The sequence below is a fragment of the Ilyobacter polytropus DSM 2926 genome, from assembly GCF_000165505.1.
GTDB lineage: Bacteria > Fusobacteriota > Fusobacteriia > Fusobacteriales > Fusobacteriaceae > Ilyobacter > Ilyobacter polytropus.
Genome location: NC_014632.1, coordinates 1957022 through 2014692 on the forward strand (window position 1 = coordinate 1957022; position 57671 = coordinate 2014692).

At 37.8% G+C, this 57671-nt stretch carries 47 protein-coding genes, 20 tRNA genes and 7 rRNA genes (2 of these 74 running past the window's edge); 15 read left to right on the forward strand and 59 right to left on the reverse strand.

Features of this window, described 5'->3' with window-relative positions; all coding sequences use genetic code 11:
• The 14 genes from ILYOP_RS09250 to ILYOP_RS09315 all read right to left on the reverse strand — a co-directional run.
• On the reverse strand, positions 1 to 341 hold the 5' portion of the coding sequence (locus ILYOP_RS09250; RefSeq protein ID WP_013388269.1) for a type IV pilus twitching motility protein PilT. Its footprint begins 718 nt before the window's first position; 341 of the gene's 1059 nt are visible here — the first part of the coding sequence; its start codon is at positions 339 to 341; its stop codon lies off the left edge, out of view.
• Positions 342 to 500: 159 nt separating this feature from the next.
• Positions 501 to 1028: a hypothetical protein gene (locus ILYOP_RS09255; RefSeq protein WP_013388270.1), complete on the reverse strand. Its 528-nt coding sequence runs from the start codon at positions 1026 to 1028 to the stop codon at positions 501 to 503.
• Between the two features lie 115 nt (positions 1029 to 1143).
• A tRNA-Cys gene (locus ILYOP_RS09260) sits at positions 1144 to 1217 on the reverse strand.
• 13 nt (positions 1218 to 1230) lie between these two features.
• A tRNA-Phe gene (locus tag ILYOP_RS09265) sits at positions 1231 to 1306 on the reverse strand.
• A 6-nt stretch (positions 1307 to 1312) separates the two neighbouring features.
• A tRNA-Asp gene (locus ILYOP_RS09270) sits at positions 1313 to 1389 on the reverse strand.
• Between the two features lie 6 nt (positions 1390 to 1395).
• Positions 1396 to 1471, reverse strand: a tRNA-Val gene (locus ILYOP_RS09275).
• A gap of 166 nt (positions 1472 to 1637) precedes the next feature.
• Positions 1638 to 2549 (reverse strand): hypothetical protein, encoded by a 912-nt coding sequence (locus ILYOP_RS09280; protein ID WP_013388271.1) that lies wholly within the window; start codon positions 2547 to 2549, stop codon positions 1638 to 1640.
• Positions 2549 to 3598 carry a rod shape-determining protein gene (gene mreB / locus ILYOP_RS09285; protein ID WP_013388272.1) on the reverse strand — a complete coding sequence of 350 codons (1050 nt, stop codon included), beginning with the start codon at positions 3596 to 3598 and terminating at the stop codon, positions 2549 to 2551. Before mreB ends, ILYOP_RS09280 begins: the two co-directional genes overlap by 1 nt.
• Positions 3598 to 3981, reverse strand: a complete 384-nt coding sequence (locus ILYOP_RS09290; RefSeq protein WP_013388273.1) for a mini-ribonuclease 3-like protein — start codon at positions 3979 to 3981, stop codon at positions 3598 to 3600. The genes mreB and ILYOP_RS09290 overlap by 1 nt, the downstream gene beginning before the upstream one ends.
• Positions 3969 to 5396, reverse strand: a complete 1428-nt coding sequence (cysS, locus tag ILYOP_RS09295; RefSeq protein ID WP_013388274.1) for a cysteine--tRNA ligase — start codon at positions 5394 to 5396, stop codon at positions 3969 to 3971. The genes ILYOP_RS09290 and cysS overlap by 13 nt, the downstream gene beginning before the upstream one ends.
• A gap of 9 nt (positions 5397 to 5405) precedes the next feature.
• Positions 5406 to 6650, reverse strand: coding sequence for a hypothetical protein (locus tag ILYOP_RS09300; protein WP_013388275.1), 1245 nt, complete (start codon positions 6648 to 6650; stop codon positions 5406 to 5408).
• Positions 6651 to 6662: 12 nt separating this feature from the next.
• Positions 6663 to 7493: a nitrilase-related carbon-nitrogen hydrolase gene (locus tag ILYOP_RS09305; protein WP_013388276.1), complete on the reverse strand. Its 831-nt coding sequence runs from the start codon at positions 7491 to 7493 to the stop codon at positions 6663 to 6665.
• A gap of 16 nt (positions 7494 to 7509) precedes the next feature.
• Positions 7510 to 8214, reverse strand: a complete 705-nt coding sequence (gene ispD, locus ILYOP_RS09310) for a 2-C-methyl-D-erythritol 4-phosphate cytidylyltransferase (RefSeq protein ID WP_041921034.1) — start codon at positions 8212 to 8214, stop codon at positions 7510 to 7512.
• On the reverse strand, positions 8190 to 10529 hold the full coding sequence (locus ILYOP_RS09315) for an endonuclease MutS2 (RefSeq protein WP_013388278.1): 2340 nt from the start codon (positions 10527 to 10529) through the stop codon (positions 8190 to 8192). Before ILYOP_RS09315 ends, ispD begins: the two co-directional genes overlap by 25 nt.
• A 157-nt stretch (positions 10530 to 10686) precedes the next feature.
• On the opposite strand from ILYOP_RS09315, the gene rpmB reads away from it, so the two are divergent.
• The gene (rpmB, locus tag ILYOP_RS09320; RefSeq protein WP_013388279.1) at positions 10687 to 10944 is read left to right on the forward strand and encodes a 50S ribosomal protein L28; all 258 of its coding nucleotides are present in this window, start codon (positions 10687 to 10689) and stop codon (positions 10942 to 10944) included.
• Between the two features lie 521 nt (positions 10945 to 11465).
• On the opposite strand, the gene rpsR is transcribed toward rpmB, so the two are convergent.
• The 25 genes from rpsR to ILYOP_RS09445 form a co-directional block, all read right to left on the reverse strand.
• The gene (gene rpsR, locus ILYOP_RS09325) at positions 11466 to 11693 is read right to left on the reverse strand and encodes a 30S ribosomal protein S18 (RefSeq protein ID WP_013388280.1); all 228 of its coding nucleotides are present in this window, start codon (positions 11691 to 11693) and stop codon (positions 11466 to 11468) included.
• 113 nt (positions 11694 to 11806) lie between these two features.
• The gene (rpsF, locus tag ILYOP_RS09330; protein ID WP_013388281.1) at positions 11807 to 12085 is read right to left on the reverse strand and encodes a 30S ribosomal protein S6; all 279 of its coding nucleotides are present in this window, start codon (positions 12083 to 12085) and stop codon (positions 11807 to 11809) included.
• A 100-nt stretch (positions 12086 to 12185) separates the two neighbouring features.
• Positions 12186 to 13268 carry a cell division protein FtsZ gene (gene ftsZ, locus ILYOP_RS09335; protein WP_013388282.1) on the reverse strand — a complete coding sequence of 361 codons (1083 nt, stop codon included), beginning with the start codon at positions 13266 to 13268 and terminating at the stop codon, positions 12186 to 12188.
• Between the two features lie 24 nt (positions 13269 to 13292).
• Positions 13293 to 14579, reverse strand: a complete 1287-nt coding sequence (ftsA, locus tag ILYOP_RS09340) for a cell division protein FtsA (RefSeq protein ID WP_013388283.1) — start codon at positions 14577 to 14579, stop codon at positions 13293 to 13295.
• A gap of 15 nt (positions 14580 to 14594) precedes the next feature.
• A complete protein-coding gene (locus ILYOP_RS09345; protein ID WP_013388284.1) occupies positions 14595 to 15266 on the reverse strand; it encodes a cell division protein FtsQ/DivIB in 672 nt (223 codons plus the stop codon).
• A 63-nt stretch (positions 15267 to 15329) separates the two neighbouring features.
• A complete protein-coding gene (locus tag ILYOP_RS09350) occupies positions 15330 to 16184 on the reverse strand; it encodes a D-alanine--D-alanine ligase (RefSeq protein WP_013388285.1) in 855 nt (284 codons plus the stop codon).
• Positions 16185 to 16205: 21 nt separating this feature from the next.
• Positions 16206 to 17048, reverse strand: coding sequence for a UDP-N-acetylmuramate dehydrogenase (gene murB, locus ILYOP_RS09355; RefSeq protein WP_013388286.1), 843 nt, complete (start codon positions 17046 to 17048; stop codon positions 16206 to 16208).
• Between the two features lie 5 nt (positions 17049 to 17053).
• Positions 17054 to 18385, reverse strand: coding sequence for a UDP-N-acetylmuramate--L-alanine ligase (gene murC / locus ILYOP_RS09360; RefSeq protein ID WP_013388287.1), 1332 nt, complete (start codon positions 18383 to 18385; stop codon positions 17054 to 17056).
• Complete coding sequence (murG, locus tag ILYOP_RS09365) at positions 18382 to 19452, reverse strand: undecaprenyldiphospho-muramoylpentapeptide beta-N-acetylglucosaminyltransferase (protein ID WP_013388288.1); 1071 nt, start codon at positions 19450 to 19452, stop codon at positions 18382 to 18384. The genes murC and murG overlap by 4 nt, the downstream gene beginning before the upstream one ends.
• Positions 19449 to 20768 carry a UDP-N-acetylmuramoyl-L-alanine--D-glutamate ligase gene (gene murD / locus ILYOP_RS09370; RefSeq protein ID WP_013388289.1) on the reverse strand — a complete coding sequence of 440 codons (1320 nt, stop codon included), beginning with the start codon at positions 20766 to 20768 and terminating at the stop codon, positions 19449 to 19451. The genes murG and murD overlap by 4 nt, the downstream gene beginning before the upstream one ends.
• Before the next feature lie 126 nt (positions 20769 to 20894).
• Positions 20895 to 21983: a phospho-N-acetylmuramoyl-pentapeptide-transferase gene (mraY, locus tag ILYOP_RS09375; protein WP_013388290.1), complete on the reverse strand. Its 1089-nt coding sequence runs from the start codon at positions 21981 to 21983 to the stop codon at positions 20895 to 20897.
• Positions 21984 to 21996: 13 nt separating this feature from the next.
• Positions 21997 to 23286 (reverse strand): UDP-N-acetylmuramoyl-tripeptide--D-alanyl-D-alanine ligase, encoded by a 1290-nt coding sequence (locus ILYOP_RS09380; RefSeq protein ID WP_013388291.1) that lies wholly within the window; start codon positions 23284 to 23286, stop codon positions 21997 to 21999.
• Positions 23287 to 23326: 40 nt separating this feature from the next.
• The gene (gmhB, locus tag ILYOP_RS09385; protein ID WP_013388292.1) at positions 23327 to 23890 is read right to left on the reverse strand and encodes a D-glycero-beta-D-manno-heptose 1,7-bisphosphate 7-phosphatase; all 564 of its coding nucleotides are present in this window, start codon (positions 23888 to 23890) and stop codon (positions 23327 to 23329) included.
• Between the two features lie 147 nt (positions 23891 to 24037).
• Positions 24038 to 24154, reverse strand: a 5S ribosomal RNA gene (gene rrf / locus ILYOP_RS09390).
• Between the two features lie 27 nt (positions 24155 to 24181).
• A tRNA-Asn gene (locus ILYOP_RS09395) sits at positions 24182 to 24257 on the reverse strand.
• Positions 24258 to 24269: 12 nt separating this feature from the next.
• A 5S ribosomal RNA gene (gene rrf / locus ILYOP_RS09400) occupies positions 24270 to 24386 on the reverse strand.
• 73 nt (positions 24387 to 24459) lie between these two features.
• Positions 24460 to 27392: ribosomal RNA gene (locus ILYOP_RS09405) — 23S ribosomal RNA — on the reverse strand.
• A gap of 140 nt (positions 27393 to 27532) precedes the next feature.
• A tRNA-Ala gene (locus tag ILYOP_RS09410) sits at positions 27533 to 27608 on the reverse strand.
• Between the two features lie 7 nt (positions 27609 to 27615).
• Positions 27616 to 27692: transfer RNA gene (locus ILYOP_RS09415), tRNA-Ile, on the reverse strand.
• 56 nt (positions 27693 to 27748) lie between these two features.
• A 16S ribosomal RNA gene (locus ILYOP_RS09420) occupies positions 27749 to 29270 on the reverse strand.
• 353 nt (positions 29271 to 29623) lie between these two features.
• Positions 29624 to 29740: ribosomal RNA gene (rrf, locus tag ILYOP_RS09425) — 5S ribosomal RNA — on the reverse strand.
• A gap of 73 nt (positions 29741 to 29813) precedes the next feature.
• Positions 29814 to 32745: ribosomal RNA gene (locus ILYOP_RS09430) — 23S ribosomal RNA — on the reverse strand.
• A gap of 140 nt (positions 32746 to 32885) precedes the next feature.
• Positions 32886 to 32961, reverse strand: a tRNA-Ala gene (locus ILYOP_RS09435).
• 7 nt (positions 32962 to 32968) lie between these two features.
• Positions 32969 to 33045, reverse strand: a tRNA-Ile gene (locus ILYOP_RS09440).
• A 56-nt stretch (positions 33046 to 33101) separates the two neighbouring features.
• A 16S ribosomal RNA gene (locus ILYOP_RS09445) occupies positions 33102 to 34623 on the reverse strand.
• Together the 16S, 23S and 5S rRNA genes with 5 tRNA genes alongside form the textbook arrangement of a ribosomal RNA operon.
• Before the next feature lie 383 nt (positions 34624 to 35006).
• On the opposite strand from ILYOP_RS09445, the gene ILYOP_RS09450 reads away from it, so the two are divergent.
• Positions 35007 to 35279 carry a LysO family transporter gene (locus ILYOP_RS09450; protein WP_013388293.1) on the forward strand — a complete coding sequence of 91 codons (273 nt, stop codon included), beginning with the start codon at positions 35007 to 35009 and terminating at the stop codon, positions 35277 to 35279.
• An 18-nt stretch (positions 35280 to 35297) separates the two neighbouring features.
• A complete protein-coding gene (locus ILYOP_RS09455) occupies positions 35298 to 35891 on the forward strand; it encodes a LysO family transporter (RefSeq protein ID WP_041921261.1) in 594 nt (197 codons plus the stop codon).
• A gap of 504 nt (positions 35892 to 36395) precedes the next feature.
• Here ILYOP_RS09455 and ILYOP_RS09460 read toward each other — a convergent pair.
• Positions 36396 to 37073 carry a Crp/Fnr family transcriptional regulator gene (locus tag ILYOP_RS09460; protein ID WP_013388295.1) on the reverse strand — a complete coding sequence of 226 codons (678 nt, stop codon included), beginning with the start codon at positions 37071 to 37073 and terminating at the stop codon, positions 36396 to 36398.
• Between the two features lie 223 nt (positions 37074 to 37296).
• Here ILYOP_RS09460 and ILYOP_RS09465 point away from each other — a divergent pair, with 223 nt between their 5' ends.
• From ILYOP_RS09465 to hcp, 7 genes are all read left to right on the forward strand, one after another.
• Positions 37297 to 38517: an ABC transporter substrate-binding protein gene (locus tag ILYOP_RS09465; RefSeq protein WP_013388296.1), complete on the forward strand. Its 1221-nt coding sequence runs from the start codon at positions 37297 to 37299 to the stop codon at positions 38515 to 38517.
• A complete protein-coding gene (locus ILYOP_RS09470; protein WP_013388297.1) occupies positions 38517 to 39215 on the forward strand; it encodes a GTP-binding protein in 699 nt (232 codons plus the stop codon). Before ILYOP_RS09465 ends, ILYOP_RS09470 begins: the two co-directional genes overlap by 1 nt.
• Before the next feature lie 215 nt (positions 39216 to 39430).
• Complete coding sequence (locus tag ILYOP_RS09475) at positions 39431 to 40219, forward strand: ATP-binding cassette domain-containing protein (RefSeq protein WP_245546523.1); 789 nt, start codon at positions 39431 to 39433, stop codon at positions 40217 to 40219.
• A gap of 232 nt (positions 40220 to 40451) precedes the next feature.
• A complete protein-coding gene (locus tag ILYOP_RS09480) occupies positions 40452 to 40688 on the forward strand; it encodes a hypothetical protein (RefSeq protein ID WP_013388299.1) in 237 nt (78 codons plus the stop codon).
• A 97-nt stretch (positions 40689 to 40785) separates the two neighbouring features.
• Complete coding sequence (aroE, locus tag ILYOP_RS09485) at positions 40786 to 41598, forward strand: shikimate dehydrogenase (protein ID WP_013388300.1); 813 nt, start codon at positions 40786 to 40788, stop codon at positions 41596 to 41598.
• A 95-nt stretch (positions 41599 to 41693) separates the two neighbouring features.
• Complete coding sequence (locus tag ILYOP_RS09490; protein WP_049774889.1) at positions 41694 to 42146, forward strand: deoxycytidylate deaminase; 453 nt, start codon at positions 41694 to 41696, stop codon at positions 42144 to 42146.
• 83 nt (positions 42147 to 42229) lie between these two features.
• Positions 42230 to 43960 carry a hydroxylamine reductase gene (gene hcp, locus ILYOP_RS09495; protein WP_013388302.1) on the forward strand — a complete coding sequence of 577 codons (1731 nt, stop codon included), beginning with the start codon at positions 42230 to 42232 and terminating at the stop codon, positions 43958 to 43960.
• A gap of 88 nt (positions 43961 to 44048) precedes the next feature.
• Here the strand turns inward: hcp and ILYOP_RS09500 are convergent, their stop codons facing one another.
• The 3 genes from ILYOP_RS09500 to ILYOP_RS09510 form a co-directional block, all read right to left on the reverse strand.
• Entirely contained in the window at positions 44049 to 45416 is a 1368-nt protein-coding gene (locus tag ILYOP_RS09500; protein WP_013388303.1) for an MATE family efflux transporter, read from the reverse strand.
• 112 nt (positions 45417 to 45528) lie between these two features.
• On the reverse strand, positions 45529 to 45894 hold the full coding sequence (locus ILYOP_RS09505) for a hypothetical protein (RefSeq protein WP_013388304.1): 366 nt from the start codon (positions 45892 to 45894) through the stop codon (positions 45529 to 45531).
• A gap of 14 nt (positions 45895 to 45908) precedes the next feature.
• The gene (locus ILYOP_RS09510) at positions 45909 to 46322 is read right to left on the reverse strand and encodes a hypothetical protein (protein ID WP_013388305.1); all 414 of its coding nucleotides are present in this window, start codon (positions 46320 to 46322) and stop codon (positions 45909 to 45911) included.
• A gap of 321 nt (positions 46323 to 46643) precedes the next feature.
• Here ILYOP_RS09510 and ILYOP_RS09515 point away from each other — a divergent pair, with 321 nt between their 5' ends.
• Positions 46644 to 47996: an MATE family efflux transporter gene (locus ILYOP_RS09515; protein WP_013388306.1), complete on the forward strand. Its 1353-nt coding sequence runs from the start codon at positions 46644 to 46646 to the stop codon at positions 47994 to 47996.
• Positions 47997 to 48108: 112 nt separating this feature from the next.
• Here ILYOP_RS09515 and ILYOP_RS09520 read toward each other — a convergent pair whose 3' ends face one another.
• Positions 48109 to 48972: an HD-GYP domain-containing protein gene (locus tag ILYOP_RS09520; protein WP_013388307.1), complete on the reverse strand. Its 864-nt coding sequence runs from the start codon at positions 48970 to 48972 to the stop codon at positions 48109 to 48111.
• Positions 48973 to 49821: 849 nt separating this feature from the next.
• Here ILYOP_RS09520 and ILYOP_RS15520 point away from each other — a divergent pair.
• The 3 genes from ILYOP_RS15520 (at position 49822) to ILYOP_RS09535 (ending at position 51637) form a co-directional block, all read left to right on the forward strand.
• Complete coding sequence (locus ILYOP_RS15520; protein ID WP_013388308.1) at positions 49822 to 50265, forward strand: Smr/MutS family protein; 444 nt, start codon at positions 49822 to 49824, stop codon at positions 50263 to 50265.
• A gap of 50 nt (positions 50266 to 50315) precedes the next feature.
• Positions 50316 to 51059 (forward strand): YaaA family protein, encoded by a 744-nt coding sequence (locus ILYOP_RS09530; protein WP_013388309.1) that lies wholly within the window; start codon positions 50316 to 50318, stop codon positions 51057 to 51059.
• A gap of 68 nt (positions 51060 to 51127) precedes the next feature.
• Positions 51128 to 51637 carry a hypothetical protein gene (locus tag ILYOP_RS09535; protein WP_013388310.1) on the forward strand — a complete coding sequence of 170 codons (510 nt, stop codon included), beginning with the start codon at positions 51128 to 51130 and terminating at the stop codon, positions 51635 to 51637.
• A gap of 53 nt (positions 51638 to 51690) precedes the next feature.
• Here ILYOP_RS09535 and ILYOP_RS09540 read toward each other — a convergent pair whose 3' ends face one another.
• The 15 genes from ILYOP_RS09540 to ILYOP_RS09610 form a co-directional block, all read right to left on the reverse strand.
• Positions 51691 to 52602, reverse strand: a complete 912-nt coding sequence (locus ILYOP_RS09540; protein ID WP_013388311.1) for a DMT family transporter — start codon at positions 52600 to 52602, stop codon at positions 51691 to 51693.
• Positions 52603 to 52708: 106 nt separating this feature from the next.
• Positions 52709 to 52785, reverse strand: a tRNA-Asp gene (locus tag ILYOP_RS09545).
• A 26-nt stretch (positions 52786 to 52811) separates the two neighbouring features.
• A tRNA-Val gene (locus ILYOP_RS09550) sits at positions 52812 to 52887 on the reverse strand.
• A 5-nt stretch (positions 52888 to 52892) separates the two neighbouring features.
• Positions 52893 to 52968, reverse strand: a tRNA-Phe gene (locus ILYOP_RS09555).
• 3 nt (positions 52969 to 52971) lie between these two features.
• A tRNA-Ser gene (locus ILYOP_RS09560) sits at positions 52972 to 53057 on the reverse strand.
• Between the two features lie 4 nt (positions 53058 to 53061).
• Positions 53062 to 53136, reverse strand: a tRNA-Glu gene (locus tag ILYOP_RS09565).
• Between the two features lie 5 nt (positions 53137 to 53141).
• Positions 53142 to 53218, reverse strand: a tRNA-Ile gene (locus ILYOP_RS09570).
• 5 nt (positions 53219 to 53223) lie between these two features.
• A tRNA-Arg gene (locus ILYOP_RS09575) sits at positions 53224 to 53300 on the reverse strand.
• A 6-nt stretch (positions 53301 to 53306) separates the two neighbouring features.
• Positions 53307 to 53382, reverse strand: a tRNA-Lys gene (locus ILYOP_RS09580).
• Between the two features lies 1 nt (position 53383).
• Positions 53384 to 53459 (reverse strand) — tRNA-Gly (locus ILYOP_RS09585).
• Positions 53460 to 53465: 6 nt separating this feature from the next.
• Positions 53466 to 53542: transfer RNA gene (locus tag ILYOP_RS09590), tRNA-Met, on the reverse strand.
• Between the two features lie 14 nt (positions 53543 to 53556).
• Positions 53557 to 53644: transfer RNA gene (locus ILYOP_RS09595), tRNA-Leu, on the reverse strand.
• A 36-nt stretch (positions 53645 to 53680) separates the two neighbouring features.
• Positions 53681 to 54424: a PD-(D/E)XK nuclease family protein gene (locus tag ILYOP_RS09600; RefSeq protein ID WP_013388312.1), complete on the reverse strand. Its 744-nt coding sequence runs from the start codon at positions 54422 to 54424 to the stop codon at positions 53681 to 53683.
• Positions 54402 to 56567, reverse strand: coding sequence for an ATP-dependent helicase (locus ILYOP_RS09605; RefSeq protein ID WP_013388313.1), 2166 nt, complete (start codon positions 56565 to 56567; stop codon positions 54402 to 54404). The genes ILYOP_RS09600 and ILYOP_RS09605 overlap by 23 nt, the downstream gene beginning before the upstream one ends.
• A gap of 97 nt (positions 56568 to 56664) precedes the next feature.
• Positions 56665 to 56925, reverse strand: a complete 261-nt coding sequence (locus tag ILYOP_RS09610) for a hypothetical protein (protein ID WP_013388314.1) — start codon at positions 56923 to 56925, stop codon at positions 56665 to 56667.
• A gap of 155 nt (positions 56926 to 57080) precedes the next feature.
• Here ILYOP_RS09610 and ILYOP_RS09615 point away from each other — a divergent pair, with 155 nt between their 5' ends.
• On the forward strand, positions 57081 to 57671 hold the 5' portion of the coding sequence (locus tag ILYOP_RS09615) for a transporter substrate-binding domain-containing protein (protein WP_013388315.1). The gene runs 192 nt beyond the window's last position; the window shows 591 of its 783 coding nt (coding positions 1-591); it begins with the start codon at positions 57081 to 57083; its stop codon lies beyond the right edge, outside the window.

Consider the following 57671-nt stretch of genomic DNA (forward strand, 5'->3'; position numbering starts at 1 on the left):
TTTTCAGGAAGTCCCAGTTCTTTCATGCTAGGGATTTCCTTAGGAATATACCTTGCCGCCAGGGTATAGCTGTTTTTATCCTTTGATATATTTATCCTGAATCTGGCTTTTCCAGGTATCTCGTAAGACATATCAAAGTTCATATTTTTTTCAAAATTTTTCCAGGCATATTCTGTAAAAATATCATTGACTATTCCGTCCATCTCCTCTTTTGTCACTGGTTCCATTCGTCCGAAATAAGAAAGTACCGTATTTTTCCTCTGTATAGGTCTGCTTCCCACCTTCAGATGAAGGTCAGAACACTTATTTTCAGCTATGTAGTCAAGCAATTCCAAAAGCATATATCTCCCCCCCTTTTTAGTCAATTACAGTTAAGATTTTTATTATAATGATTTTCTTTCTCCAATCAAAAATTCACTTAAATTTATATCTGGATAAAATATAAAAAGTTTATTAAATATATTTTCACTTTTTAGATGATCGAGATATAAAGTTTTAGACTACTCTTTTTCCCAGGTTCCGCTAGCATAATTGCTCTCATCCATATCACTTTTAGGAAGGTAGCTATTAATTATAATATACCCCAGTGCGGTATTATCCCTCATATTTATCTTGTAAAGAGCCTTTCCAGAAGAGTTAAAAACAAATATATTTCTGTTTAACCCTCCAAATCCTACCAAAGTTGCATGTCCTGTATCGTCTATTTTTATCTCATATTCTGTATCACTACCACTTCCAAGTTTATAAGACAGTACATCCGGCAAAGTAATCTCTTCCTCTGTATTCCCCGAGCTGTCTTCTCTTTTTACAGCTTTATCCTCTATATTTATTTTTATTCTGTATTCCTCTCCTCTTTCAAAGGACTTGTGAGCAGTAACTCTTATTAGTTCAGTGATTGTACTCTTCACCTTTATCATTGCATTCTTCTCTGCCCTTCCGTTTATTTTCATTGTCCCAAAAGAACCCAATAAAAATACTATGGCAACTATTACTATTATTTCTACTATGCTAAAACCCTTTTTTTTCAAAACACCCACCTCCCATTATATAGTCTATTATGAAAAATTATGCTTTTCCTCGTATTTGCTTAAATAATTTTTACAAAAAATATAAAAAACAGCCTTTTCAGACTGTTGTACTCATTGGAGGCGACGGCCGGATTTGAACCGGCGATGGAGATTTTGCAGACCTCTGCCTTACCACTTGGCGACGTCGCCTTATTAAGTTTTGTGGTGCCCAGAGGCGGAATCGAACCACCGACACGGGGATTTTCAGTCCCCTGCTCTACCGACTGAGCTATCTGGGCAAATAATGGCGGGAGTGACGAGACTCGAACTCGCGACCCCCGGCGTGACAGGCCGGTGCTCTAACCATCTGAGCTACACCCCCATTATATGGTGGTCGCAACAGGACTTGAACCTGTGACCCCCTGCTTGTAAGGCAGGTGCTCTCCCAACTGAGCTATGCGACCCGATCAACTAGAGTAGTATAGCTTATATAACGGGATAAATCAATCCCATACAAAGCCACCCTGGAGTATTTAATTGGTTTTATTTCGTTAAATCCTTGTTTTTCTGTCTTTTTAGCCGCAATGTATTTTTATTCTTATCCAGGTATTTATTATTGGTACTTTCAGACTAAATCTCCATAAAAAATATCTTTAGAGCCATCTGGAGGTTAACCGGAAACCTCAGCATCCCCTTTATATAAAGAAGCTTTTCTGTTTTTGATAGATCATCATTCAAAAGAATACTTTCATACATTATATTCTCGGCTATGCTGCGTTCTCTAGAGCCTCTGTATATCTCCTCTGCAAAATAAATCTTTTCAATGTTCTCTAAAAACTTCCTGTTTCTCATAAAGTCCCTTAAAGATTTTTGAATATTTATTTTGCTTTCTGTCTCACCATCTTTTATATAATTTTTTATATGTAAACCTATCTCTGTGTAAGGCACAGGACGACTGAGATCCGTATTGCTTTTTTTATACTTTTCTATCTGGCCCACATCTCCAAAGAAAAACTCATACTCCTCTTTCGTTACATCCATTTCTTCAGGAGTTTTCTTTTTTATATGTACTGCAGTTGATCTTGATATTATCGTTGGAATTATATTCAGAGAGTGTGAGTTCAGAATAAAAAAAGTTCCCTCACCAGGTTCCTCAATTATTTTCAGCAGTGCATTTGCAGCCTCTACTCTTAGATTCTCCACATCCTTCAGTATAAATACCTTTTTTCTGCCTTCGTAACTGCTGCTAGAAGCTTTATATATCAGTTCTCTCACCTGGCTTATCTTTATTCCTGTGGGATCTTCCACGATTTCCACATCAGGATAGTTTCCAGAGTCTATCCTGAGGCATACATCACACTTGCCACAAAAATCAAAAGGTTCTTCACTACAATTCAAACCTTTGGCAAAAGCCAGGGAGAACTCCATGAGTTCGCTCCCTCTTTCACCATAAAAGAGGTAAGTCCCTGACTTTTTTTCCATTTTTATTTCATTTTTCAAAAAGTTTTTTGCCTCTTCGTTAGATTTTATATCATCAAACATTATCTTTCCGCCTTTTCTATTTTCCTCAAAACTTCGATTTTATCAAGTGCTATTCCCGCTCCGATAACTACGCTTTCAAGAGGACCTGTGGAAAGTTTCACAGGAAGATGTGTGTGTTTTGAGATAAGTTCAGGAAAATTCCTTATAAGGGATCCCCCACCTGCCATGACTATCCCTTTATCAACTATGTCTGCTGATAATTCTGGCGGTGTTTTTTCTAAAACCTGTTTTACAGATGTCACTATCTCCATAAGAGAATCCTCTATAGCCTCTAGCACCTCAGCAGAAGTTATGGTAAGAGGCTTAGGAAGTCCTGTAACCATGTCTCTTCCTTTTATAGTCATGGTCTCCTCTTCACTCAAGGCCAGTGCCGTTCCTATCTGAATCTTTATCTGTTCAGCTGTTTTTTCTCCTATAAGAAGGTTATGGGTCTTTTTAATATATTTTATTATATCCTCATCGAAGTTATTTCCCGCCGTTCTTATGGATTTACTTACAACTGTCCCTCCTAGAGATATTACTGCTATATCAGTGGAACCTCCGCCGATATCCACTATCATATTCCCCTCAGGTGCCGATATATCTATACCAGAACCTAAAGCGGCAGCCCTTGCCTCTTCTATAAGATAAGCTCTTTTTGCCCCTGCTGATATTGCAGCCTCTAGTACGGCTCTTTTTTCCACTCCTGTTACCTCTATAGGTACACATATCATCACTTCAGGAAGAACAAAGTTATATTTTCCAAATACCTTTTTTATAAAGTATTTTATCATCGCTTCTGTAATATCGTAGTCTGCTATTACCCCTTCACTAAGGGGTCTAACTGCAATAATATGATCAGGAGTTTTCCCTAGCATATCCTTGGCTTCTTGTCCCACTGCCAACACCTTTTTAGTCTCTTTATCAACTGCTACCACAGAGGGTTCATTTAAAACTATTTCCTCTTTCTGCTTGTGATAGACAAGGGTATTTGCAGTTCCTAGGTCTATACCTATACTTTTTTGAATCTTCATACCAGGCCATTTGATTTTAAGTTTAATCTTCTTCATTATTTTTCACCCTCTGATATATGATTTTCCAGTATTTTTTTTATTCTGCATGTCTCTCCGTTTATGTAAAAGGCCGCTATCAGTGCTTCAAATGCTGTGGCCTCTCTGTATTCCATTATGCTGCATGACCTAGGGAAACTTTTTATGTTACTGTTCTTTGCCCGTCTTGCCACCGCTTTGTAATCTTCATCTAGATCCTCTAGTATACTTTTAAAAATTACACTCTGTGCCTTTGCGTTGACAAGTTTCTTCACCTTTTTGTTCATGGTATTTATTTTATACCCTTTTTCTACGAAATATTCCCTCACAGTCAGTTCCCATACTGCATCACCTAGATAAGCTAAAGGAAGTCCTCCGGCATCTTTTAGATCTATATTGACCATGTGGTTTTATCCTTACCGTCTTTTATTTTTACTCCCATGTCACCGAGCCTGTCTCTTATCTTATCAGAAAGAGCCCAGTTCCTTTCCACCCTTGCATTTTGACGGATTTCTAGTATGAAATCCACAAGTTCCGAAGTCATGTTACCTACTTTTTTCTCTACCTTTATATCTACTCCCAAGACCTCTATAATTGCCTCTTTTATAAAATCAGAAGCTGCAGTTAGAACTTCTCTTCCCTCTGCATCTAAGGAAGTTCCGTCCATAAACTTATTCATCTCTTTTATAAGCTCAAAAATAGACCCTATACCCTGTGAGGTGTTAAAGTCCTCATCCATTGCAGCAACGAATTTAGTTTTAGATTCTTCCAGTGCTTTTGCCAGGCTTTCTACAGCTAAGTGGTCTCCTATGCTGTCTCTTTCATCCATCTTTTCAAGGACCCTCATAAGACTGTTTTCTATTCTCTCCACTGCTGCCTTTGCCTGATTCAGCTCGTCTTCAGAAAAATCTATAGGTTTCCTGTAATGAGAACTCAGTACAAAGAACCTCACTACTTTACCTTCATATTTTTCCAAGACCTCTCTCAAGAGAAAAAAGTTCCCCAGAGACTTAGACATTTTTTCACCCTTTACATTTATATAGCCGTTATGTATCCAGTATCTTGCAAAATCTCCCCCAGTTGCACATTTAGACTGGGCTATCTCATTTTCATGGTGCGGAAAGATAAGGTCCTGTCCTCCCCCATGGATATCAAAGGTAGGCCCGAGGTATTTATTTGACATGGCAGAGCATTCAATATGCCACCCTGGTCTTCCTTTTCCCCAAGGTGATCCCCAAGAAGGCTCTCCTTCTTTGGCAGCCTTCCAAAGGGCAAAATCCAATGGTGACCTCTTGATATCATTTACATCTACCCTAGAACCACTCTGTAAATCCTCAGTATTTTGCTTAGACAGTTCTCCGTATTTTTCATTATAATTTTTTACAGAAAAGTATACATCTCCCTGAACTTCATAGGCAAAATCCTTTTCTATCAGAGTCTTTATAAGTTTTATCATCTCTCCGATATGCTCGGTAGCCTTAGGTCTTAGCATCCCGTCCTCTTTTAGATTTACCTTGGCTGTATCTTCAAAATAAGCTGCAATATATTTATCTGCCACCTCTTTTAAGGTTATTCCCTCTTCATTGGCTCTTTTTATCATCTTGTCATCTACATCTGTAAAATTCTGTACATATTTTACATTATACCCCCTATACTCTAGGTACCTTCTCACAGTATCAAAAAATATAGCCGGTCTCGCATTCCCTATATGTATATAGTTATACACGGTAGGTCCGCAGACATACATAGAAACTTCTCCCTCTTTGAGGGGTTTAAATTCTTCTACTTTTCCCTTTAAAGTATTAAATATTCTAAGCATACAGCCCTCCTATTTCTTAATTTTGCTCAAAATGTCATCAAGGGTCTCTTCACCGAGTTCCGTGTGCAGATTGAGATAGTCATTTTCTGCTCTTCCTTTTATGGAGATTTTAGATTCTTCTGAAAAAGATCTGTCTAGAAGGTCAAGACTTATATCTCCCTGAAAAAATTGATCTTTTGACAGAGTTCCTCCTATTCCTGGGCTCAGTTTTTCTTTTCCCTGATATATATTATTTCCTTGGATCATTAGACTTATGTTTCCTATTTTCAATCTTTTACTTTTACCGAGAATCATAAATAGTTTTTCAAATCTTTTGGTTTCCTTAAGAGGTATTATCCATTGATTTTTCTCGATATCTCCTACTATCTCGCCATCGATATCTCCTAGAAACTCCTCTACACTTGCTCCGGAAAAACTTTCCCATATGTCAAAAATAACTTTTTGCTCCTTTGGTATACTGGCAGTAAAGATCTCAGCAGCCTTTCCAAAGTCACTAGAAGATATATAAATTCTGTTTTCTCCCAGATATTTTCCCATTTTTCTTTCTTCTGGCTGATTCTTAAAGAGTTCTATTATATCCCCTTCTCCCACCAACTTGTTATCCATAGAAAGTTTTTCAGATTCATAATTTCCAGTGAGAACAGACCCTTTCAAACCCCAGAGTTCTCCTCGGGTTCCAGAAAAATCAATAAGAAGCTTTCCAAATATGTTGTCCTTATTTCTTTTTTTTAAGGCTATCAGATTTTCATTGGTTTCTCCGATATTAGAAAGTACACCTTCAAAATCTGATTTAGAGTCAGATACCAGAAAATAACCCCTGTAACCCTTTAGAAAAACTTCTTTTCCTGACGAGTATTTCTCTCTGTACTTTTCTTTAAGGATATAATAATCTCCTGACTTTTCAAAATACTTCCCCAGCCTAGATTTGAATAATGGGTAGAAAAGACCTGGGTCTAAAACTCCCACCCTGTGTTCGTTTAAAAGCTCCATTCTTCCAAAATAAAGAATATATATGTTTTTTATATATTTTTTTTCTTTTTTCAAATCCTCTATCTGACTTTCCTCGCCGATTTTTACAAGGAGCTCTTCCAGAGGTTTTATGCTCTTACGGTTAAAATTTTCATTTACATAAACTGCCCTGGTATTTTTTACCAGGAAGTTTTTACCAGGTATATGATAGATATACTTGTATCCTGCTAGTAGTATTAATATGCAGGTCAGCAAAGATAAAAGCAGTATTTTCAATCTTTTCAAGATATCACTCTCCTATCTGTATTTTTCTTCCCTTATTCTCTCAAGCTCTCTTATGGTAAGGTCGAGGTTTTCAGTCTTGAGTATAGGGGCTGTAAATCTGGCTTTTCTAATCTCTCGTTCTGAAATCTCAGACACCAAAAGAGTTTCCTCCATATAAGGTGCCCTTGCTGTTACTTTACCTGAAGGTGAAACCACCTGTGAACCTCCTCCAAAGGTAACACCATCTTCACACCCTATCCTGTTTGCCATTATAAAGTAGCTTCCGGTCATAGAAGCAGTCAGATATCCTATAGCTTCCCACTCTTTGGAGATATAACGGCCTTCATCTTCAAATCCTCTTGCAGGATTATTCATAAGACAGAATATATAATCCGCTCCGTCTTGGCTCAGAATATACGACGATGACTGATGCCATGCATCCTCACATATAAGGACTCCTATCCTCCCAAATTTTGTATCAAAAGCCCGAAATCTGTCTCCGTTCTTAAAATATCTGGCCTCAAAAAACATCCCGTAGTTTGGAAGGTAAACTTTTCTGTGGGTATGTTTTACTTTTCCCTCTTCAAGATAAAAGGCTGAGTTGTATACATAATTATCTTTCCCCTTCTCTACTCCCCCAAATAGTATACTTATTTTATTACTAAGATCCACAAGTTCATGAGGCACATTTACACAAACATCAAAAACCATCTCTTCCAAAAGATACCCTGAAAGAGCAAGTTCCGGAAATACAATAAGCTCTGCACCTTGGTTTAGTGCCTCTGATATTTTTTCTTTCATAATCTCTATATTTTTTTCTACATTACCCAATGTGGGTTTTATTTGAGCTACTGCTAACTTCATCTTTTCCCCCATTATCCTAAAGATATTTTAAATCTTCCTGAGTTGTTATCTTTATATTATTGTAACTTCCCTCAAGAACTATTACTTTTCCGTTTATTCTTTCCACAAGGGAAGAATCATCTGTTCCTAGATAATTTGATTTACTGGCATCACTGTATGCCTTTTTCAGAATCTCCCCACGAAAAACCTGAGGAGTCTGTGCAGCCATTAGCAATGACCTGTCTGGAGTGGAGGTTATAAAACCATCTTTATCAACTAATTTTATTGTATCCTTTACAGGAACCCCTATAACCACCCCGTCAACGTCACAATTTTTTTCCAGAATCCTGTAAGAGTCCTCTATAAACCTATTTTCTATAAAGGGTCTCACTCCGTCTTGCACCGCTATAATTTCAGAATTTCCTGTTTTCTCTAAAGCATTCTGTATAGAGTCCTGTCTCTCTTTTCCACCTTGTACCACACATTTTATTTTTTTTATTCTATACTTTTCACACAGTTTTTCTACCTTCTCTGTGTACTCTTTATTTGTAACTACGATTATATCTGTTACCCTTGGATTTTGGTCTATTTTTTCAAGAGTCTTTATAAATATTGGCTTTCCTTGGTATTCTAAAAATTGCTTTGGATAGCCTAATCCCATTCTTTTTCCTGATCCTGCAGCTGCAACTATAAAGGTATATTTCATATTACCACCTTTTATTTCAATGTCACCACGGTACAGCCGATTCCGCCCTCTCCGTGGCCTCCGGCTCTAAAGGATTTCACATAATGGCACCCTTTCAGATACTCTATTACCCCAGCTCTCAGAGCACCTGTACCCTTACCGTGTATCACATAAACCTCAGAAAAACCGTTCAAAAGTGCTCTGTCCATATAAGTTTCTAGATCGTGAACTGCATCATCCACCATCTTTCCTCTTATATCTATTTCAGACCTAACTGCAGTTCTTTTATGGACTTGAACTGTGTTGTATTGCTTTGTTTTCGGCTCTTCTACCTTTTTTAAGTCGTCTATGGCTACCTCAAGTTTTAGTATCCCAGCCTGTATCTGTGCCACCTGCTTATGCTCATTTATCCTTGTTACAACAGCATGCTGACTCATACTCTTTACAAAAACTTTTTCTCCCTGTTTAAACTCAATCTTTCTTTTTATCTTTGGTTTTGAGACAATTGTTTTATTTTTCTCATCCTTCAGGGCATTTTTCATCATATTCAGACTCTTCTGAAGGAGTTTGGCATCCTCTTTTTTGCTCTCTTCTGTCTGTATCTTATCCACCAGTGCCTTGGCCTTAGCCTGCATCTCCCTCATCATCTTATCTGCTTTTTCATATGCATCTTTTAAAATTTCATTTTTTTCCTTCTCTAGAGCTATCAATTTATTCTCATATTCATCTTTGTTCTTTTTAGCTTCTTCCTTTAGATGCTCTACCTGTATTTTCATACTATTTAGACCTTCAGATTGCTCTCTTATGTTGCTTATCATACTCTCGACTTTTTTATTCTCATCACTTATGTATGATTTTGCTCTTTCTATTACTTCATCAAGAACCCCTAGCCTCTTAGCTATCGTGAGGGCGTTACTCTCTCCTGGTACCCCCATGAGAAGTTTGTATGTCGGGGAAAGTGTATTAGAGTCAAATTCCATAGAAGCCGTCTCTATCCCATCTTCATTGTATCCGTGAGCCTTAACCTCGCTATAGTGAGTGGATATCATTGCCTTGCATTTTTTAGATTTCAGATAATCTATCACAGCCATGGCAAAGGCTGATCCCTCCATAGGATCTGTTCCCGAACCGAGCTCATCTAGCAGTACAAGAGAGGACTTTGTGACATTATCTAGTATCTCCTGCACATTTTTTAGGTGAGCCGAGAATGATGACAAAGATTGCTCTATACTCTGTTCATCCCCTATATCAGCAAATATTCCTGTAAAATATCCAATACTTGTCTTTTCTTCTGCAGGTATCGGTACTCCTGAAAGTGCCATTAGTGTCAAGAGTCCTGCCGTTTTAAGGGCTACAGTTTTTCCTCCTGTGTTAGGTCCGGTTATCAAAAGAGTATTGTATTTTCTTCCGATTTCAAAGGTTAAAGGTACCACATCAGATGGCCGTATAAAAGGATGTCTTGCATTTACTAGGCTTATTATCTCTTTGTTATTTATCTCCGGCACAGTACATTTTTTCTCTAAAGCGTAATTTGCCTTGGCAGAAAGTTTATCTAATTCTAGTATGGCATCTCCTACAAGATAAATCCCGTCAAGATTTATCCTTATCTGATCTGTCAGTCGTAAGAGTATTTTTCTTATCTCTTCTCTCTCTCTGACTTCAAGCTCTCTCACCTTGTTATTTAGCGAAACTATAGATATCGGTTCTATAAATACTGTCTGTCCACTAGAAGACCTGTCATGTTCTATACCCTTTATCTGACCTTTAAAATCAGCTTTTATGGGTATTACACTTCTTCCGTCTCTTGTGGTTATTATTTTTTCCTGTATGGCTTTAGAATAAGCTGAGTTTGAGAAGATATCATCAAATTTTTTCTTGATATTCGAAGCGATTATTTTCTTTTGAAACCTTATATCTCTTAGGTCCAAAGAAGCATCGTCCTTTATATTTTTCTCATTATCTACAGCCTTGTTTATTATCTCTTCTAGCCCCTTATATATAGGAACAGCTTTAAATTTAGCTATGAGTTCTTTGTATTTTCCCAAGTCCTCAAGCTTACCTTTAAAGAGCCTGAATATCTTAAGATTTTCTTTTATATCCCATACATCTTCAGCATCAAGATAAGCCCCTATAAGCTCTGATTTTTTTGCTATTTTATTGATATTTTTTATCCCGACAGTCTCTGCTCCACCGTCATATTTTATAAAATCCATAAGGTCCCTTACTGTCTCTAGCTCTTTTTTTACTAGGTTTATATCCTTATAAGGAATCATTTCAGTTATGGAAATATGGGTATCCTCTACCTGAGAATACCCTGCTATCTCTTCTCTTAATTTATCAAATTCCAATACATTTAAGCTGTGTTTATTCACATACACCACCCTATAATATACAATTTTTCATTTCATTATATCACAATAAAAATCATTTGGCTATGCTGTGAAGGCTCTCTATACATAAAAAAAGCTTGATATTTACTGGCATTAATGATATAATTATTTGCAATTTGTCTTTAAGGAGGTGTAATATATGAAAAGATGCGAAATTTCTGGTAAAGGAATGACTTTTGGACATCAAGTCTCTCACTCACACAGATGTACTAACAGAGTTTGGAAGCCAAATCTTCAACCTACTAAGATTGTTATCAATGGAGAAGCGGTTAAAGTTAAAGTTTGTTCTAAGATGCTTAAAACTCTTAAAGGAGCTAATGAAGCTGAAACGTTAAACATTCTTAAATCTAACGCTAAAACTCTTAGTCCTAAAATAGCTAAAGCTCTTAGCAAATAATTGGGCAAATAAAAAAAAGACAGTGATTTTAAGATCTGTCTTTTTTTATTTGTCTATTTTTTTGTATAAATAACTGCATTTATACATTACTTTCTTTGCTTGTCCAAAAAAACTATCCAAAGAAAAGAAACCCCTAAAAAATACAAAACCTTTTAATTACAAGAACTGAAAAAAACCTATTCGCATTATTTTTTAATAGGTAGTGAATTTTCAAGTCGCAGAGCTTATAGAGGAAAGAACCTCCATTTAGCCGTCCTACAGAGTTCAAGGAGCGATAGCTACTATGAAACACCTTATCCTGTTGATGAGCAGGTAACTGCAAACTGTAGCTTACAAATGTGTTAAAAGAAACATATACTTTCTAGACGTTTGAAAATTCTTGAACTTTTGGTTATGCCCTTATCGAAGGGTGGAAAACACTCTTGGGATGCTTTTCTTTCAAGAGAAAAGTAATACAACCTGAACAAATCAATACTTTATAAATATAAAAAAAAGACCTGTAAAAAACAGGTCATTTAATCTTACTTCTCTACTTTTGTATAAGGAATTAAAGCAATGTTTCTTGCTCTTTTTACAGCCTTAGCTATTTTTCTCTGAAGCTTTGCGCTCGCTCCGTTTACTCTAGCTGGCTTTATCCTACCTTTATCGTTGATAAAGTTTTTAAGAAGATCTGCATTTTTATAATCGATCTCTTCTATTTTAACTCTAAGCTTAACTCTTCTTCTTCTTTTTTTGAAATCAACTGCCATTTGTACTTTCACCTCCTGAAATTTGAACGGGAACTCATAATCATCAGTTGCCTGATGAAGATTGGAATATCCCAAATGATATTCTTTTAATAATTAGCCATACAGCTTTGAAACTACTTAACGATGATGTATCTCATTACACTTTCTGTGATGTTAAGTTTTTTCTCAACGTCAGCTAATTTAGTTCCGTCCATCTCGAAAGTAGTTAGAATATAGTATCCAGATTGCTTCTTCTCAATCGGATATGCTAACTTTCTTTCCCCCCACTTTTCAGCTTTTACGTTAGTTGCTCCAGCAGCAGTTAAAATGTTTTCAACTTTAGCCATTACTTCAGTTCTAGCATCGTCCATAACTGTTGGGTTGATGATGTACATAATTTCATAATTTCTCATTAACATTACCTCCTCCCTTTGGATTTTGGCCCAAAGAACTTTGTCTTTGAGCAGGGCAAGAAAAATTATAACATAGATTATATATATTTACAAGTTTTTGTTATCTGTTTTTTCTTATCCAAGGAGGCAAATCAAGCTCATCTTCCTCTACTTTTTTAATCTCTGCTCTTTTCTCTGATTTTTCTGTATTTTCAACATTTGGAGATATATTTATAAATGGTTCACCTCTGTCTGCCTTATTCAAAAAATTAGTGGCAACAATGGTAACCTGAATTTTATCTCCATACTCTTCATCTATTACAGTACCAAACATTACATCTTCAGCAGATTTTCCTGCAGCATCTCTCACTAAGTTTGATATTGAATGAGCCTCTACAAGTCCCAAATTTGAAGAACCTGTTATATTGATAAGTATCTTACTTGCTCCTGAAATTGATTTTTCAAGCAGTGGTGAAAGTAAAGCTTTTTCAGTTGCTTTTATGGCCCTGTTTTCTCCGTCAGACTCACCAAAGCCTATCATAGCCATTCCAGAGTCCAACATAGTAGTTCTTATATCAGCAAAGTCAAGGTTAATTAGACCTTGTTGTATGATAAGATCTGCTACGCCTCTTATACCTATTTTTAGTATATTATTTGCTTCTTTGAATGCATTTTGAAGAGTTATTGTTTTTTCCGGAAGCTCAAAAAGTTTGTCATTTGGAATTACTACCAAAGCATCTACATGCTCCTTTAGTCCATCTATTCCCGTGTCGGCATTACTCATTCTTTTCTTACCTTCAAAGGTAAAAGGTTTAGTTACCACTCCTACTGTAAGTACCCCTATCTCCTTAGCTATTTTTGCTATTATCGGAGCAGAACCTGTACCAGTTCCTCCTCCCATTCCAGCAGTTACAAAAAGCATATCTGTTTCTTCTAAAAGTGCCTTTATTTTTTCTACATCTTCTTCTGCAGCTAACTTTCCTATTTCAGGATCTGCTCCTGCACCTAATCCCCTTGTTAATTTTTCTCCCAATTGAATTCTTATATCTGCCAGAGAGTTATGTAGATCCTGTGCATCTGTATTAGCTGCAATGTATTCTACTCCGCCTACTCCTGCTGAAATCATATCGTTGATGGCGTTTCCTCCAGCACCCCCTGCCCCTATAACTTTAATTCTCACTAAAGACTCATTTGTCTGTATCATATTCCCCTCCTAAAAATCCCCATTTTATATAAAGTTGGACAGCCATTCTTTTAGGCTAAAGTTTTTTTTCGACGGTTTTACCTTCTCTTTTTTTACTGTTTCATCTGGTTTTTTCTCAGGTAATTTTTCTTCTGTGATTTTCTCCGGTTCCTTTAATTCTTCTGTTTTTTTATTTTTTATTTTATAATGTTCATTTTCTAAAGTTTCTAAAAGTATCCCAAGTGAAGTAGACATAGATGGATGAATCTCGGACATTCCTTTTATCTTCATAGGCATTCCTATTTTTACTCTGTAGTTCAAATCTTTTGAGAGCTTTTCCACTACACCCTCTACCATTACTGCTCCTCCTGTTAGGATTACTCCGTTTCCGAGGTAACCTTTAAATCCAGATTCTTCAATGGCCACCATTACATATTTTAGTATATCCTCACTTCTAGCATCTATTATATCTCTTACAGAGGAGACACTGTATTTTTTTTTCTCTCCGTCTACTTGGAGATAGATACTTTCCTCTAACCTTCTGTTTTGACAGAGATTTCTCAAGTTTTCCGCATCTTTTTTCCCAAGCTGAAGGATATATCCTATATCATTTGTATAATGCATTCCTCCCAATGGGATAGATTTAGAATAGATAAGCTTATCATTTTTAAAGATAATAAGGTCCGTAGAGCCTTCCCCTATATCTATGAGTGCCACGCCCATTTTCTTGTCCTCATATGTCAAAACTGACTGAGCCGAGGCATAGGAATTTAGAGTTATATTTTCAACTCCTTTCCCAGCTTTGTTTACAACTTCCACCAGGGATTCCAGCTGAGCTATATCCACTGTTATTAGATGTACATCTCCCTCTATAAAGCTGCCTACCATCCCTACAGGATGTTTCAATATACCGGAGTTGTCCACCCTTATGTTGTAAACCTCTTTTTTTATTACTTTTTCATGGGGTTTCACCATCTCTTCCTGAGCCATTTTATAGAGATTTTCTAGATCTTTTTCCCCTATTACAGTATCCTTTTTAGAAAAATTAAATTTTATATTTTTCGTGGTCGATTTCACATGTTTTCCGGCTATCCCTATAGATACTTTCTCTATCTTGTGGCCGCTTTCTTTTTCTGCCTTTTCAAGGGCTTCTGTTACACAGTGGCTGAGGCTTTCCATATCCTCTACGCTAGCTTTTCTCATTCCCTTAGCACAGGTTTCTACAGAAGTGATGACTTTTATTTTTTCGCCATTTTCACTTAATTCACCCAAGACAACTCTTATTTTAGAACTCCCAACATCCAATGCCGCTTTTATAAAACTTTCCTTCATAAAGCACTCCCCCACTTACTTCACTATGTAGTCACTGAATCTAATATCCATATATTCGAGGTCATTATGATTCAGTTTCAATTCCGAGTATAGACGCTCTGCAACCTCATATTTTTTTTCCTCTACACTATTGTCAGTTTTGACAATTGTACCGTCAAATAAAACAAAGTTAATACACCATTTATTATAAATGTATATTTGAGATATTAATTTTTCAATTTTTTTTCCTTTAATTTTTTTTAATATCTTTAAAAGTTCAGGTATCTGTTCCTCTTTTTTTATGAGAAGTAGCGGAAGGTCTCTTACAGGTGTCTCTTCTAAATAAGCAAAAATCTTTCCACTTTCATCTACAGTATAGACCCTGTCTTTATACTGGGCATAATAGCTAGGATCTTTTTCTTTTATCTCAATTTTTATCTCATCTGGGAGTATTTTTTTTACCTTAGCATTTTCTATTCGGATATCCTCTTTTAATATTCCTTCAATTGCTTTAGAGTCTATATCCCATATATATTCACCTATGACAGTTCCCATCTGTTTTTTTACTTCTCTTTGAGTTAGGTTTATATCTCCGAAAATAAAGACTTTTTCCACCCTAAAGATATCTCGCTGAAGAAAGATCTGATCCATATAAAAAAATGCAGCAGCAAATAAAAATAACAGTATAATTTTAAAAAATACCTTCATTTTTTCTCCCCAGTTTCAACTATATTTTAAGATAATATAACATTTTTGTGAGTTTTTTGTAAATTATTGTATTATTTTTTTTACCAAATCATCAAAAGTGTAGCCTTTGAGAGTTGCCAATTTTGGAACAAGACTTGTTTCTGTCATTCCAGGACAGGTATTTACTTCTAGAAAATAGATCTTATCATCTTTTAAGATAAAGTCACTTCTTGATACTCCAGATAAACCTAGCTCCTGATGAATCTTTTTTGAAAATATCATTGCTTCTTCGTAGACTTTTGGGGAAACTTTAGCTGGATATTCATACTCTGTCATTCCCACAGTATATTTTGACTGAAAGTCATAAAGTCCAGACTTGGGACTTATTTTCAGTACACCAAGAGGTTCACCGTTTAAGACTCCCACTGTCAGTTCCTCTCCAGATACAAATTCCTCGATTAATAAACTTTTACCCATAAGGTTTTTTTCAGCTTTTTCTACTTCCTCTATACTATTGCAGATGTAAAGTCCCACACTAGAACCCTCAGTTGTAGGCTTCACAACCACAGGAAATGAAATTATCTCACTTTTATCTCTGTAGCTTTTAGGAATCCTTATTCCCGCCTTTTCGGCTATAATTTTGGTCATATTTTTATCCATAGCTATTGCACTAGGAGTCACCCCAGACCCTGTATAAGGTTTTTTTATTATATCAAGAACTGCCTGTATCCTTCCATCCTCTCCAAACTCGCCGTGAAGAGCAAGATAAGCCAGATCATATTCATTTTCTGTAAATGCCGTGAGCAGATTATCTTCTTTTAGATCCACTCCATAAGCATCATAACCCTGTCTTATGAGACTTTCAAGTATCGCTTTTCCTGTTCTGAGAGAGATCTCCCTTTCAGACGATACTCCCCCCATAAAAACTGCTATTTTCATAAAAATGCTCCTTTTATTCAATTAATTTCTCACAATGATTATCTCTTCCTCGAGTTCAATTCCGGATTTTTTCTTTACCCTTTCTTTTACTATCTCTATAAGTCCCAATATATCATCAAATTTTGCATTTCCGTGGTTAACTATAAAGTTTGGGTGCATCATCGACACCTGGGCTCCACCTATTTTTTTCCCTTGTACTCCTGCTTCAATTATCAGTTTTGCAGAAAATAATCCGTCTGGATTTTTGAAAGTACTTCCTAGATTCGGAAGATTTAAAGGATGTCTTTCATTTCTTTTAGACATAATTTCCTCTACTTTATTACTGTCAAATCCTTTTCCAAATTCAAATACTGCACTTAAAACAATCCACTTTCTGTCTTGAATTTCTGTTTTTCTGTATGTAAAATGAAGATCTTCTTTTCTCACTCTTCGTATTTCCTTGTTTTCGTCTACTACCTCTATTTCTTTTATGCAGTCAAATACCTCAGTTCCATACGCTCCCCCGTTCATATAAACCAGTCCGCCTACACTACCTGGTATTCCGGCGAGGTTTTCGAGACCCGAATAATCTTTTTCAGCCATATATTCTATAAACTCTTTAAAATCAAAACCAGCCTCTACTTCCACAATATTATTTCCAAGCTCTTTTATCCCTTTTAGTTCTTTAAGAGATATAAAAGTTTTATCTAGCTCTCCGTCTGAGATAAGGGTATTGGTTCCGTTTCCTATTAGAAACACGTTTTCCCTTTCTTTAAGGGCTTCTAGTATCTCATTTTTTTTTTCAATAATAATAAGTTCCTTTGCTATTCCACCTATTTTCATGTTGGAATACTCTTTCATATGGTGATATTCTAAAATTTTCATTTATTTTACCTTTCCAGATCTTTTGTTATTTTGTGAGCTATTCCAGATATACTTCCTGCTCCCATAAAAAGGAATACTGTTCCATTTTCTTTGTCTTCCATAAGGACAGAGAGATTATCTTCGTTTTTTTCCACTCTTATATTCTTGTGCCCGGTTTTCTCAGCCAATTTTTCTATTCCAACTCCAAATTCATCTTTTTCTCCTGCAGAAAAAACAGGCAAAAGAAGCACCTCATCAGCATTGTCAAATACCCCTTTAAATTCTTCTAGAAGAAACTTTACTCGACTGTATCTATGGGGTTGAAATACAGCCACAATTTTCCCTTTTTCTATGCTTCTAGCTCCCTGCAGAGTTGCTTTTATCTCTGTAGGATGGTGGGCATAATCATCTATTATTTTCACATTTTTATCGTAAAGTATGTCGTATCTTCTTTTGGCTCCTTTAAAAAATTTGAGCATTTTTTTCATCTCTTCTTTTTCTACCCCATATTTGTGAGCGAGATAAATCACCGGAAGAGAATTTGACACATTATGCTCACCAGGAACAGATAAAACAAACGTTCCTAAATTTTCTCCGCAAACAGTTACCTCATAATGAATTTTAGAATCTTCAACTCTTATATTTGAGGCATATATATCTGCATTATTATTTTTTAGACTATAGGTTTTTATTTTTTCTTTACCCTTAATTACTTTTCTGATATTTTCACAATCTATATTTACGATAACCTCGTCCTTTGTCTTGTCTATAAACTCTATAAATGACCTTTCTATATTTTCAAGAGAACCATGGTTTTCCAAATGATCAGCCTCTATATTTGTTATTATAGAAGTAAAGGGATTAAGATATAGAAAAGAGTTGTCACTTTCATCGGCTTCTGCTATAAATAACTTCGAGCTACCTGCCTTGGCATTTGAATTTATTTCAGGAAGTATTCCACCTACTACAATGGTAGGATCAAGTGAAAGCATTGCAGCTCCCAACATAGAACTAGTGGTTGTCTTACCGTGAGTTCCGGCAACTGCTATACCCTGCTCTTCGTTCATGAGAAGTGCTAGAAGCTCCCCTCTTTTTATTACCTCTATACCGTTTTTCATTGCATAGTCATACTCTGGGTTTCCCTCTTTTATAGCACTTGATCTGACCACTAGACTGCATCCCTTTAGGTTGCTGCTGCAGTGGTATTCAAATATTTCTATGCCTATTTTTTCCAATTCCTCTGTCCTGTGGTTTCTGTTTAAGTCTGCTCCTACCACTTCATAACCTTTATTTCTCATGACCTTTGCAAGTCCACTCATTCCAATTCCATTTATTCCTATAAAGTAAACTCGTTTCATTTTCTCCCCCATATATCCATAGCCTTCACTATTTTTTCTGCAGCCCTGTCTTTTTTTAGGACCTTTATCCTGGCTCTGATTTTAGCCAATTCGATATCATCTTTTATGAGATCCATAGCTCTTTCTATGGCAATCTCCGCCTCTGAATTTTTATATATATAAGACGCTCCTGTTTCTTCTAAGATTTTAGCATTTTCATACTGTCCCACCTTAATAGACTGGTAAGGAATGAGTATCGAAGGCTTTTCCATTGCGATAAGTTCAGATATTGTAAGAGCACCTGCACGACACACCACAAGATCTGATACAGCCATTATACTCGGCATATTGCTGAAATATGGCTTTATAACATCGTTGGGTTTATATTTATTTAGATTTTGATTTATTGTCTCAAAGTGATTTTTACCGGTAGCCCAGTATATCCTTATTTTTTTCTCTGCCAGTGTTCTCTCCCATTTTGAAAGTATGGCATCATTTATACTTTTAGACCCCAGACTTCCCCCTGTAATGAGAAGTACCTTTTCATCATCCTCTATTTTCAATCTTTCCCTCTCTATTTTTCTGTTTACCATATAGACTTCACTTCTAAGGGGGTTCCCTGTCACCTTAAGTTTTTTATGATATTTTATAGGAAGGTCGTCGTAAGTTTTTTCAAAGGCAAGAAAACTCATCTTAGATAGTCTGTAAAATAATTTATTTGCAAATCCCAGGTTTGCATTTTGTTCCTGGAGATATATTTTCTTCCTTAATATTATACCTGCTAAAATGGCAGGAACAGAAATATAATTTCCAAATCCCAGTATAGCATCGGGTTTTTCCTTTCTCACTATACCTATAGCTTTTATGATGCTCTTGAGCATTTTAAAAATAGAAGCTATATTTTTTAAGGGTTTTACATCTAATCCTATAAATTTATATCCCTCTTGGGGAATCATATCTTTTTCCATTCTGTGGGATGTACCTACAAAGATAGGTTCTACCCCTCTTTTTTTTAATTCTCTAGCTACAGCAAGAGCAGGATATATATGTCCCCCTGTTCCACCTGTTGTCAGGATAACTTTTCTCAACTTTTTTCACCTGCCGTAAAATATTTTTTTACCAACTCTTTAAATGTCTTTCCCCTTACTTCAAAGTTTTTAAACTGGTCAAAACTAGCTGTAGCCGGGGATAACAGTATATTGTTTTTTTCATTGACATCAATTGTTTTTTGAATTAGCCTAACACTGTTTTCCAAATTATTAGATTTTATGATTTTAGACTCTGGATAGCCTCCCTGAATCAATTCCTGTTCTAGCTTATCTGATAGTTCTCCTATGAGGTAAACCCTGCTCACATGGCTTTTAATGGCACTTACAAGGGGTTTTAGGTCAAGTTTCTTGTCTACCCCTCCACATATCAAAATGCACCCGTGATATGCCTCTATGGCCATTTTAGACGATTCTATATTAGTTCCCTTAGAATCATTTATAAAAAGAGAGTTGCCAACCTCTAAAAACCTCTCCATCCTGTGCTCTAAAGTTTTTGTATTATACAGAAAATCTCTTAGCTTTTCCTCTTTTAATCCTATTATCTCGGCAACCGCCCCTATAAATAAAACATTCTCCAGATTGTGTCTTCCCTTTAGGCTGAGTTTTTCCACTGAGATTATGTTTCTATTTTTATAGACTACCCATCCGTCCTCAGGATAAAGGTCGCATCCTTCTTTTCCCTCTAGGGATATCTTCCAGATAGCCGACTTTACTTTCTCTAGTCTCTTAGATGATTCATGACAGTTCATATTTGCTATAAAATAGTCGTTCGCCTTTTGCTTAGCAGCTATTTTAAATTTGGTGTCATAATAGTCTTCTGATTTTTCGTATCTGTCTAGATGATCTGGAGCCAGGTTTATCACCATGGCTATATCAGGTCTAAATTCCTTTACATTTTCTAGCTGATAAGAACTTAACTCTAGGACTATATAATCAAGATCTATATCTTCTGCCACAAGGTCTGCAAAAGATCTTCCTATGTTTCCTGCAAATTCACATTTATATCCACAATATTGAATCAGTTCTTTTATTTTAGTCGTCGTAGTTGTTTTTCCATTTGTTCCCGTGACAGCTATAATCTTTGGATTTTTTATTTTTTTCTTTATGTATCTGTATGCAAGCTCTACCTCATCTATTACAGGTATATTCAATTCAAAGGCTTTTTTTACCAATTCTGTATAAGGAACTCCCGGACTTTTTATAAATAACTCTATCTCCGGAAGAATCTTCAAAGCTTCTTCTGATGACATAGCCTTTTTGTCATCCACCAATATTACTTTATATCCATTTTTTTCCAATAATTTTTTAGCGCCTAAACCGCTAACTCCCGCTCCGAAAACAAGGGCTTTACTCATCGACTTCATCTCCAACCAGTTTTATTTATATTAGATAAAAACAATACTTTTCTTTGAAAATAACCCAAGAAAAATATTTTTCTCACCTTACAATTATAACCACGGGAGTTCCCGTGGTTATTACTTTTAAAATATACCTCTCATTTTTACTACTCCTAGAGCCGCTATTCCACACATAAGGGCAACGATCCAGAATCTCATGGTAACCTTTGTTTCTGGAAGGCCGTCTAGCTCAAAATGGTGATGTATAGGGGCCATCTTAAATACCCGTTTTTTTCTGACCTTAAAGGACCCTACCTGAATTATTACTGAACAGGCCTCTACTACAAACACTAATCCTACAATAGGAAGTAGAAGTTCCTGCTTCAAAAATATCGCCACAAGACCTAAAATTCCTCCAAGTGTCAGAGAACCTGTGTCACCCATAAATATCTGGGCTGGATAAAAATTATACCATAGAAAACCCAAGCCTGCGCCTATCATACTAGTAAGATAGACAGTCATCTCTCCTGCACCGCTTATATAGTATAGGTTGAGGTATTGACTTAGCTCTATATGACCGGTAAAGTATGCCACTGCCCCTAAAATTGCAGATGCTATAATTACAGGCATTATCACCAGTCCATCTAATCCGTCTGTTATATTTACCGCATTAGAAGTTCCTGTGAGTATCAAAATTATAAAAAGAAGCATGACAAAGGCTCCTAAGTATACAATAGGTCCAGAAAGTACAGGATTAATTATAGAAAGGTCTAGGGCTTTATCTCCAGTGAGACCCATTTTCAGTATAAATCCCCATGCCAAAAGTGCTATTGCACCCTGTCCCATCATCTTCTTTTTTCCAGACAGTCCCTTTTTACTTTCTGTAAACTTTTTATAGTCATCTACAAATCCTATGGCACTAAAAAGTATCATACATAGTAAAAGCATCTCTATAAATTTATTTCCCAAATCCGATATTATTAAGTTGGTTATCACCATCGATCCAACTATAAGGACTCCTCCCATTGTAGGGGTCCCCTTCTTTGAAAAGTGGCTTTCCGGACCTTCTTCTCTTATAGATTCACCCATTTTATTTCTTTTCAAAAACTTTATAAATGGTTTTCCAATTAGAATTACTATTACAAAGGAAACTATAAACCCTAAAAAAGCCCTTAGATATATTGATTTAAGCCATGCCAAAGTATCAATATTTTTTGCAAGATAATAAAGCATTTAATTCTCCTCGTTATTTAATTATTTCCTCTAACTTCATCCCTCTAGATCCCTTAAGAAGTATAACCGATTTTTCGTTTATTGACTCTATTTTTTTAGAAATCAAAATCTTATCTTCAAAATAATAGACTCTTTTATCATCTTGGCATACTGACCAAAGGTTTTTCATCTCTTTTCCATACAAAAATATATATTCTGCTTTGGACTTCTTGAGATAATATTTTATGTTCTTATGATACTCTTCGCTTTTTTCTCCTAGTTCAAGCATATCTCCCAATACAATTATTTTACAGGCTCTTTTATTGTATAACTTGTCAAAGGTTTCAATAGCGAGTTTCATAGAAGTAGGGTTGGCATTGTAAGCATCATTTATATACAGTTTTTTTCCTTTTTCTATTTTCTGAAATCTCATAGGAGTAAGTTCTACTCCTTGGAGACCTTTCTCTATTTCAGACAGAGATAATCCCATTTCCAAGCCCAATACTACTGCAAATGAAGCGTTTATAACATTATGCTCTCCGTTTATAGGTATCCTATATGTCTTTCCTGCAAGTTTAAATTCAGCACCCTTGTCATTTTCAATGAATTCTGATATTTTAAAGGTGTTTTCGTCGCCGTATCCTACTTTTATCCCATGAATATCTTTTAGATAATAGTCATCTCCAAATACAATTGTATTTTTACTGTGAACATATTCTAATAATTCCCCCTTGGCTTTAAAAACATTTTCCTTGTTTTTAAGATACTCTAAGTGAGACTCTCCTATATTTGTTATAATACCGTAGTCTGGAAGTGCTATACTACACAAGAGGTCTATCTCTCCAAAATCACTCATTCCCATCTCAAGTACTAGTACCTCATCCTCTGGTTGGGCATTAAGAATAGTATAAGGCAGTCCTATGTGGTTATTGTGATTACCTTGTGTTTTTTTTGTTCTAAATCTTTGTGATAAAACAGAGTAAATTATATCCTTGGTCGTTGTTTTACCATTGCTCCCTGTTATTGCCACGACCTTTGTTTGGTTACTTTTTCGGTAATCTCTTGCTAATTTTTGCATAAAGTTCACGGTATCTTCTGTGAAAATAGTATTTTCATCTTGAATCAATAAATCTTTCCTGTCATATATGACAAGTACCGCACCATTTTTGATAGCTTCTTCCACATGGTTATTTCCGCCTTTTATGGCAAAAAAAAGAGAGCCCTTTTTTACCTCTCTGCTATCCATGCAGACATCTTTTATATCCATGCTCTCTAGTATTTTTTTTTCTGGAAAATAATCTCTTAGCAAATCTATAATTTTCATTTAATTTACTCCTTGATTATATTATTTTTATCTTCGTCAATTAATGACCGGTGTGCTCCTTCTGAAATTTCAAAGCAAAATCGTATAATGAATCATATACCTCTGTTGTAGACTCTACCTTAAACTCTTCTTTTTTTCCGTGTCCTGTCCTAACTAGAATGCCTCTCATACCCAGATTTTCTCCTGCTTTTACATCTGACATCTTATCTCCGACTACCAAAGAGTTATTAAAGTCTATATCTAGATCTTTCTGAGCCTTTAAAAACATTCCTGGTCCAGGCTTCCTGCAATCACATTTTTTATTATACTTTCCGATACCTTTATCTGGATGATGCGGACAATAATAAAAACCATCTATTTCTCCGCCTGTTTCCAATGATTTCTTTTTAAGAAAACTGTGAAGGTTTTGGACATCTTCTTCTGTATAATAACCTCTTGCCACTCCAGACTGGTTGGTTACAACCACTACCAGATATCCCAGCTCCTTAAATATTTTTATAGCTTCTAAAGCCCCTTTTTCAAATTCAAAATCCTCAACTTTATAAAGGTAATCTTTTTCTATGTTTATATTTCCGTCTCTATCCAAAAAAATACACTTTCTCATAAAGCTCCTTTTAAAATTTTTCATCTTAATCTCTTCATAAATACTAAAATGTTAGCATTCATCCAACTTTTCAATTATATAGGATTTTTGTATTTTTTTCAATTAAAGCCTTTATTTATGAGAAATTATTCCAAAAAATAAAAAAAAGCTTGGCAAGTACCTATCCTCCCAGAGGGCTGCCCCTCAAGTACTTTCAGCGTATGCAGGCTTAACTTCTGGGTTCGGAATGTGACCAGGTGTACCCCTACAGCTATTCTCACCAAGCTATATAAAAAAATTATTATTTTGTAATGGCGCTTCCAGCTGGACTCGAACCAGCGACAACGCGATTAACAGTCGCGCGCTCTACCAACTGAGCTATGGAAGCACATATTTAAAAGCTTGGCAAGTACCTATCCTCCCAGAGGGCTGCCCCTCAAGTACTTTCAGCGTATGCAGGCTTAACTTCTGGGTTCGGAATGTGACCAGGTGTACCCCTACAGCTATTCTCACCAAGCTGTTATCAACATTTATATATTGATATCATATTCTTTTGTCTGTCATGGACATTCAAAACTATATAGTAGATTTAGGTTAAGACTTCGACATATTAGTATTGGTCAGCTAAAAACCTCACGGTCCTTACACCCCCAACCTATCAACCTCCTAGTCTCGAAGGTGTCTTAGTTCATATAGAACAGAGTACTTATCTCAAAGCTGGCTTCCCGCTTAGATGCTTTCAGCGGTTATCCGTTCCAAACGTGACTACCCAGCTGTGCCACTGGCGTGACAACTGGTACATCAGAGGTTTGTCCATCCCGGTCCTCTCGTACTAAGGACAGATCTTTTCAATACTCTTGCGCCTGCAGTGGATAGGGACCGAACTGTCTCACGACGTTCTGAACCCAGCTCACGTACCGCTTTAATGGGCGAACAGCCCAACCCTTGGGACCTTCTCCAGCCCCAGGATGCGATGAGCCGACATCGAGGTGCCAAACTTTGCCGTCGATATGGACTCTCGGGCAAAATCAGCCTGTTATCCCCAGAGTAGCTTTTATCCGTTGAGCGACGACCCTTCCATTCGGAATCGCCGGATCACTATGTCCTGCTTTCGCACCTGCTCGACCTGTCAGTCTCGCAGTCAAGCTCCCTTATGCCATTGCACTCTTCGGTTGATTTCCATCCAACCTGAGGGAACCTTTGAACGCCTCCGTTACTCTTTCGGAGGCGACCGCCCCAGTCAAACTGCCCACCTAGCACTGTCTCCATGCGTACAAAGCACAGATTAGAATTTCAAAATTACGTGGTTGGTATTCCACCAGCGACTCACACACAGCTAGCGCCATGCCTTCATAGTCTCCCAACTATCCTATACACGTAATGCCAAAACCCAATACCAAGCTACAGTAAAGCTTCATGGGGTCTTTCCGTCCTACTGCAGGTAACCGGTATCTTCACCGGTAGTACAATTTCACCAGGCCTCCCGCCAAGACAGCTCTCAAGTCATTACACCATTCGTGCAGGTCGGAACTTACCCGACAAGGAATTTCGCTACCTTAGGACCGTTATAGTTACGGCCGCCGTTCACCGGGGCTTCAATTCGGAGCTCTCACTCCTCCTCTTAACCTTCCGGCACTGGGCAGGTGTCAGCCCATATACATCGCCTTTCAGCTTAGCATAGACCTGTGTTTTTGCTAAACAGTTGCTTGAGACTCTTCACTGCGGCCACCAATCGCTTTAGTTCGCTTGTAACTATCACAATCAGTGGCACCCCTTCTCCCGAAGTTACGGGGCCATTTTGCAGAGTTCCTTAGCGAGAGTTAGCCTGTACGCCTTAGGTTTCTCACCCTGAACACCTGTGTCGGTTTCGGGTACGGGCGGTTATAATTTAACGTTTAGAAGCTTTTCTCGGCAGCGTGGGATTTGCACCTTCGTCCGAAGACTCCGCGTAACACCTCAGATATAACCTGGCGGATTTTCCTACCAAGTCACCCTACATGCTTGCACATGGACAACCGTCGCCATGCGCGCATACCCTTCTGCGTCCCTCCATCACAAACTATAACCGGCGCAGGAATATTAACCTGCTTTCCATTCGCCTACGCAATCTAGCCTCGGCTTAGGTCCCGGCTTACCCAGGGAAGACAAACTTTACCCTGGAACCCTTGTTCTTCCGGCGAGGGGGATTCTCGCCCCCTTTCTCGCTACTCATTCCTGCATTCTCACTTCTGATACCTCCAGGGTCCCTTATCAGTTCCCCTTCAACGGCCTACAGAACGCTCTCCTACCAATCCAACTTAAAAGTTGAATTCCACGACTTCGGTTTATAGCTTAGCCCCGTTACATTGTCGGCGCAGAGACTCTCGACCAGTGAGCTATTACGCACTCTTTAAAGGTATGGCTGCTTCTAAGCCAACCTCCTGGTTGTTACAGAATCTCCACCTCCTTTCCCACTTAGCTATAATTAGGGACCTTAGTCGGTGGTCTGGGCTGTTTCCCTTTTGACCATGGATCTTAGTACCCATAGTCTCACTCCTAAGCTCTAGAACTATGGTATTCGGAGTTTGATTGATTTCGGTAAGCGGTACGCCCCCTAGACCATTCAGTGCTCTACCCCCATAGTTGAACGCTTAAGGCTGCACCTAAATGCATTTCGGAGAGAACGAGCTATCTCCTGGTTCGATTGGCTTTTCACCCCTATACCTACCTCATCCCCCGGCTTTTCAACGACGGTGGGTTCGGACCTCCACTGTGTCTTACCACAGCTTCATCCTGGACAGGCATAGATCACCAGGTTTCGCGTCTACGACCAGCGACTGTATCGCCCTATTCAGACTCGGTTTCCCTACGGCTCCGTTATACTTAACCTTGCCACTGATCGTAACTCGCAGGATCATTCTCCAAAAGGCACGCCAGTCAGTCCGAAGACCTCTGACCGCTTGTAAGCACACGGTTTCAGGTTCTATCTCACTCCCCTCCCGGGGTTCTTTTCACCTTTCCCTCACGGTACTATTCACTATCGGTTAACAAGAGTATTTAGCCTTACGAGATATGGTCCTCGCAGATTCACACAGGGTTTCACGTGTCCCGTGCTACTCGGGAGAGAACACACAACTTAAAGAGTTTACCTGTACGGGGCTATCACCCGCTACGGCGGAACTTTCCAATTCCTTCCAGTTACGTCTTTAAAATTGCCGGATACCTTGTAGTTCTCCAGGCGTTCTTCCCACTACCCCAATACAGCAACGGCTACATCCTTGACACTGTATTGGTTTAGGCTCATCCCCGTTCGCTCGCCGCTACTTAGGGAATCGTTTTTACTTTATTTTCCTCGGGTTACTTAGATGTTTCAGTTCACCCACTTACCTCTTTCGCGCTAGATCTTCAATCTAGCAGGTTGCCCCATTGGGAAATCTGCGGATCAATGCTCAATTGCAGCTAACCACAGCTTATCGCAGCTTATCACGTCCTTCATCGGCTCTTGTTACCTAGGCATTCTCCGTGTGCCCTTAATATCTTAACCTAAATTGTTCATCAGCTAACTCTCTTTCTTGACAATTTTTACTTCGAATGAAATAAATTCATCCTCGAAAATTTCGTCAGAAAAAAAATTTTATGTTGATTTCTCTACTATATAGTTTCCAATGTCCATACATAAAAAAATGGTGGAGATAAGCGGAGTCGAACCGCTGACCTTCGCAGTGCAAGTGCGACGCTCTCCCAACTGAGCTATATCCCCATACCTATGGTGCGTTCGAGTGGACTCGAACCACCGACCTCACGCTTATCAGGCGTGTGCTCTAACCACCTGAGCTACGAACGCGTTTTAGTAATGAGAACACTACCAAATAAATAGAGAAGGTCGTCTGTGCTCCTTAGAAAGGAGGTGATCCATCCGCACGTTCCCGTACGGATACCTTGTTACGACTTCACCCCAATCGCTAATCACACCTTAGGAACATCCCTCCCGTAAACGGGTTAGGCCTGCTACTTCAGGTGCAACCAACTCTCGTGGTGTGACGGGCGGTGTGTACAAGACCCGAGAACGTATTCACCGCGACATTGCTGATTCGCGATTACTAGCGATTCCAACTTCACGCAGTCGAGTTGCAGACTGCGATCCGAACTAAGAACAACTTTCTGAGATTGGCTCCCCCTCGCGGGATCGCGACCCTCTGTATTGTCCATTGTAGCACGTGTGTAGCCCAGCCCATAAGGGGCATGATGACTTGACGTCATCCCCACCTTCCTCCTGCTCGTCGCAGGCAGTCTCGCATGAGTCCCCAACTTAATGATGGTAACATACGATAGGGGTTGCGCTCGTTGCGGGACTTAACCCAACATCTCACGACACGAGCTGACGACAGCCATGCACCACCTGTCACCAAGTTCCTCCGAAAAGGCACCTAAGCATCTCTGCCTAGTTCTTGGGATGTCAAGGGCTGGTAAGGTTCCTCGCGTTGCGTCGAATTAAACCACATGCTCCACCGCTTGTGCGGGTCCCCGTCAATTCCTTTGAGTTTCATACTTGCGTACGTACTCCCCAGGCGGATCACTTATCGCGTTAGCTTGAGCACGGAGGTTCGACCCCCCACACTTAGTGATCATCGTTTACGGCGTGGACTACCGGGGTATCTAATCCCGTTTGCTCCCCACGCTTTCGCGCTTTAGCGTCAGTATTCATCCAGTGAGCTGGCTTCCCCATCGGCATTCCTACAAATATCTACGAATTTCACCTCTACACTTGTAGTTCCGCCCACCTCTCTGATACTCTAGCCTTCCAGTTTCCAACGCAATACGGAGTTGAGCCCCGCATTTTCACATCAGACTTAAAAGGCCGCCTAGACGCGCTTTACGCCCAATAATTCCGGATAACGCTTGCGACATACGTATTACCGCGGCTGCTGGCACGTATTTAGCCGTCGCTTCTTCTGGTGGTACCGTCACTTTCTTCTTCCCACCTGAAAGCACTTTACGATCCGAAGACCTTCATCGTGCACACAGAATTGCTGGATCAGACTTTTAGTCCATTGTCCAATATTCCCCACTGCTGCCTCCCGTAGGAGTAAGGGCCGTGTCTCAGTCCCCTTGTGGCCGATCACCCTCTCAGGCCGGCTACCCATCATCGTCTTGGTAGGCCATTACCCTACCAACTAACTAATGGGACGCAAAGCTCTCCTCTAGCGCATATAGCCTTTCATAGTTCCGCGATGCCGCAGTTCCATAATATCCGGTATTAGCTGTCGTTTCCAACAGTTGTCCCAGTCTAGAGGGCAAGTTCTTTACGCGTTACTCACCCGTCCGCCACCGTACTATCACCCGAAGGTGAATTCCAGTCGACTTGCATGTGTTAAGCATTCTGTCAGCGTTCATCCTGAGCCAGGATCAAACTCTTCATTCAAAAAGTTTATTTAAATCTCTTGCGAGATTATTAACACCTAACTGTGTCCAAATCTTGTTTGGACTTCTTTGTCATCTATGATGACGATTTTGACTTCCTTCTCTATTTAATTGCTAATGTCCTTTTGTTTTCCAAATCTCCAGCTGACTTGCTATCTGAAGTTTCGTCTGTCCTTTTCTCTCGCGGACAAGAAATATAATAACATATCTACAAACTTCAGTCAACACTTTTTTAATTTTTTTATGATTTTTATTTAAAATGCTCTTTAAGCTTGAATTACTTAATTTTAAAAGTAACTATTTTTTAAACTAATTATTATTTAAAAATAACGTGTTCCCAAAAAATAAAAAAAAGCTTGGCAAGTACCTATCCTCCCAGAGGGCTGCCCCTCAAGTACTTTCAGCGTATGCAGGCTTAACTTCTGGGTTCGGAATGTGACCAGGTGTACCCCTACAGCTATTCTCACCAAGCTGTTATCAACATTTATATATTGATATCATATTCTTTTGTCTGTCATGGACATTCAAAACTATATAGTAGATTTAGGTTAAGACTTCGACATATTAGTATTGGTCAGCTAAAAACCTCACGGTCCTTACACCCCCAACCTATCAACCTCCTAGTCTCGAAGGTGTCTTAGTTCATATAGAACAGAGTACTTATCTCAAAGCTGGCTTCCCGCTTAGATGCTTTCAGCGGTTATCCGTTCCAAACGTGACTACCCAGCTGTGCCACTGGCGTGACAACTGGTACATCAGAGGTTTGTCCATCCCGGTCCTCTCGTACTAAGGACAGATCTTTTCAATACTCTTGCGCCTGCAGTGGATAGGGACCGAACTGTCTCACGACGTTCTGAACCCAGCTCACGTACCGCTTTAATGGGCGAACAGCCCAACCCTTGGGACCTTCTCCAGCCCCAGGATGCGATGAGCCGACATCGAGGTGCCAAACTTTGCCGTCGATATGGACTCTCGGGCAAAATCAGCCTGTTATCCCCAGAGTAGCTTTTATCCGTTGAGCGACGACCCTTCCATTCGGAATCGCCGGATCACTATGTCCTGCTTTCGCACCTGCTCGACCTGTCAGTCTCGCAGTCAAGCTCCCTTATGCCATTGCACTCTTCGGTTGATTTCCATCCAACCTGAGGGAACCTTTGAACGCCTCCGTTACTCTTTCGGAGGCGACCGCCCCAGTCAAACTGCCCACCTAGCACTGTCTCCATGCGTACAAAGCACAGATTAGAATTTCAAAATTACGTGGTTGGTATTCCACCAGCGACTCACACACAGCTAGCGCCATGCCTTCATAGTCTCCCAACTATCCTATACACGTAATGCCAAAACCCAATACCAAGCTACAGTAAAGCTTCATGGGGTCTTTCCGTCCTACTGCAGGTAACCGGTATCTTCACCGGTAGTACAATTTCACCAGGCCTCCCGCCAAGACAGCTCTCAAGTCATTACACCATTCGTGCAGGTCGGAACTTACCCGACAAGGAATTTCGCTACCTTAGGACCGTTATAGTTACGGCCGCCGTTCACCGGGGCTTCAATTCGGAGCTCTCACTCCTCCTCTTAACCTTCCGGCACTGGGCAGGTGTCAGCCCATATACATCGCCTTTCAGCTTAGCATAGACCTGTGTTTTTGCTAAACAGTTGCTTGAGACTCTTCACTGCGGCCACCAATCGCTTTAGTTCGCTTGTAACTATCACAATCAGTGGCACCCCTTCTCCCGAAGTTACGGGGCCATTTTGCAGAGTTCCTTAGCGAGAGTTAGCCTGTACGCCTTAGGTTTCTCACCCTGAACACCTGTGTCGGTTTCGGGTACGGGCGGTTATAATTTAACGTTTAGAAGCTTTTCTCGACAGCGTGGGATTTGCACCTTCGTCCGAAGACTCCGCGTAACACCTCAGATATAACCTGGCGGATTTTCCTACCAAGTCACCCTACATGCTTGCACATGGACAACCGTCGCCATGCGCGCATACCCTTCTGCGTCCCTCCATCACAAACTATAACCGGCGCAGGAATATTAACCTGCTTTCCATTCGCCTACGCAATCTAGCCTCGGCTTAGGTCCCGGCTTACCCAGGGAAGACAAACTTTACCCTGGAACCCTTGTTCTTCCGGCGAGGGGGATTCTCGCCCCCTTTCTCGCTACTCATTCCTGCATTCTCACTTCTGATACCTCCAGGGTCCCTTATCAGTTCCCCTTCAACGGCCTACAGAACGCTCTCCTACCAATCCAACTTAAAAGTTGAATTCCACGACTTCGGTTTATAGCTTAGCCCCGTTACATTGTCGGCGCAGAGACTCTCGACCAGTGAGCTATTACGCACTCTTTAAAGGTATGGCTGCTTCTAAGCCAACCTCCTGGTTGTTACAGAATCTCCACCTCCTTTCCCACTTAGCTATAATTAGGGACCTTAGTCGGTGGTCTGGGCTGTTTCCCTTTTGACCATGGATCTTAGTACCCATAGTCTCACTCCTAAGCTCTAGAACTATGGTATTCGGAGTTTGATTGATTTCGGTAAGCGGTACGCCCCCTAGACCATTCAGTGCTCTACCCCCATAGTTGAACGCTTAAGGCTGCACCTAAATGCATTTCGGAGAGAACGAGCTATCTCCTGGTTCGATTGGCTTTTCACCCCTATACCTACCTCATCCCCCGGCTTTTCAACGACGGTGGGTTCGGACCTCCACTGTGTCTTACCACAGCTTCATCCTGGACAGGCATAGATCACCAGGTTTCGCGTCTACGACCAGCGACTGTATCGCCCTATTCAGACTCGGTTTCCCTACGGCTCCGTTATACTTAACCTTGCCACTGATCGTAACTCGCAGGATCATTCTCCAAAAGGCACGCCATCAGTCCGAAGACCTCTGACCGCTTGTAAGCACACGGTTTCAGGTTCTATTTCACTCCCCTCCCGGGGTTCTTTTCACCTTTCCCTCACGGTACTATTCACTATCGGTTAACAAGAGTATTTAGCCTTACGAGATATGGTCCTCGCAGATTCACACAGGGTTTCACGTGTCCCGTGCTACTCGGGAGAGAACGCACAACTTAAAGAGTTTACCTGTACGGGGCTATCACCCGCTACGGCGGAACTTTCCAATTCCTTCCAGTTACGTCTTTAAAATTGCCGGATACCTTGTAGTTCTCCAGGCGTTCTTCCCACTACCCCAATACAGCAACGGCTACATCCTTGACACTGTATTGGTTTAGGCTCATCCCCGTTCGCTCGCCGCTACTTAGGGAATCGTTTTTACTTTATTTTCCTCGGGTTACTTAGATGTTTCAGTTCACCCACTTACCTCTTTCGCGCTAGATCTTCAATCTAGCAGGTCGCCCCATTGGGAAATCTGCGGATCAATGCTCAATTGCAGCTAACCACAGCTTATCGCAGCTTATCACGTCCTTCATCGGCTCTTGTTACCTAGGCATTCTCCGTGTGCCCTTAATATCTTAACCTAAATTGTTCATCAGCTAACTCTCTTTCTTGACAATTTTTACTTCGAATGAAATAAATTCATCCTCGAAAATTTCGTCAGAAAAAAAATTTTATGTTGATTTCTCTACTATATAGTTTCCAATGTCCATACATAAAAAAATGGTGGAGATAAGCGGAGTCGAACCGCTGACCTTCGCAGTGCAAGTGCGACGCTCTCCCAACTGAGCTATATCCCCATACCTATGGTGCGTTCGAGTGGACTCGAACCACCGACCTCACGCTTATCAGGCGTGTGCTCTAACCACCTGAGCTACGAACGCGTTTTAGTAATGAGAACACTACCAAATAAATAGAGAAGGTCGTCTGTGCTCCTTAGAAAGGAGGTGATCCATCCGCACGTTCCCGTACGGATACCTTGTTACGACTTCACCCCAATCGCTAATCACACCTTAGGAACATCCCTCCCGTAAACGGGTTAGGCCTGCTACTTCAGGTGCAACCAACTCTCGTGGTGTGACGGGCGGTGTGTACAAGACCCGAGAACGTATTCACCGCGACATTGCTGATTCGCGATTACTAGCGATTCCAACTTCACGCAGTCGAGTTGCAGACTGCGATCCGAACTAAGAACAACTTTCTGAGATTGGCTCCCCCTCGCGGGATCGCGACCCTCTGTATTGTCCATTGTAGCACGTGTGTAGCCCAGCCCATAAGGGGCATGATGACTTGACGTCATCCCCACCTTCCTCCTGCTCGTCGCAGGCAGTCTCGCATGAGTCCCCAACTTAATGATGGTAACATACGATAGGGGTTGCGCTCGTTGCGGGACTTAACCCAACATCTCACGACACGAGCTGACGACAGCCATGCACCACCTGTCACCAAGTTCCTCCGAAAAGGCACCTAAGCATCTCTGCCTAGTTCTTGGGATGTCAAGGGCTGGTAAGGTTCCTCGCGTTGCGTCGAATTAAACCACATGCTCCACCGCTTGTGCGGGTCCCCGTCAATTCCTTTGAGTTTCATACTTGCGTACGTACTCCCCAGGCGGATCACTTATCGCGTTAGCTTGAGCACGGAGGTTCGACCCCCCACACTTAGTGATCATCGTTTACGGCGTGGACTACCGGGGTATCTAATCCCGTTTGCTCCCCACGCTTTCGCGCTTTAGCGTCAGTATTCATCCAGTGAGCTGGCTTCCCCATCGGCATTCCTACAAATATCTACGAATTTCACCTCTACACTTGTAGTTCCGCCCACCTCTCTGATACTCTAGCCTTCCAGTTTCCAACGCAATACGGAGTTGAGCCCCGCATTTTCACATCAGACTTAAAAGGCCGCCTAGACGCGCTTTACGCCCAATAATTCCGGATAACGCTTGCGACATACGTATTACCGCGGCTGCTGGCACGTATTTAGCCGTCGCTTCTTCTGGTGGTACCGTCACTTTCTTCTTCCCACCTGAAAGCACTTTACGATCCGAAGACCTTCATCGTGCACACAGAATTGCTGGATCAGACTTTTAGTCCATTGTCCAATATTCCCCACTGCTGCCTCCCGTAGGAGTAAGGGCCGTGTCTCAGTCCCCTTGTGGCCGATCACCCTCTCAGGCCGGCTACCCATCATCGTCTTGGTAGGCCATTACCCTACCAACTAACTAATGGGACGCAAAGCTCTCCTCTAGCGCATATAGCCTTTCATAGTTCCGCGATGCCGCAGTTCCATAATATCCGGTATTAGCTGTCGTTTCCAACAGTTGTCCCAGTCTAGAGGGCAAGTTCTTTACGCGTTACTCACCCGTCCGCCACCGTACTATCACCCGAAGGTGAATTCCAGTCGACTTGCATGTGTTAAGCATTCTGTCAGCGTTCATCCTGAGCCAGGATCAAACTCTTCATTCAAAAAGTTTATTTAAATCTCTTGCGAGATTATTAACACCTAACTGTGTCCAAATCTTGTTTGGACTTCTTTGTCATCTATGATGACGATTTTGACTTCCTTCTCTATTTAATTGCTAATGTCCTGTTTTTTTCTTTCCATCCGCCGTTTACTGATATCTTGCGGACAGGAAGTATAATAACATAACTTCAATTATACGTCAATTACTTTTTGATTTTTTTTTAATAAGTTTTAATCAGAAATTCCCTGTCTTCTATAAAAACATATTTAAACACTTATAATATCTACTTTCTATATGATATAATTTAATCTGTTAAAAAGTATCAAAAGAACCTTAACTTTTAAAATTAATCATTTTTTCAGTAAGAATTGGGAGGTCTTCATTGTGCGTATAATTTTTTACATAGCAATTATTTTATTTGGATATATAATGGGAAGTAAAAAACTTTTTCCTGAAAAACTAGAAAACAGGCTTTCAGCTTTTCAAAATATCTGCCTTCTTTTTCTTTTGGGAATAATGGGATATAAAATAGGTGCTAATAAAGATATCATTAAGAATTTTAGTAATATAGGAATAAAATCTTTAATTATCTCATCTTTATGTATTTTTTTCAGTGTACTTTTTGTAAAAATTCTATGCAGAAACATAAAAAAATAAAAAGGAGTCAGATTTATGATAATTCAGGTAGGAGCCTCTACTATTTTTGGAATTCTTATGGGAATTTTATTTAAAAACACTTTTATAATAAATAATATAGATAGTTTAATTGATATCGGACTTTGTATGCTGCTTTTTTTTGTTGGAATTGATATGGGAAAAAATCAAAATATTTTTACAGAGCTCCAAAAATTTGGATATAAAATACTTTTATTACCTTTGGCCATAATTTCAGGAAGTCTTGCAGGAGGAGTCATCTCTAGCTTCATAACGGATCTCAGTATAGCAGAAAGTTCTGCCATAAGTGCAGGACTAGGATGGTACTCTCTTTCTGCTATTGAACTGTCAAAACACAGTGCCGAACTAGGAAGTGTCGCTTTTCTTAGCAATGTCTTTAGAGAGATAACCTCACTTCTTTTTATTCCATTTATAGGAAAATATATCGGACACAATGAAACTATAGCTGCTGCAGGTGCAACTTCTATGGATACACTTCTCCCAGTCATCACAAAAAGCACTTCTTCAAATACCGCTGTAATCTCTTTTTTTACCGGTGTAATATTAAGCTCTTTGGTTCCTTTACTGGTTCCTCTTATAATTGGGTTTAATTAAAGTATTGAATTTCTCCAAAGTTCCGTTACTTTTCTCTTGAAAGAAAAGTAACCAAAAGTTCAAGAATTTTCAAATGTCTAGGAAGTAGATATTTCTTTTATCGCCTTTGTAAGCTACAGTCCTCGGTTCCCTGTGGAACTTATTCTGTAGGACGGCTGAGTGCAGGTTCTTTCCTGTATAAGCCCTGCAACTTGAAAATTCAAAAAATATAAAACCGTATGATCTATCTATAAGAAATAAGCGCAAAGGTTTATCAAAGTTTACTCACTCAAAAAGGGTTTTTAAGTTTTTGGCCATTGATAAAATAAGCGTTAAGAATAACCGCAGTAAAATCCTTAGAAAAAATCGACTGTCTGAGTGCAGCGAGTTTCGAGTTTTTCTTGGATTTTCAAGGTTGTTTAGCTTATTTTTCACAGGCCTTGATTTTTGGTTACTTTTCATCAAGGAAAAGTAACGGAACTTTGGATAAAGTCAGTAATTCATTTATAAAAAAATAAAACAAAATCAGAACTCCCTTTTCTCCTCTAGCATGTCAATATCTAGAACCCTATATTTGCTTCTTCCTATTCTTTCTAGTATCCCTTCATCTACGAACTCCCCTATAACTCTTGAAAGAGAAGGTCTAGCAACTCCAAATAAATTGGCTACGTCCTTTAGAGAAGGTTTGAATAAAAACTCCCCATTCTTTTCATTCTTTAAAATATAGTTTATAAGTTTTTCATTTATACTCTTATTATTGAAAGCGTTCCAAACTTTTGTTGAAAGAAACTGAGCCTTGTTACTTATCTCATCAAGAAAGTTTTTAAGAATTTTTTTATCATCTATCATAAGCTCCATAAGTTCATTCTTTGATATATAGAATATTTCACAGTCTTTCTCTACCAGAAGGTCTACTGGAAATTCAAACTTCTTTCCAAATATAAAGGCACTGGCAATAATCTGTCCCTCGTCTAAATTTCCTATTTTTCTTGTCTCACCAGAATGTTTCATCATCTCAGGATTTAGTTCACCTTTTATATTTATATAAAGTCCGTCTATCTCATCGCCCCTAAAGGCAACTGTCTCACCTTTTTTATATTTTTTTATTTTATACTTTCTTACAGAAAGTTTTTTATCTATCTCCCCTAATGGTATCCCATTGAAAAGTGTCGTTTTCATCAGTTTATTGTAAATTTCATTCATCAGATACTCTCCCTTTTTAATAACTGTCTTGATATTTGATAAAATATACCACATAATCTCTATGTAAGGAGTAAGCGGTCCTCACCATTAAAAAGAAAATTTTAAGAAACAAATTAAAAATCTTATTTTTAATAATGTAACATATGTTACCGAGATTTCTACTAAAGTTTATTATAATTAATCCATAAAGTAAAGCACGGGAGTTTCCCAAAGGAGGAACAAGATGAAATATATCAATGAAAAAATGAATTTAAAAGAAATAATAGAAAAATATCCAGAAACTATAGATTTTTTTACATCAAAGGGATTTAAAGATTTAGACAAGGCAGAGGTAAGAGATAAAGCCGGTAAAATATCCCTTAAACTTGCTCTTTCTATGAAGAAACTAAGCAGTGACACATTTATTGAAATGTTAGAAGAGATCATATCACAAAACAGAGATTCGGCAGATATAACTCTTAACGAAAGCATAAAAAAAGAAGATGGAATAAGTGTAATGGGACTTCTTCCTTGTCCTGTAAGAATACCTCTTTTAGAGGCTATGACAGAATTTCAAAAAGAAAATCCCGAGGCAGTTGTAAATCACGAACTAAAGGCTGCTTCTCAAGGTCTTGATTGGCTGAAAGAAGATGTAATAAAAGCAAACCACCCTGAAAAATTAGCAGATGTATTCATCTCTGCTGGATTTGACCTTTTCTTTGAAGAGGAACTTATGGGAAAATTTAAAAAAGATAAAATATTTAAGGATATAACAGGAGTAAATGAATATAATAAAGATTTCAATAATGAAAAAATCTCATTAAAAGACCCAGAGGGAGATTACTCAATGCTTGCTGTTGTGCCAGCTGTTTTTCTTGTAAATAAAGAGGAACTAGGAGACAGACCTTTCCCGAAATCTTGGAAGGATCTTCTAGACCCTGCATTTGAGAAATCAGTAAGTCTTCCTATATCTGACTTTGATCTGTTTAACGCAATCCTTATAAGCATATATAAAGAGTACGGAGAAGACGCAGTAAAGCAACTAGGAAGAACACTTCTTCAGAATCTGCACCCTTCTCAGATGGTAAAATCTGACAAGATGAAAGTAAACAAGCCTGTAGTTACTATCATGCCTTACTTCTTTACGAAGATGATAAAAGAAGACGGACCTATGGCTGCCCAATGGCCAGAAGATGGAGCTGCAATCTCTCCTATATTCATGCTTACAAAAGAAGAAAAAGAAGAAGAATTAAAGGGACTTGCAGAGTTCTTTGCAGGAGAAAAAATAGGAAAAATTCTTTCTCACCAGGGTCTTTTCCCAAGTGTAAACCCAACTGTAGAAAATAATCTTGGAGATAAAAAATTCATGTGGGTAGGATGGGACTACATCTATCAAAATGATATTGGCGCAATACTTAAGCATTGTGAAGAGATATTCTTCCAAGGTGCAGAGGAGGTAAAATAATGAATTTAGTAACAGTATCTGGACCACCATCATCGGGAAAAACATCATTAATCATAAAAACAATAGAAAGCTTAAAGCAAAAAGGAATTAAAGTGGGAGTAGTAAAATTTGACTGCCTCTATACAGATGACGACATCCTGTATGAAAAAATAGGTGTCCCTGTGAAAAAAGGACTTTCAGGATCCCTCTGCCCGGACCATTATTTTGTTAGTAACATAGAAGAGGTAGTTCAGTGGGGAATAAAAGAGGGAGTAGACCTTCTTATCACTGAAAGTGCGGGACTTTGTAACAGATGTTCTCCTTATATACAGGAGATAAAGGCTGTGTGTGTAATCGATAACCTGAGCGGTATCAACACACCTAAAAAAATAGGTCCTATGCTCAAAACTGCAGATGTAGTGGTAATCACAAAGGGAGATATCGTATCCCAAGCCGAAAGAGAGGTATTTGCCTCTAGAGTAAACTCGGTAAATCCTAAGGCAGTGACTATGCATGTAAATGCACTCACAGGTCAGGGAGCCTATGAATTTGCAGGTCTTATTTATGAAAAAGATGAAGAATTAGATACACTAAAGGGAAAGAAACTTAGATTCTCAATGCCTTCTGCTCTTTGTTCTTACTGTCTTGGTGAAACAAGAATCGGTGAGGAACATCAGATGGGTAACGTCAGAAAAATAGATTTGGAGGATAAAAAATGATAAGTAGAAATTATTTAGAAGTAAAAACAATTGAACATCTCTTAGAAAAATATCCTTTTATCTCAGAATTTCTGACAGATAATCTGGTGGATATAGATGAAAAAGATCAGAGAACACTTCCTGAGTTACTCAACTCTCTTGACGAGGAAACTCTTGAAGAAAAGGCCATAAACCCAGAAGAAATATTAGAAGGAGTGGTATCTTTTGCCAACCAGATGATAGAGTTTCTAGGTATAGGAGAAAATACAATAAACGAACTTACAATCGTGGCCGGCTACAACAAACACGGGGAAAAAGAGAGCTTCGAGAAGCTGACTATCAAAAAAGGTGAAATTATCTCCATCGTAGGACCTACAGGCAGCGGAAAGAGCAGACTTTTAGCTGATATAGAATGGGGAGCTCAGGGAGACACGCCTACAAAAAGAAGCATCCTTATAAACGGTGAAGGTATAGACAAAACTTCAAGATTTTCTTCTGGAAACAAACTCGTTGCTCAGTTGTCTCAAAACATGAACTTCGTAATGGACCTAACTGTCTTTGAGTTTTTAGAACTTCACGCCAAAAGTAGAATGGTAGAAGATGAAGAAGATGTCATAAACAAGATCTTTGATAAAGCCAATGAACTTGCAGGAGAAAAATTTAAAAAAGAAACCCCTATAACAAGTCTAAGCGGCGGACAGTCGAGAGCCCTTATGATCGCAGATACGGCTATTTTAAGTACTTCTCCTATAGTCCTTATAGATGAGATAGAAAATGCCGGAATAGACAGAAAAAAAGCCCTAGATCTGCTTGTTGGAGAGGAAAAAATAGTCCTCATGGCAACTCACGACCCTCTTTTGGCTCTCATGGGAGACAAGAGAATCGTCATCAAAAACGGAGGAATCCATGATGTCATGGATATAATCTCAGAAGAGAGAGATATCCTTCACGAGCTTACAAAACTAGACAATGTCATACAGGGTATGAGAGAGAAATTAAGGCACGGTCATAAGTTAGAACTTTAGTTACAAATTTGATCATGCTGCCAGTTGTGTGGACAGATAAAATACTGAACCGGAAATATGATTAAAAGTCGTCTAGACAGAGACGCCGCAAATGTGAAAAAAATCAGATGTGGCTTTCTCTTGAAAAACAACCGGCTTTTAGAATTATTCTCTGCTCTTCAGAGACAAAGTCTGTCACCAGTTGGCAGCATAGATTTCTTATTTAAAAAATAATTATTTGGAGGTATAAAATATGCACGACGGATGTTCTGGAAAGTTTGAAAACGGAAAACAGGTAGTGGAAAAATTGAGAATGATGGGGTTCAGCGAGCAGCTTATGCCTATCCCTGCTGAGATTCAGTGTATCGACTGCGGAGATTCTATCACCATGGATACATTTGAATACAAATGTCCTAGCTGTGGTATGACCTATGCAGTTACTCCTTGCCACGCCTTTGACGCTACAAACATAATGGCAGCAGGAAAATAATCAAAAAGCTGACTTCGGTCGGCTTTTTTTTATTTTACCCTTTTAATAGATATGTATTTAAGCTACAATGTAAAATATTAACTCGGGGGGGATATGGATGGAAATCAAAAAATTCGGCCTGCTGGGAGAAAAATTAAGTCACAGCTTTTCTCCGGAAATACACAGGCTAATATTCAAGGAACTGGGTATAAATGCTCAGTATGATTTGATTGAGTTATCTAAAGAGGAAATTCCTGAAATCATGAACAAGATAAGAAGCGGTGAGATAAGTGGTGTCAATGTCACCATCCCATATAAACAGGAGGTCATGAAATATCTTGATGAACTTTCTGATGAGGCCAAGGGTATAGGGGCTGTAAATACCATCACCATGAAAAACGGTAAACTTACAGGATTTAACACCGACTACTGGGGATTTAGATTCACTCTTGAAAAAATGAACTTGTCATTAAAAGACCAAAAATCTGTAGTTTTAGGAGGAGGAGGTTCTGCCAGGGCTGTTATTAAATCTTTATTAGATTTAAAAAGCTCTGTGAGTTTGGTATCAAGATCTCCTGAAAAAGCTAGAAAGGAATTCTCTGACTTTAAAGAATTAACAACGATCTCCTATGATGAACTGAGAAATTTAAAAGGAGAGCTCATTGTCAATACGACTCCTGTGGGAATGTATCCAAACTCTGGCAAATCTCCGGTAGACCAGAAAGTCGTTGAAAATTTTTTAAGTGCAGTGGACCTGATATACAATCCTGAAGAAACTCTTTTTCTTTCCTATGCAACTAACAGAGAGAATGGACTGTATATGCTCGTGGGCCAGGCTGTAAAGGCACAGGAAATATGGTTTGATAAAAAATTAGAGAATTTTGATTCCGTATACGAGGATACGCACAGTATCGTATACAAAAAACTATAATTTTAAGTTAAATAAGAGTATTTTATAAAAATTAAACTGGAGGTCGATCCGTGAAAAAAAGAAGAGAAGATTATATCGGCTGGGACGAATATTTCATGGGCATAGCTCTACTTTCAGCAAAAAGGAGTAAAGATCCTAGTACCCAGGTGGGGGCTTGTATTGTAAACAAGGAAAATAAGATTGTAGGGGTGGGGTACAATGGTTTTCCCAAAGGATGTTCAGATGATAATTTCCCTTGGGACAGAGAGGGGGAGTTTCTCGAAACAAAATACCCATTTGTAATGCATGCCGAACAAAATGCAATCCTAAACAGCATAAAAAAGCTTTCTGACTGCACAATATATGTGGGTCTTTTCCCGTGTCACGAGTGTGCCAAATCCATAATACAGAGCGGGATAAAAGAGGTAGTTTTTCTCTCAGATAAATATGACGGAACAGATTCAAATAAGGCTTCTAAGATGATGTTTGATTCTAGCGGAGTAGTCTACAGAAAACTCAACTTATCAGAAATAAAGATTGAAATATCATTTAAAGAAGAAGATATTTAAGTTGGTAACAAATGTTACCGACTTTTTCTTTTTTTATAACTATAATAAGATTGTAATAAAGATTGCTTAGGAGGTAAACAATAATGATAGATATGCTTAAAAAAATGTTTAAAAAGGGGGAAAATAAAGAAATGGAAATGTTTTGTTTTCAATGTCAAGAAGCAGCAGGTGGAGTAGGATGTTCGAAAGTAGGAGTTTGCGGAAAACAGCCTTCAACTTCAAACTTTCAGGATCTTCTTATATTTACAGCTAAAGGTATAGCAAACTACAGTTCACAGGTGAGAAAAGCCAAAGGTGGAGAAACTTGCGGAGAGGAAAAACCTTGCAATGAATTAAACAGATATCTTATAAATTCACTTTTCATTACTATCACAAATGCGAACTTTGATGATGAAGCTGTAAAAGCTGAGATCAAAAAAGGTCTTTTTTTAAGAGATACTATCAAAACAAAATTAGGGGAAATGGGTGTAGAATTAGACGATAAATTCGAAAACAGCCTAATGACTACTTGGAAATATGAAAATGATGCACAGGCTCTTGAAGTCGCTTCTAAAGTAGGAGTAAAAAGTACTGAAAATGAAGACGTAAGATCTTTGAGAGAATTAATAATATACGGATTAAAAGGTATGGCTGCTTATGCTGAGCATGCTATGAATTTAGGTAAAGTAAATCCAGAGATATTCGCCTTTATCGAAAAAGCACTTCTTGCAACTGAAGATGATTCACTTACTGCAGAGGAACTTACTGCACTTACACTAGAAACAGGTAAATTCGGAGTGGCTGCTATGGCTCTTCTAGATGAAGCAAACACTTCTAAATATGGTAACCCTGAAATCACTAAGGTAAACATCGGAGCTGGAAAAAATCCTGGTATCCTTATTTCTGGACATGACCTTAGAGATATAGAGGACCTTCTTGCTCAGACAGAAGGTACAGGAGTAGACGTATACACTCACTCTGAGATGCTACCTGCTCACTACTACCCTGCATTCAAAAAATATGACCATTTTGTAGGTAACTACGGTAATGCTTGGTGGAAGCAAAAAGAAGAATTTGAGGCTTTCAACGGCCCAATTGTATTTACAACAAACTGTATCGTTCCTCCGAAAGATGGAGCTAAATATGCAGACAAGGTATTCACTACAAATGCTGCTGGGTTCCCTGGATGGGACAGAGTAGCTGTAAAAGCTGACGGAAGTAAAGACTTTACAAATGTTATAGAACTTGCTAAAAAATGCGCTGCTCCTACTGAGATCGAAACTGGAGAAATCGTCGGTGGATTTGCCCACAACCAAGTCTTTGCACTAGCTGATAAAGTAGTAGAAGCTGTAAAATCAGGAGCTATCAAAAAGTTCTTTGTAATGGCTGGATGCGACGGAAGAATGAAATCAAGAGATTACTATACTGAATTTGCTGAAAAACTTCCAAAAGATACTGTTATACTAACGGCTGGTTGTGCAAAATACAGATACAACAAGCTTGAGCTTGGAGATATCGGAGGAATACCTAGAGTATTAGATGCAGGACAGTGTAACGACTCTTACTCACTTGCACTTATAGCTCTTAAATTAAAAGAAGTATTTGAACTTAATGATATAAATGAATTACCTATTGCTTACAACATTGCATGGTATGAGCAGAAAGCTGTAATTGTACTGCTAGCTCTTTTACACCTTGGAGTTAAAAATATCCACTTAGGACCTACACTACCTGCATTCCTTTCACCAAATATCGTGAATGTTCTTGTGGAGAACTTTGGTATCGGCGGTATCTCAAGTGTAGACGAAGATATAAAAATGTTTTTAGGAAACTAATTATAAAAAGCAAATTTCTATTTATGTAAATATATTTAGCGTTACCCTCCCTAAAAAAAGACCTTCCCGTTTCGGGAAGGTCTTTTTGTCATATCTCTTGTTCTTTTGAAGTGACAGGCAACTCTTTCAGCCTTTTGAATTCTGAAAAAACAAAATAAGAGGTGAATACAGCTAAAATAAAATCTGTCACAGGAGCCGCCATCCAAACTCCCTTTAAGCCAAAATATTTTGGCAGAAAATATAACATAGGAAGCATAAGCCCAAACTGCCTAAGCATATTTATAAGTGTTGTAATCTTTGCCTTGCCAACTGCCTGAAAATAACTACCTCCTATTGTATGAAAACCCATAAAAAGAACCATACTAAAAAATATCCTGAGAGCGTTTTCTGTAAGAATAAAAAGTTCGGGATCATTTTTTATAAAGGGGGTTATGAGAATATTCGGAATAAACATAGCCATAATAAACCCTGTCGCAGATACTAATAAAGCGGTTTTTAAGGATATTTTGTATGCCTCTCTTACCCTGGTATATATCCCGGCTCCATAATTGAACCCAAGTATAGGCTGACTACCCTGGTATATCCCAACTAACGGCATAAAAAATAGTGTACTTAGACTGTTGATTATCCCAAAGGCAGCAATGGCTATGTCCCCACCATATATATTTAGATTTTTATTTATAAAAATAACCACTATGGAGTTTGACATCTGCATTATAAATGGTGCCACCCCTATACTGGCAATCTCTTTTATCACTGTGAAATCTAGTTTCAGATTTTCGACCCTAAAGGTTATCTTGCTTTTCCCCCCTACAAAATGATACAGCTGTAAAAAAGCCGCAATTACATTGGAGATTACTGTAGCTAATGCCGCTCCTTTTATTCCCATGCCAAAAACAAAAATAAACAGGGGGTCTAAGACTATGTTTAGGCCACAGCCGATTATACTCATGGTCATGGCAGTTTTTGGGTTACCTTCTCCCCGTATTATATGGTTCATCCCTATAAACATAAGCTGAAAAGGACTTGCAAAAAATATAATTGACATATAACTCTTAGCATAAGTTATATTATTTGGAGTGGCACCGAATAAACTTAGTATCTCGTCTAAAAAAGCCAGTCCCGTCACAGAAAAAATAATTCCTATTATCACAAAGAGAGCTATAGCATTCCCCAATATTTTTTCTGCATATTTTTCCTTTCTGGCCCCTAAACTTATAGATATAAGGGATCCTCCTCCCATTCCCACAAAAAGTCCCGTAGCCAAAATAAGGGTAAACAACGGAAGGGTTATGCTGAGTCCCGCTATGGCAAGACGTCCTACTCCAAAACTTATAAATATCCGATCCACTATATTGTATAGTATGTAAACCAAGCTTCCTGCAAGGGCTGGAATTGAGTATTCCCACAAAAGTTTAGGGATACTTTCCTCTTCTAGCCTTCTTCTTTTATCCATAAAAATGCCTCCTAGATATGTATACACTCAATAATAAAATCGCCCCAATAAAAAATTGCAGGTAGATACCTACAATTTTTTTATAAAGACAACGATCATTTATGTTCTAGATTTATTTTCTCTTTTTCAGCTTATCCATAAAACCCTTGAACCCTTTTTTAGCTCCAGTGACATCTTTCATCTCACGCTGTTCCTTGTGGTAGTTTGACCAGTTGGGATTATTTTTCATATTTTTCTTTACCTGTTTCATATATTTATAAGTATTTTTACTCATATTATATTTGTTTTTAATGTTATTTTTGATATCTACCATGGTCTGGCCTGCATCTTTAAAAATTGTGAGTACTTTATTGATCGCCTGTTTGGACTTGGTGTATTTATAGACCTCTTTACAATGAGGGCATCTGTACTTTGCAGGTTTATCCATTATTTTCATTTTTTTCTTACACTTAGGACATTTTATAACTAATTTTTTCATAACACTACTCCTTTTTATAGGATCTCTTCAAATTCCCATATAAGCTGCTCTTTTATCTCTTCATATCCTTCTAGGGTCTCTATTTTGACATTAGTTCCATAAAGTTTGATTTCGAAGTCCCCTATTTTCCTAGACAAATTATCTTTTCTCACCTTTTTTCTGGAAAATATAAAGGCTCTTTTCTCTATTTCACCCTCAACATCTACTAAAAGCATCCCTTTTCTGAACCCTACAATTTTAACATTGAGAGCCTTTTCCTCTACAGCCTTTTTCTCTCTTCTTTCTTTTCTAGCCTCTGCATTTTGCCTTTTGTTTTCAGTGGCTGCGTTAAATTTTTTAGTCTCTTCTATCCTCTTAGACTTTCTCATCTTTTTTAACTTTCCAAAATCTTTTCCTTTAGGTTTATCTTTGCTGACATTTTTTCTCATTTTTCCTCCAAAATTTTCATACTCTTGAAAGTACATTATACTTCAAAAACCATTTTTCTTCAACTAATACTCTTTTAAACTTCATTTCCGTATTGAAATAATTATTCTATTTCACTTCTGAAGTTGTTGTTGACACTGGGATTTTGCGATATAGTCTCAGATGAAAATATTTTATTTTTATCTATGTACATATAAGTCTATTTAATTCCTAAAAAATAATTTATTGTCTTTAGTTTTACCAAAAATTATATTATAATTGTCTGGTACCATATAATCTAAAAGTACCTAATATATAAACACTACTCAAAAAAAGGAGTTTTTATGAAAAATAAACTTGAAACCGGCGATATAAAAAAACTTCTTGTGGAGTTTGCCATCCCCTCTATAATAGGTTCTACCATAGTCATGCTCTATACAATAATCGACCGTATTTTTATCGGTCAGAGACTAGGAGCAGAAGCCCTCGCAGGTGTCACCCTCACCTTCCCCTTTGCACAGCTTTCTGTAGCAGCCTCTATACTCATAGGTATGGGATCTAGTGTCCTCATATCAATAAAACTCGGTGCCAAAAAAAATGATGAAGCAGAGGAGATACTAGGAACTCAGGTTCTCATGTTTCTTTTAATGTGTACCTCTATCGTCATTATAGAAGAAGTTTTTCTGATAAAATTTCTAAATATCAGCGGTGCTACAAAAGATACCCTAGAATACGCCGTAAGTTATGCCCGGGTCTTTATCCCAGTTATTTATTTCCAGTCCTTCACCTATGGCCTGAATGGAGTTGTGCGGGCTCAGGGGCTTCCCAAGCTTGCAATGAAGGTCTCTGCAATTGGTGCAGTTACAAATGTCATTCTTGACTATATATTTTTATACATCCTAAACATGGGTACCTTCGGAGCGGGGCTTGCGACTCTTTTAGCCACAGCTTTCGCCTCATGCTTCAACCTTTATTTTTTCATATACGGAAAAAGTAAAATAAAGCTTTTACTGAAAAACCTCAAAATCAGAAAAGACTATATGCTGGATATGCTAAAACTCGGGGCGTCTCCTTCTCTTATCCAGCTGTCAAACAGCCTGGTCACAGGAATATACAATAATCAGCTTAAAAATTTTGGGGGTTCTCCTGCCATTGCAGCCTTTGGAGTAATGACCACCATATTATCCCTTGTTATAATGATCAATATCGGCCTTTCCCAGGGGATGCAGCCTATTGTGGGGTTCAATCTGGGAGCAAAAAATTATTCAAGAGTTATAAAAACCTTCAAACTGACCTTTTATGCCGGTTTTATTATTTCAACAGTCTTACTCTTTATAATAGGATTCTTCCCAAAAACAATAGTGAGAATCTTTGTAGATGACCCAGAAACTATAGCGGTGGGAAAAACGGCTCTAAGACTCGGACTGTGTGTAATCCCTCTTACTACTGGAAGTATTATTATATCCAATTTCTACCAGGCTATAGGGGATGCAAAACGATCTATTATTTTCAGTATCCTAAGAAAAATTATAATAATAATTCCTGCCCTTATTTTCCTTCCAAAACTTTTGGGAATAAATGGAATATGGCTCAGCAGACCATTTTCAGACACAGCCTCATTTATGATAATGGGAATCTTTGTGATAAAAACTCTGAAAAATATGAAGAGTTTTTCTATTGAAAAAAATAAAGAATAAAAAACAGCCGTTCTAATGGCTGTTTTTTATTCTTTCAATTGATAATAATGATCATTTAAGATTGTTTATTTGGATAAACAAGACTATTATTTTTAATTTCTCTATTTATCTTTTAATATTCCAAATAATTTCTTGCTGCCAAAATCATATACTCTTTCTCTAACTCAGTTCTGAAACCTGATTTTATAGACAATTTCTCAAGTTTTTCCTTCTCTACCTTTACAAAGATCTCTACCAACTCTCCATCCAACTGACTTCCTGAAATTCCTCTTAATATTTCAATGGCTTCTTTGTGAGTTGCCCTTTCTTTGTATATCCTATCTGTCGTCACTGCTGAATAAGTGTCTGCAACAGCTATAATCTTGGATTCTATAGGAATCTCATCCCACTTCAGACGGTAATAACCGTTCCCGTCGATTCTCTCATGGTGATACTTGATCCAAGGCAGAATCTTGTCAAAGACTTCAAAAGATTCTAAAATACGACTTCCGTACTCCACATGTTTTTTGATCTGGTCATACTCATCTTCATCCAAGGGAGTTCTTTTGTTGAGAATCTCTCTTGGAACAAGTATTTTTCCTATGTCGTGAAGGAGGGCTGCCTGTATGAGATCACTCTTTACTATACTAGATTTCCATTTTTCAGGAAGATTATCATATATAGCTTCTACCAAATCGGCCACATGCTGAGAATGACCACTGGTATAATTGTCCCTCAGTTCAACTACCCCCACTAGTCCACTTACCATTTCTAAGTGAAAGGATTCTATGGAAAAAAAAGTTTTTCCCAATATCAATAATATTATATAGACAAAGAAACCACCTATAAAAAGCAACAATGAAATCATGTTTAGACCAAGTGTGTTTTCTGGCTGTGATAGAAAGAGATATACTAGTTCGAACATGTATGAAAAAATAAAAGAAATCAAAAGACCGAAAACTGTGAGGTACATATAGTGATTAACCTCTGTCTTCATAACCTTACTTATAAAATTTACCTTTTTAAAATTTTTAAATAATTAAATGTTCCTAAAAACAGAAATAAAAGTCCCACCATAACCAGCATAGAATTTATATCTAGCATATAAACACCTCTCTGTTGAAATATATATTCATTCATTAAATTTAGTATCAGACTAAATATACTTACTTTTAATTTTAATTAATTCCTTTTAAGCTAAGCTATTATTTTTATAATCCTCTAATGGACTCCTTAGTTAACTGGAATTGGTGCTTGAAATAATTTTTTATAAATTACTGACTTTATTTGAACCTGTTACTTTTCTCTTGAAAGAAAAGTAACCAAAAGTTCAAGAATTTTCAAATGTCTAGGAAGTAGATATTTCTTTTATCGCCTTTGTAAGCTACAGTCCTCGGTTCCCTGCGGAACTTATTCTGTAGGACGGCTGAGCGCAGGTTCTTTCCTGTATAAGCCCTGCGACTTGAAATTCAAAAAAAATAAAAAATACTCCTATAGCTATGTTTAGATTTATAATATTAAAAATCTTTTGATCTACTTGGCCATTGATAAAATCAGCGTTAAGAATGACTGAGAGAAATCTCTAGAAAAAATCAACTGTTTGAGCAAAGCGAGTTTTGATTTTTACTTAGATTTCCGAAGGCATTTAGCTTATTTTTCACAGGCCTTGATTTTTGGTTACTTTTCATCAAGGAAAAGTAACGGAACTTTGGATAAATCCAATGCTTTAATTTGAAATAAAGCCAGCAACTTATATTATTTAAGTAAAGACGAATCTTTTAATTTTATGATAATATGTTAAAATAAAATAACAAATAAAATACCTTATCAAAACAGGAGGGATCTCATGGTTATAGACCTTCACAATATGACCTGTAATGACGCCATCAGATTTTTTATAACTAAATATAATGAGCTTTATAAAAACGGCTACAGAGGAAGTATAGAGGTTATTCACGGATACGGCTCCCATGGTGAAGGAGGTGTCATAAAAAAAAGACTGCGGAAATTTCTACTAGAAAATAAAAGTTCTTTGAAATTTACCATTAATGCCAACCCAGGGGTTACATTTGTCGTACCTGTTAAGGCCATACCACAGATGAAAAATGAAATTTCAAAAGATATTCTAGAATTTTGCAGGGAAAATCCAAAATCCTTGGATAAGATAAAGGGAAACTTCTTTAAAAAATATACTAACAGGGAAATTTTAGCCACAGTGAAATCTCTTGTAAAAAAAGGTGAGCTAGAAAGTTTTTTCAAGAAAAACCACGAGGTTTACCTGGCAAAATAGGACGTACTCACCTTAGTAAATTTTTTATAAATTAAAAGGATGGTAGAAAAATGATCTTAGTTATATCTCCTAGCAAAACAATGGATTTTGATTCTGAGACTATTGAAATTTCTAACTCAGTTTCTTTAAATAAAAAAACAAATAAAATTTTGGAAAAGCTGAAAACTTTTTCTAAAGGTGAGCTGTCTAAAACTATGAAACTCAAGGGAAATCTACTGGAAAAGACTTATCTGAATATTCAAAATTTTGAGGATAACTTTTCTAAAAAAGCAATTTCAGCATATACCGGGACTGTATTCAAAGAAATAGAATATGAAACTTATTCAAAAGATGAGTTAAGTTTTCTAAATGAGCATCTTATTATTCTGTCGGCATTTTACGGAATATTATCTCCCTTTGATCTGATTTTCCCCTATAGGCTAGATCCCACCATGAAAATTTTTAAAGAGCTCTCCCTTTATGACTACTGGAAAGATTTTATTGCAGAAAAGTTAGTACAAATTTTCCAAGATGGAGATGAAGAATTTTTAATTAACCTGGCTTCATCTGAATATATAAAGATGATTGATAAAAAAAAATTTAAGCATACTGTCATCGATATTGAATTCAAGGAATTTAGAAATAATAAGTACTCCTCTATAAGTACCTATGCAAAAAAAGCCCGGGGAATAATGACAGACTATATAATAAGAAAAAAATTAAGCCTTCCAGAAGAGATAAAACTTTTTGACAAGGATGGATATTCATTTAACAAAGAGCTGTCCTCAGAAACCAAATACGTATTTACCAGATAGATTTTTATGTGATTTTCTCTTGAAACTAAATTTTTGGAACAAAATACTGCTTACAGAAAGAGGAATAAATGAAAAAATTATTGTTTTTATTTTTGACCGTATACACATTTACATTTGCTATCACAGACTTTCCATCTCTCAAATGGAAGGACGGAGAATTTGATATACTCATGTCTTTTCCTGGTATAGGGGAGGATCTTAATTATCTTCAGGATACAAAAATTCTTTCTAAGGAAAATCCAAAAGAAAAAATAAATTCGTATAAATTTCATCTTAAAAATGAAACTCTTTACAAAATCGAAGTAATTTTTGATTCTTCCAGTGTTGAAAGAGATGATATCAAAAAAATCTATGAAACTTTAGAAAAAACAATGGGAAATCCAGTATCGAAAGATCCTATCAATATTAATCTCGGAAGTATAAGTCTACGTGGTAATTCAGTCACCTTTTTTCCAGATAATAAAACAACTGTATTTCTAAAGGGAATTGATACACTCGATAAAAATAATACGATGATTAATTCTCAGTTAATTCTCGAATATTGGGACAATGAGATATTGAATATAATGAAGGAATAACTAAAAAAACAAAAATCTAAATACTAAATAATGCTTATAACAAAAAAAGAGTGCTAAGCACTCTTTTTATTATTGATGTTATACACGATAAGCGAAGTAAATACTAAGATCATTCCAAGTACACTTATAAAATTTGGACTTTCTTCTGGAAGCAAGTTCCAGCTGATCACAGCTCCTAAAACTGGTATTATAAATTTTAGCATATTTAATTCAGAAACTTTCATTCCCTCTATCTGTATTGCAATAAACCAAAGGGAGAATGCAGCAGCAGAAACAAAGGCAAGCCATAAAAGACTCATATAAAATTCTTTGGGAAGATTAAAAACTTCGATATTGTAACTCTGTTCAAAAATCCGACCCATCAAAAGTAGCATAGAACCTCCCCAAAGCATCTGGTTAGAAGTAAGAAATCTTCCATCAATTCCCCCTTTTATCTGAGCGACCTTTATGTTGGCATAACTAGAAAGAGATGAGTTCATCAAAAGCAGAAATATGCCCATGGCCTCTTTTCTGCCCACAGGAGTTACAGGCTTGGTATTTAAAATTATAACCCCTATACCCAGAATTCCCAAAAGTATGCTCATAAACTTCATCCTGTCCATTCTATCGTTGTCCATTATAAAATGAGTCATCACAGCAGTTATAAGAGGACCGGTACCTATTATTATAGCAGCAGTGGCTCCGCTCACATATTTCATAGCCGTATAATAAAGAGCATATCCTATACCGACATTTAAAAGGGCTACATAGGTTATTACTTTTCTATGAGTTGCCAGAAGAACAAATAAATTTTTCCTCCAGCAAAATGGAATAAGAATAATTCCAGCCAAAGTAAACCTCATCCCTGCAAATGTAAGGGGTGCGGGCACATACTTAAATCCTATTTTGACCCATGCAAAGGCACTAGACCACAAAAAACAAGCCAAAATCCCCATAATAATACCGTGATGTTTCTTTAGAGTCACTCAATATCACCTGTCCTTTTTATTTTGTACCTTATTTTACATCAACTTTATATCAAAAGATATCTTTTTCAAAAAATAAAAAAAAGAACCTAAACGGTTCAAATAATGGCGGGAGTGACGAGACTCGAACTCGCGACCCCCGGCGTGACAGGCCGGTGCTCTAACCATCTGAGCTACACCCCCATTAGGTATATATCTATAAAAAAATATGGTGGTCGCAACAGGACTTGAACCTGTGACCCCCTGCTTGTAAGGCAGGTGCTCTCCCAACTGAGCTATGCGACCTTTGGTGGTGCCCAGAGGCGGAATCGAACCACCGACACGGGGATTTTCAGTCCCCTGCTCTACCGACTGAGCTATCTGGGCATATGGCGGAGGATGAGAGACTCGAACTCTCATGGCTTTTACACCGCCGGTTTTCAAGACCGGTGCCTTACCAATTAGACTAATCCTCCATTATGGTACCCCGTAGGAGAATCGAACTCCTCTCTCCAGAGTGAAAATCTGGTGTCCTAACCGATGGACGAACGGGGCATGAGTGGTGGATCCAGCTGGAATCGAACCAGCGACCACTCGGTTATGAGCCGAGTGCTCTAACCAACTGAGCTATGGATCCATAAATGGCGTGCCTGAAGAGATTCGAACTCCTGACCCACGCCTTAGAAGGGCGTTGCTCTATCCAGCTGAGCTACAGGCACATATTATGGTGCGTCACACAGGGATCGAACCTGTGACAACACGATTAAAAGTCGTGTGCTCTACCAACTGAGCTAGTGACGCATGGAGCGGGAAACGAGGGTCGAACTCGCGACATTCAGCTTGGAAGGCTGACGCTCTACCAACTGAGCTATTCCCGCATGTTTTGGTGGCGGGGGCAGGATTTGAACCTACGACCTTCGGGTTATGAGCCCGACGAGCTGCCAGACTGCTCTACCCCGCGCTATGAAATTTGTATGGTGCCTGGGGCGGGAATCGAACCCGCACGACCCTAGAGGTCACAGGATTTTAAGTCCTGTGCGTCTACCAGTTCCGCCACCCAGGCGTTTATTTTTGTCCCTTGAGGACAGGAATAATAATATCATAAATACAAAGTGTCGTCAACACTTTTTTTATTTTTCCAACAAAAATTTTTAAACTCACATACCTTGCAGTGATTTACTTCCTTTTTTTCATATTCATCAAAATTAAAAACTTCAATGTTTTCAATGGTTTCACTTAGAAAGCTTTTGTTTTTTTCGTGAAGTTCATCATCATATTTTACAGTGAAATTTTCCTCAGAATATTCCGTCTGATAATAGATCATCTCAATATTTTTTATTTTTCGAATATTTTCAAATACAGATTTATAGTTTTCTTTCAACAAATAAAGATATATTTTTGTCTGAAGGGATTCCTCTATACTCTTCTTAGAAATCTTTCTCTTGTTTGTTTTAAAATCAACTATCTGCACCCTGCCGTTTGGCTTCAATATTATAAGATCGTACCTTGCCATCAATCTTATTTTTTCAGCATTTTCTCTTATTTCATATTCTGAAAAATATCTACAATTAGCCTCTATCGGATATTTCTCTTTAAGTTTTTCAAAAAGTTCTTTAAGCTCTTTTTCTTTAATATAATTTACATCTGTATCTATTTCCTTAAAATATCTTTCAGCAAGAAGATGAAATTTGTTTCCTTTTTCAAAACTACCTTTTAATGTTTCGTCATCTGATCCGTAAAGTCCGTCAAAATATCTGTATCTGAATTTTAACGGGCACTGCATAAATGTAACTATAGAACTCTGAGTGTATAGAAAATTTTTATCCTTTCTTACGTCTCTCATATCTTTTCTGCCCCTCTTCTATTAATTTGTTGATTTCTCTAAAATAAAATATATCAGAGTCTCCGTTGCAGCTTATAACCAGGTACTCTTTTGCTCTGGTGATTCCCACATAAAGCAACCTTATACTCTCTGATATTCTCTCACTTTTTCTCTTTAGGGTTATGTTTTCATACTTTTTATTTATAAATGTCTTTCTGAACTCATCCTCTAGATAGTCGCCCGGATAAACATATGGCTCCTTCAGATACTGCTGCCTGCCATAGTCATTGTCGGAAAGATAAACTGGAAAACTGTCTGAATTTACATTGAACAACCAGACCATGTCCCACTCCATTCCTTTGCTCTTATGATAAGTGGTAAGAGTTATATTGTATTTCTCTTTCGGCAACTCTTCAGTCTCTGATTCCACTGCCTTTGCTAAATAAGTGAATTCACTTCCCCTGCTTTTTTTCATCTCCAAAGACAGGTCAAATAAGGTCCACCTGGGATTTAATTTAAATATTCTTTTTAAATCCAAAGATATTTTTTCTATGAGAAGAAGTTGATCTGCTTCAAAAGAATAAATATCCCCTATAAATAGCAGCAGTTTTTCCAGAGAGTTTTGTGGAAACTCCAAAAGTAACTTTAGTTTTTTTATATTTTTCTCAAAATTTATCCACCATGATGCAGTTGTGAATTTTTCAGGTATATTAAGATCGTTTCTTCTGTAAAAAATATTTTCCAAGTTTATTCCTTTGAGATAAGGTATAAATTCCTGAAACTCTTTTCCCTCTATACCCTCCATAAGATGCCCCTGGATGAGAGTTATAAGCCTCCTGTTGTCAAAGGGTTTAGAGAGGAAGGCCAACAGATCTCCCATGAATTCAAGGGTTTCTAAAAGATTTTCCGATATATCCGCAAGTACCTGAAATTTTACCTGCTTTCTTTTTAGGACTCTTCCCGCCTTTTCTATCTGAAAGTTTTTGGGAAAAAGCACTGCAGCTTTTTTATCGGGATACTTCTTTGAAAAGGCCTCTATAAAGCTCCCCATCCTCTCTAGCTCTTTATCCTCTGTTTCCTCTATAAATGTTTTTATACCATAGGTATCAACCTTGGGATTGTAAGGTGAACTTCCCTTGTCCACCTCTTTAATCATCTGCTCTGCAAGGGCAGATCTAGCCTCTTTCAGAGGGTGCTCTCTCCTCACATAATCTACAAAAAAATTGGCCAAATCTAAAATTTCACGGCTGCTTCTGCCTGCTGTAAACATCTCTGTCACAGGGTTTGCCTTTAAGAAGCTTTTAAACAATTTGGGTGATGATGATGTAAAGGTAGAAAGAATACTCTGATTCAAGTCCCCTACCTTTACTAAGTTTCCGTTGCTTATAAGTTTTAGTATCTTATTCTGAAGATAGTTGCTGTCCTGAGCCTCATCTTCAAATATATACTTAAACTTATTTTTATAACTTTCACAGAGTTCAGCATCTTCACTGAGTATTTTGTGGCACAGATATAGTAAGTCATCATAGTCTAAAAATCCCTCTCTTTTACAGAGTTTGTCGTACCGCATGTACACCTCTCCAGCTATTTTTAGAAGGCTTCCCTTTGCGTATTTTTTAGTTTCACTGTGAAGTCTTTCAGGAGAGATGCTTAAGTTTTTAACCTTTGATATAAGCCTCAAAATTATTCTTATTAGCTCATCATTCCATTTTTTGTGTGATTTTTCTGATATTTCAGAAGTCTCTATGAAATAATCTATCTCATTTTGATTGTCTTTTTTATAGTCATTTATGGCCATAGATATAAGATGGTACATATTTGAATTAGTTATCGTCTTATATTCATTGGACAGACCTATTTTATAGAGGTTATCCCTCAATATTTCATTGGTAAGCTTATGGATGGTCATTACCTGAAATTTGTTTTTAAAATTTGTTTCAGAGCTTAATATTTCACTTATTCTGTTTTTAAAGTTTATAACAGAGGAGTTCATGTATGTTAGTATTAATATCTCCTCTCCATCCTTCAGCTCTTTATCTATGAGTTTCGCCGCTAGATGGCTTAGGATGAAAGTTTTCCCTGCACCAGGGACTGCTGGTATTCCAAGTCTTCCCTCTCGGTACTCTAATATTTTTTTCTGTTCTTCCCTGTAGTCTATATTCATAAAGAACTCCCTTTTTTCTCGAGATCATATTTGAATTATATTGAATATTATTGTAATTGGCAACTTTCAAAGATAATACTTTTACATTTTTAATAACTTATACTCTCATAAAATCTAAATCTTCTTCCCAGTCAAAGTTAGTAATCCCTAAACCTGCTCCATAGTGAAACCTCTCTCCAGAGATACATCTCAAATATTCAAATTCAGCTCCGTAAGAGGTAGTCCCTTCTACGTCTGCATCATCAAAATCCACAAAGGCTCTCCCCACATGACCCTTAACTAAAAAGTCATTTGTGATTTCTGATCCATAAGCAATGGAACTTCCTAAAGTTAAAGCTCCAATCAGTATTTTTTTCATTTTTAATTTCTTAAATTTTTACAAAATTTTACATTCTATAAGATTTCTGATAACTTAGTATATATATTTCAATTGATTGCAAAGGAAAAACGTTAATTTTATTGTATTGTTTATTTAATGAAACAAAATATATTTTAACAGGAGGCAAAAATCATATGAAAAAAATTATTACAATTATTTCAATGCTTTTTCTGATTTCACTATCATCTTTTTCTCAGGAAAAACCCTTGGTTGTAGGTATGGAGCTGGCTTATCCTCCATTTGAGATGACTGATGCAAAGGGAAATCCCACAGGAATAAGTGTAGACATGGCAAAAGCTTTAGGAGAATACCTCGGAAGAGATATTGTTATCGAAAACATGGGTTACGGCGGACTGATCCCGGCCCTCAAAACTAAAAAAGTAGACATTATTCTCTCGTCTATGACTATCACAGATCAGAGAAAAAAATCCATAAACTTCTCTGACCCATATGCAAAATCGTATCTTACTCTTCTTGTAAGTAAAAGATCTCCAGTAAAGAGACCTTCAGATCTAAATACCAGAGGAGTTAATATTGCTGTAAAAAAAGGAACTACAGGTCACGTTGTTGCAACCAAGTTATTTCCAAAGGCAAATATAATGGTATTTGAAAAAGAATCTGTTTGTGTTCTTGAAGTAACACAGGGAAAGGCAGATGCCTTTATATATGATCCATTAACTGTATTTAAAAACTGGAAAAAAAATCCAAATACAACAAGACCTATC

Bases quoted from the DNA above. Each gene is read 5' to 3' on its own strand.
- ILYOP_RS09520 (WP_013388307.1), bottom strand. From the start codon at position 48,972: ATGAAGACAGAGGTTAATCACTATATGTACCTCACAGTTTTCGGTCTT.
- ILYOP_RS09280 (WP_013388271.1), bottom strand. From the start codon at position 2,549: ATGTTTGATGATATAAAATCTAACGAAGAGGCAAAAAACTTTTTGAAA.
- ILYOP_RS09610 (WP_013388314.1), bottom strand. From the start codon at position 56,925: ATGAAAAAAATACTGATTGGAGCTTTAACTTTAGGAAGTTCCATTGCT.
- mraY (WP_013388290.1), bottom strand. From the start codon at position 21,983: ATGCTTTATTATCTTGCAAAAAATATTGATACTTTGGCATGGCTTAAA.
- rpmB (WP_013388279.1), top strand. From the start codon at position 10,687: ATGAAAAGATGCGAAATTTCTGGTAAAGGAATGACTTTTGGACATCAA.
- ILYOP_RS09290 (WP_013388273.1), bottom strand. From the start codon at position 3,981: ATGGTCAATATAGATCTAAAAGATGCCGGAGGACTTCCTTTAGCTTAT.
- murD (WP_013388289.1), bottom strand. From the start codon at position 20,768: ATGAGTAAAGCCCTTGTTTTCGGAGCGGGAGTTAGCGGTTTAGGCGCT.
- ILYOP_RS09510 (WP_013388305.1), bottom strand. From the start codon at position 46,322: ATGAGAAAAAATGTCAGCAAAGATAAACCTAAAGGAAAAGATTTTGGA.
- ILYOP_RS09305 (WP_013388276.1), bottom strand. From the start codon at position 7,493: ATGAAGTTAGCAGTAGCTCAAATAAAACCCACATTGGGTAATGTAGAA.
- cysS (WP_013388274.1), bottom strand. From the start codon at position 5,396: ATGCTTAGAATATTTAATACTTTAAAGGGAAAAGTAGAAGAATTTAAA.
- rpsR (WP_013388280.1), bottom strand. From the start codon at position 11,693: ATGGCAGTTGATTTCAAAAAAAGAAGAAGAAGAGTTAAGCTTAGAGTT.
- ILYOP_RS09470 (WP_013388297.1), top strand. From the start codon at position 38,517: ATGAATTTAGTAACAGTATCTGGACCACCATCATCGGGAAAAACATCA.
- ILYOP_RS09350 (WP_013388285.1), bottom strand. From the start codon at position 16,184: ATGAAAATAGCAGTTTTTATGGGGGGAGTATCGTCTGAAAGGGAGATC.
- aroE (WP_013388300.1), top strand. From the start codon at position 40,786: ATGGAAATCAAAAAATTCGGCCTGCTGGGAGAAAAATTAAGTCACAGC.
- ILYOP_RS09535 (WP_013388310.1), top strand. From the start codon at position 51,128: ATGAAAAAATTATTGTTTTTATTTTTGACCGTATACACATTTACATTT.
- ftsZ (WP_013388282.1), bottom strand. From the start codon at position 13,268: ATGATACAGACAAATGAGTCTTTAGTGAGAATTAAAGTTATAGGGGCA.
- ILYOP_RS09475 (WP_245546523.1), top strand. From the start codon at position 39,431: ATGATAGAGTTTCTAGGTATAGGAGAAAATACAATAAACGAACTTACA.
- ILYOP_RS09605 (WP_013388313.1), bottom strand. From the start codon at position 56,567: ATGAATATAGACTACAGGGAAGAACAGAAAAAAATATTAGAGTACCGA.
- ILYOP_RS09460 (WP_013388295.1), bottom strand. From the start codon at position 37,073: ATGAATGAAATTTACAATAAACTGATGAAAACGACACTTTTCAATGGG.
- ILYOP_RS09515 (WP_013388306.1), top strand. From the start codon at position 46,644: ATGAAAAATAAACTTGAAACCGGCGATATAAAAAAACTTCTTGTGGAG.
- ILYOP_RS09505 (WP_013388304.1), bottom strand. From the start codon at position 45,894: ATGAAAAAATTAGTTATAAAATGTCCTAAGTGTAAGAAAAAAATGAAA.
- ILYOP_RS09345 (WP_013388284.1), bottom strand. From the start codon at position 15,266: ATGAAGGTATTTTTTAAAATTATACTGTTATTTTTATTTGCTGCTGCA.
- gmhB (WP_013388292.1), bottom strand. From the start codon at position 23,890: ATGAGAAAGTGTATTTTTTTGGATAGAGACGGAAATATAAACATAGAA.
- murC (WP_013388287.1), bottom strand. From the start codon at position 18,385: ATGAAACGAGTTTACTTTATAGGAATAAATGGAATTGGAATGAGTGGA.
- ILYOP_RS09480 (WP_013388299.1), top strand. From the start codon at position 40,452: ATGCACGACGGATGTTCTGGAAAGTTTGAAAACGGAAAACAGGTAGTG.
- ILYOP_RS09600 (WP_013388312.1), bottom strand. From the start codon at position 54,424: ATGAGAGACGTAAGAAAGGATAAAAATTTTCTATACACTCAGAGTTCT.
- ILYOP_RS09380 (WP_013388291.1), bottom strand. From the start codon at position 23,286: ATGAAAATTATAGATTTGCTAAGAGATTATTTTCCAGAAAAAAAAATA.
- ILYOP_RS09500 (WP_013388303.1), bottom strand. From the start codon at position 45,416: ATGGATAAAAGAAGAAGGCTAGAAGAGGAAAGTATCCCTAAACTTTTG.
- rpsF (WP_013388281.1), bottom strand. From the start codon at position 12,085: ATGAGAAATTATGAAATTATGTACATCATCAACCCAACAGTTATGGAC.
- ftsA (WP_013388283.1), bottom strand. From the start codon at position 14,579: ATGAAGGAAAGTTTTATAAAAGCGGCATTGGATGTTGGGAGTTCTAAA.
- hcp (WP_013388302.1), top strand. From the start codon at position 42,230: ATGATAGATATGCTTAAAAAAATGTTTAAAAAGGGGGAAAATAAAGAA.
- mreB (WP_013388272.1), bottom strand. From the start codon at position 3,598: ATGAAGAAGATTAAACTTAAAATCAAATGGCCTGGTATGAAGATTCAA.
- murB (WP_013388286.1), bottom strand. From the start codon at position 17,048: ATGAAAATTTTAGAATATCACCATATGAAAGAGTATTCCAACATGAAA.
- ILYOP_RS15520 (WP_013388308.1), top strand. From the start codon at position 49,822: ATGGTTATAGACCTTCACAATATGACCTGTAATGACGCCATCAGATTT.
- ILYOP_RS09530 (WP_013388309.1), top strand. From the start codon at position 50,316: ATGATCTTAGTTATATCTCCTAGCAAAACAATGGATTTTGATTCTGAG.
- ILYOP_RS09490 (WP_049774889.1), top strand. From the start codon at position 41,694: ATGGGCATAGCTCTACTTTCAGCAAAAAGGAGTAAAGATCCTAGTACC.
- ILYOP_RS09465 (WP_013388296.1), top strand. From the start codon at position 37,297: ATGAAATATATCAATGAAAAAATGAATTTAAAAGAAATAATAGAAAAA.